The following is a 47,983-nucleotide window of genomic DNA, read 5'->3' on the forward strand; positions in this document are numbered from 1 at the left end:
GGGGGAGGAGCGAGGGAGCGGGTCGGCGACGGGAGGCGGGGGGTGGGGAGGCGGGGGGGGCGGGGGGTGGTGTGGTGTGGTGTGGGGGGGGGACTCAAAGGGGCAGTCGGGGGGCGGAGGCAGGGGGCGCAAGCGCCGCAGGGGCGAGCGAAGGGAGCGACGAGGAGCGCAGCGAGCGTGTGTCCGCCTCGCGACTGGGGCTTTGGAGAGGTTCGACGGCGATCCGCTGTTGACCATTTATAAAAGAACAACTCGGCACACAGAGACCGCCACCACAACGAGAACGACTACTTATAATCGGTTCTCGCGTCCGGGGTCGACATCGATCGCGTCGACCGGACAGACGTCGACGCAGAGCATACAGTCGATACACTGGTCCTCGTCCGCTGGGTTCGCCTTCCGCTCGGACTCGGGGTGGCCGGGTGTGTCCGTCCACTCGAACACGTCGACCGGGCAGTCCTCCAGACACGCGCCGTCCGCGAGACAGATGTCGAAGTCGACCGCGACGTGGGTGCCGCGGATCCCCTGTTTCTCCGGCGGCTCGACGGGCCCCCACACGGTGACGCCGTCCTCCTCGCCGACCCGCTCGCGGTTCGCTTCGAAGTTCGAGTCGATGGCCATCGTTGCCCTCGCTTCGCCGGTCGCGGGTTTAAATTCCCCGACGAACGGATTCGGTCGACCGAGCGCAGCGCCGCCGGGCGGCCGGACATCGCCGACCTCGGCCTACGGGTGCGCGTAGTACGCCAGCAGGTCCTCGGTTCCGTTCGGGCCGTCCTCCTCGTCGGTCGCCTCGGGCTCGAACCCGTCGATCCGGGCGAAGCCGACGCGCACGAACTGGACGACCGTGTCGGGGTCGACGTCGGCGAGCGCGGGTTCGGTGATCCCGCGCACGTCGCCGTCGACGGTCCGGAGGAGCGTGTCGAGGCCCTCCTCAGCGGGCGCCCAGTGGACCACGTCCACGTCCCCCTCGCGGACGACCTCGATGCCGTCGTCGACGAAGGCGAGCTCGTCGCCCTCGTACCGGACGCAGCCGTACCCCTTGAGCCAGACGCGCTCGCCCTCGCTCGGGAGGTCGGGGGACTCGACGAGGACCCGGCCGGCGGGCACCTCGCGGTCGCCGCGGTCCTCGTGGTCGGGGTGGAGCGGCGGATGGCCGGCCGCGGGCGCGGGCGCGTCGCCGTCGACGACCGGGAGCGCCACGGCGGGCGCGTCGTCGCGGTCGCGGACGAAGAAGTAGCGGTCCGCCTCGTCGTCGACGAGGTCGCGGTTATGCGCGTAGACGGACGACATCGCGAGGTCGACGTCGGAGGTCGACATCCCCAGCTCCGTCATCGAGTCGACCAAGGCCTGCCCCCGGAGCCCGCGACGGCGCATCGACCGAATGGTCGGGGCGCGCGGGTCGTCCCAGCCCGTCAGTTCGCCGTCCGCGATGAGCCCCTTGATCGTCGAGGTGGAGAGCGTCACGTCGTACTCGTCGACCTGGACGTGGCCCCAGTGGAGCACCTCGGGGTACTCCCAGTCGAAGTAGTCGTAGACGAACCGCTGGCGCTTCGCGGAGTCCTGAAGGTCGATGCCGCGGATGATGTGGGTGACGCCAGTGAGGTGGTCGTCGACGCCGGACTGGAAGTCGAGCATGGGCCAGCAGCGGTAGTCGGCGGCCGCCTCGCGCGGGTGGGGCGTGTCGATCATCCGGAAGGCGACCCAGTCGCGCAGCGCGGGGTTCTTGTGCTCGATGTCGGTCTTCACGCGGAGGACCATCTCTCCCGAGCCGTACTCGCCGTCGACCATGGCCGCGAACTCCTCGCGGACCGTCTCGGCGTCCTTCTCGCGGTGCGGGCACGCCTCGCCCGCGTTCTTCAGCTCGGAGAAGTCGTCGCCGGAGCACGAGCAGGTGTACGCGCCGCCGGCGTCGATCAGGTCGCGGGCGTGCTCGTAGTACGTCTCCAGCCGGTCGGAGGCGTAGAGCACGCGGTCGGGCTCGAAGCCGAGGTACTCGATGTCGTCCAGGATGGCGTCGTACGCGTCTAAGTCGGGGCGTTTCGTCTCCGGGTCGGTGTCGTCGAACCGGCAGATGAACTCGCCGTCGTAGCGCTCCTTGTACGTCCCGATGACGGCGGGCATCCGCGCGTGGCCGACGTGCCACGGGCCGTTGGGGTTCGGCGCGGCGCGCATCACGACCTCGCCGTCCTCGGCGTTCGGGAGATCGGGGAGGACGCGGTCGTCGTCCTCGTCGTCGGCCTCCAGCTCCGCGAGCTTATCGGGGGCGAGTTCGCCGAGCCGCTCCCGGCGGGCCGCCTCGTCCATCTCGCCGACCTCCTCGACGACCGGCGCGAGGACGCCCGGGATCTCGTCGCCGTGTGGGCGGAACTCGGGGTTCTCGCCCATGATCGGCCCCATGATCGCGCCCACGTCCGGGTCGCTGCCGTGTTTGAGCGCGTTGAAAAGCGCCGCGGCCTCGCCGGCCGCCGCGACGCGCTCGCGGAGTTCGTCGTCCATGCCGCTCGCTTGTCGGGGTCGGGTCAAAAACGCCGCGAAACGGCGGGGAGGGGCGAGTCCCGGAGCGGAGCGGGCGACGCGGGGCGCGGGCGGCGTCGCCGCGGCGCCCGTCGCACCGGAACGGCGGGTAGGGGCACTCGACACGAGCCGCCGAACGGTCTTAAACGACCCAGACCGTTCACGGCGGAGAGAGCCCAGAGACGGCGTGAACGGTCGAGAGTCTTTTGCCCGTGCGGGACCGAACGCACCGATCGACCGTCGCCGTGGGCACGTCCGACGGACGGTCCGGGACGACGATCGTTCCGCGGTCGCTCCGGCGGCACCGGACTCGGACGAACGGGTTCGGTTCGTCGCCTTGATGTTCGCCGGGGACGTGGTGGGCGCATGAGCGTCGCGCCGGGAGTCGTCGGAACACAGATGAGGGGATCGCGGTGGTAGGACCCATCTCCGAGTCCGAACGGGACGCGGGGAACCGGAAGATCAGGATCGCGTTGCTCGCGATTGTCACGGCCTCGCCGCCGCTCCTCGCCCTCCAGTTGGACCCGTCGCCTCTCCAGTTGCTCGCCGCGCTCGGCGGCGGCTTCCTCGTCGGGCTGGTCGTCGTGTGGTACCTCGGTCGGCTCGCCGCGGAGTTCAGCGGGAGCGGGCGACGGCCCCGGCGGCGTCGCTGAATCGATAGACCGCGCCGCTAAATCGGCAGACCGCGCCGCTGAAGTGGTCGATAGTGGTCGTACTCCGACCGACGACCGCCGTTAATCGGCTCCCGTCTCTGCGCCTCGAACCGGCTCGACGAGTTCGCCCGCCTTTTCGCCCGCGACGGCGCGCGAACTCGACAGCGGGGAGATGCTCACTTCGCCCTCCACGGCCGCGCGGCGGTCCGACCCGGGATCGTCCGCCACGTCGCCGCGCAGGAACTCCCGCCAGAAGCGGTCCCGCAGTTCCATCCCCATCTCGCCGCGGCGCTCGCCGAACTCCCAGCCCTCGGGGACGTTCTCGTCGTCGGGTCCCTCCTCGCCCGGGCGGAACTCGATCACGTCGAAGCCGCGGGCGGGCTCGGTCAGCCGGTAGGTGGGGTCCTCCGCGGCCTCGTCGTCCGCCGCCGGGACGTTGACGTTCAACACGTCGGCGCCGAACGGGAGTTCGAGGGCGCCGTCGCCGGCGTCGCGTTCGGCGCGGTCGATCAGGTCGGCGACGACCTCGCCGGCGACCGCGAAGTCGCCGTTGTCGAGCGTCGGCGGCACGGGGAGGTTCCCGCGGTCGTACAGCGACACGGCGATCGCGGGCGTGCCGAGGAACGAGGCCTCCATCGCGGCGCCGACGGTGCCGGACTGCCCGAGGATGTGCGCGCCGATGTTCGGGCCGTGGTTGCAGCCGGAGACGACCACGTCGGGGTCGAGCCCGAGCGCCACGTCCGCGACCGCGACGCAGTCCGCGGGAGTCCCCTCGACCGCGTAGCCGCGGTCCGTCTCGGTGTAGTCGACCGTCGTGTCCCACCACGAGCGCGCGCCGCCGACGCCGGACTGGTTCGTCGCGGGCGCGACGACCGTCACGTCGTGGTCGCGCGAGAGCGCGTCCGCGAGCGCCCGAAGCCCGACGGCGTCGATCCCGTCGTCGTTGGTGAGCAGGATCTCGGTTGGCATACGACGGTGTGCGGGGGGACGGGAGAAAACGTCGCCGGTCCGCGGCGAGGGGCGCGGAGACCGAAGGACGGACCGAGAGGTGAGAGCGGAGAGCGAAGACGGCGTCGCGAGCGCCGACCGGGTGGTACTCCGAGTGGTCAGTCAGAGGGCGTCGGAACCGCCGGGAGCGGGGAGGGCGGACCGTCGGCTCAGTCGGCCGCGACGCGGCGCGACGAGGTCGCCAGGTCGAGCACTTCGTCGAAGAAGCCGAGCGAGTCGTGCGGCCCGGGGTTCGCCTCGGGGTGGTACTGGCGGGTGATCACGTCGAGATCCTCGCTGTCGAGCCCCTCGACGGTGTCGTCGTTGACGTTCACCTGCGTCACCTCCAGCGGGCCGGTGTCGTCGACCGTGTAGCCGTGGTTCTGGGTGGTCATCACGACCTTGTCGGTGCGGAGGTCCTTCACCGGCTGGTTGACGCCGCGGTGGCCGAACGCCATCTTCTCGGTCGAGCCGCCGAGCGCGCTCGTGATCACCTGCTGTCCGAGGCAGATGCCGGCCATCGGCAGGTCGCCGGCGAACTCGTCGACGACCGCCTGGGCCGCGACGAAGTTCTCCGGGTCGCCCGGGCCGTTCGAGACGAAGAGCACGTCGGGCCCGACGGCGGCCACGTCCTCGGGGGTCGCGTCGTACGGGAGCACGTGGACGTCCGCGCCGCGGTCGGTGAGCGAGGAGATGATCGATCCCTTGGCGCCGCAGTCGAGGAGGGCCACGTCGGCGTCGCCGCCCCCCTCGTGGACGGTCGGCTCCGCGACGGACACCTGCGCGCCGATATCGACGTGGTCGCTCATCGGCTTACACGCCTCCATCGCTTCGACGGCGTCCTCGGCGGTCGCGTCCGGGCCGGCGGCGATCCCGCAGGCCATCGCGCCCTCCTCGCGGACGGTGGTGACGATTTCGCGGGTGTCGACGTGGTCGACGGCCGGAACGCCTTCCGCGGCGAGCCAGTCGGCGACGTCGTCGGTCATCTCGCGGGCGACCGCCGCGTTCGGCCGGACCGATTCGGACTCGAACCGCTCGGTTCGGACGCCGTAGTTCCCGATGAGGGGGTACGAGAAGGTGAGGATCTGTTCGGCGTAGGAGGGGTCGGTGAGCGACTCCTCGTAGCCGGTGTACGCGGTCGTGAACACTAGTTCGCCGCGGGTCCGCCCCGGCGCACGGGCGCGCGCTTCGAGCACGCGACCGTCGGCCAGCGCGATGTAGGCGTCCGACATTACGAGAAACGTACGTGTAAAGGATAATAAATGCGTCGTTCGAAGGTTAGTTACGATATTCGTAACGGGTAAGTCGGCGGACCGAGACGGATCGGTATGGACGACCTCGACAGACGGATCCTCTCGATCCTGCGACGGGACGCGCGGACCCCGTACACGGAGATCGCGGACCGGGTGGGGACCTCCGAGGGGACCGTGCGCAACCGCGTCGACCGGATGACGGACGAAGGCGTGATCGAGCGGTTCACGGTCACGACCCGCACCGGGAACGTGAAGGCGATGATCGAGATCTCGGTGGAGATGAACGTCAACACGGACGCGGTCGGCCAGCGGATGGTGGAGTGGGAGGAGGTCGACTTCGTCTGGCAGGTGTCCGGCGAGGAGGACGTCGTCCTCGTCGTCGACGCGGTCGACACGCGCGCGGTCAACGAACTGATCACGCAGGCCCGCGAGATGGACGAGGTCAAGTCGACGAAGACGCGGCTCATCCTCGACGAGCGGTTGGGATAGGCGGGGACGCAGCGACGATTTGGAGAGAAGAGGAGTCGTTGACCGCGGGGTCGACGACGGAGCCTTACGCCAGTTCGTCGATCTTGTCGACGACGGCGTCCGCGAACTCGCTGGTGGCGAGCTTCTCGCCGCCCTCGATCTGCCGGTGGAGGTCGTAGGTGACCTTGCCCGAGGCGATGGTCTCCTCGACGGCGTCGCGCACGAGGTCCGCGGCGTCGGACCAGCCGAGGTAGTCGAGCATCTCGCGGCCCGAGAGGATCATCGCGGTGGGGTTCACCTTGTCCTCGCCGGCGTACTTGGGCGCGGAGCCGTGGACGGGCTCGGCGAGACAGCGGCCGTGACCGCGGTTGATGCCGGGCGCGATGCCGAGGCCGCCGATCTGCGCGCCGGCGGCGTCGGACATGTAGTCGCCGTTGAGGTTCATCGTCGCGATGACGGAGTACTCGTCGGTGCGGGTCAGCAGCTGCTGGAGCATGTTGTCCGCGATGCGGTCTTTCACGACGAGGGTGCCCTCCGGCTGCTCGCCGTCGTGCTCCTCCCAGAGCTGGTCTTCGGTGATCACGTCGTCGCCGTACTCCTCCTCGGCGACCTCGTAGCCCCAGTCGCGGAAGGCGCCCTCGGTGAACTTCATGATGTTCCCCTTGTGGACGAGGGTGACCGAGTCGCGGTCGTTCGCGAGCGCGTAGTCGACGGCCTCGCGGATGAGGCGCTTCGAGCCGAACTCGGAGATGGGCTTGACGCCGATGCCGACCGGACCGTCGTGGATGACGTCCGCGATGCCCATGTCGTCCTCGAGGAAGTCGCGTACCTGCTCCGCGCCCTCGGTGCCGGCCTCCCACTCGACGCCGGCGTAGACGTCCTCGGTGTTCTCGCGGAACGTGACCATGTCCATCTCCCCGGGGCTCTTGACGGGGGACGGGACGCCCTCGAGGTGGTAGGTGGGACGGACGTTCGCGAACAGGTCGAGCGTCTTGCGGAGGGCGACGTTCAGCGAGCGGAAGCCGGCGCCGACGGGGGTCGTCAGCGGGCCCTTGATCGCGACGCGGTGGTCGCGGATGGCCGAGACGGTGTCCTCGGGGAGGTTCTCGTCGTACTTCTCGCGGGCGCTGGCACCGGCGTAGACGCGCATCCACGAGAGGGATCGGCCGGTCGCTTCCGCGGCGGCGTCGAGCACCTGCTGTGCGGCCGGCCCGACGTCGGTGCCGATTCCGTCGCCGTGGATGATCGGGATGATGGGGTTCGACGGCACGTTCAGCTCGCCGGTCTCCTCGTCGGCGAGCGTGATCGCTTCGCCGTCGTCAGGGACGTCGACTTTATCGTAACTCATGAACGTTCGACGATTTCCGTGGCCCCCTAAAGTGGTTGCCGTTTTCGGCGTGAGCGTCGCGCTCGCAGCCTTTGCCGGTTCTCGCCGCGGGCGCTCTCGCAGTCTCTCCCGTTCTCACCGCGGGCGGCCCCGACGCCTCCCCGCGGTGTCCCGCGGTCAGATCGGCTCGACCTCGACGTCGAACAGCGACCGCCAGCGGTAGCGGCGCCCGCCCCAGACGAACGTCCGGCGGGCGAACGCGTACGCCATCAGCGGGGGCGCGATCAGCACGCCCGGCGCGGCGAGCAGGAACGTCGCGCGCCGGATCCCGAACCGGGCGTACGCCGCCCCGGCGAGGGCCGTGACGAGCGTCACCCCGGCGACCGGCGCGAACAGGCAGAGCGCCGCCATCGAGACGCCGAAGGCGGCGTTGAACGCGGTCGCCCCGGGGGCGTGGTACCGGGTGATCGTCAGGAAGCGGACGAACCGCTCCAGCGAGTCCCGGGCCGACCCGCCCGCCCGGACGTACCGCGTCCGGTCGACCGACGCCACGTCGAGGTGGTCGGTGAGCGTCCCGTCGTCGCTGACCGTCCGCAGGAGGTCCCGGCGGAACGCCGCCTCCCCGTCGCGGAGGTCCTCGCGCTCGAATATTACCGCGCCGCCCCACGCGACGCCGGCCGCGAACACCGCGAGCGTCCCGCCGATCACGTACGCGGGTTCGAACAGGCGAGCCAGCGGGTCGAGCCCGACGAACACCGGGACCTCCGTGGTGGGCCCCTGCCGGTCGTAGTCGGCGTCGAGCGTCGCCAGCCAGTCGGGCGGATGGCGGAAGTCGTCGTCCGTCCAGGCGATCCGGTCGTTCGCGGCCGCCGCCATCCCGGCGGCGATCGCGTTGGCCTTGCCGGAACACCCCTCCGGTTCGCCGGCGATGACGATCCGGACGCGGGGCGGCAGGTCCCCCCGCCGGTCGGCGACCGGGTCGTCCGGGGAGTCGCAGATCACGAGGAGTTCGTCGGCGTCCGCGTCGTCGTCGGCCGCGCCGCTCGCCTCACCGCCGAGCGCCTCGGACCCGCGGAGCTGGGCCGCCACCTCGTCGCAGGCGTCGGTCCAGCGGACGGTCGGGAGCAGGACGGACACCGGCGTCGAGTTTCCCGGCGACGCGGTCGGTTCCGGAGCTGTCACGACAGGGGTATCGTGCGGTCCGAAAGTAAACGTCCGCGATCGAGTCTCGCGCCCCGTTCACGGCGCCGAGCACGAGCGCGTCCCGAGTTCGTCGACCCGCGTCTCCCCGTCCCTCACGTCGACGTCGACGGCCGACACCGTGACCGACTGGATCGCGCCGTCTCCACCCTCGGCGAAGCCCCCCGCCCGGTCGCAGAGGTGCGCGAGCAGCGGGTCGACGCGGGCCGAGTCAGGGTTGTTCGCGAGCGCCGTGAGGAGCTTCCGCCAGCGCGCGGTCGGGTACGCGCGGGCGTCGGAGGGCGGTCGGTCGCGCGCGACGCGGTCGCCATACAGCGCGTCGATCCGGTCGCCGTCGGCGGTCGCGGCGGTCGCCGACACGCGCGCGTCGGTCGAGGGCGGGTTCGGCGCGAACATGGTCCAGCCGCCCTCCGTCGGGTCGGACACCGACGCGACCGCGTCGGGCGTCTCGACGGCCCCGAGCGCCATCCCGTTCCACGCGACGACCGCGACGAGGAGGACCGCGGCGAGGACCGGGATCGCGGCCGCGACTCCCTCGCGGAGGACCCGGAGCGACCGCGAACCGGCCGGTCGTCCCGCGGAGCCGGTCCGACGCTCCGCGAGGCGGCGGAGCCGGTCGGCGGCGGGGGCGACCGCGCGCTCGACGCGGTCCCAGACGAACGGCGGGAAGAAGGGCAGCAGCGAGGTCGCGGAGATCGCGGGGAACACGCCGATCTGTAGCGCGGCGGCCATCGAGAGGTGCGCGGCGACGAACGTCCCCGCGAGCGCGGCCCGGACCCGGCCGGCGGCCGCGACCAGCAGCGGGGAGGCGACGAGCAGCGCGAGCCAGCCGTAGGTGGCCGCCGAGAGCAGCGCCGGCCACTCCGGGACGAGCCCGCCGAGCGGGCCGTGGAGGTAGGTGAGCCGGAACACGCGCGCGACCGCCTCGCCGCCGGGCCACATCGACCCTCGGAGCTTCTCGACCGCGTTGGCGACGTACACGACGACCGCGAGCGTCAGGAGGAGCGCCGATGCGGGGCCCGCGACGCGGTCGCCGCCGTCGCCGCTGGGCGGGGCCGCGGCATCGGGGGCGCGGCGGCGGACCGCGTCGACCGACCAGCGAGCGCTGAGCGAGCACAGGAGTCCGGCGCCGAGCAGCTGGAGGAGGAGGGTGTCCCCGGCGTTGAGGACGAAGGGGTTCCGCGCCTGAAGCGACGCGAGCAGGAGCAGGGAGGCGACGACCGCGACGCGGGTCCGGCGGCCGACCGCGAGCGCGACGGCGGCGAGCGCGGCGGCGAGGAACAGCAGCGCGACGGCCCACGCCTCGCCGGAGACGGCGTGGAGCGAGAAGCGGGCGCCGAGTGGATACGCGTCGGTGAGCGTCGCCCGCGGGAGGACGCCGGCGTCCGTGTAGAAGGCGACGAGGTTCCGCGACCGGAGCGCGAGGTCGACGAGGAGGACGGCGCCGAGCGCGATCCGGAACGCGGCGAGCGCGCGGGGGTCAATCCCGAGTCGCCGGCGGAGCGCGGCGCGGAGCCGGGACGCGGCGCGGCGTGGGGCGGCGCCGCCGGCGGAATCGGCCGTCGTCACGATGGCTCCGACTCGCCCAGCGGCGGGAATAGGTCTTGCGGCGGCGGAGCGGGAGGCCGGTCGACCCCAGCGGTCGCCGCCGGCTTCCGGACGCTTATGTGGCCGCCGCGGGAGCCTCCGGTATGCGAGTCATCGTTCACGGCGGCGCCGGCGGCGCCCCGGACGACCCGAAGCCAAGGCAGGCGGTCCTCGACGAGGCGGCCGCGCGCGGCGCCGACGCCGCGACGCCGCTCGACGCGGTGGAGTCGGCGGTCGCCGTCCTCGAATCGGACCCCCGGTTCAACGCGGGCGTCGGCGGCGCGGTCCAGTCCGACGGCGTCGTCCGCACCGACGCGGGCGTGATGACCTCGGACCGCGAGATCGGCGCGGCCTGCTCGATGCCGGGCGTCGAACACGCGGCGAGCGTCGCCCGGATCGTCCGTGACGAGACGCCGCACGTCTTCGTCTCGGGTGAACACGCCGTCGAACTCGCGGCGGAGTTCGGCGTCGAGACGGGCGCCGCCCTGCTCACCGACGAGACGCGGGAGCGATACGAGGCGGAGGACCCGCCGCGGGGCGGCTCGCGGGAGCACCTCGACTGGCTTGCGTCGCGGTTCGGGTCGGGCGACGATCGGGCCGGCGAGCGGCCGGACGACGGCGACGGGACGGGGGTCGAGGCGTCGGGCCGCGCCTCCGATCACGACACCGTCGGCGCGGTCGCGACCGACGGGGAGCGCGTCGCGGCGGTCACCTCGACCGGCGGGCGGTCGTTCGCGCTCGCGGGGCGCGTCGGCGACGTGCCGCAGGTCGGCTCCGGCTTCTTTTGTACCGAGGCCGGCGGGGCGAGCGCGACGGGCGCCGGCGAAGACATCGCGCGGGTGACGCTCTCGCGACGAGCGGTCGGCCACCTCGATGACGGCCTCGGGGCGCAGGAGGCGGCGGACCGGGCGATCGCGGAGTTCGAGGGGCTGACCGGGTCGGGGGCGGGCGTCATCGTCCTCGACCCGACCGCGGCGGGCGCAGACGCGGCCGGGAGCGCGTTCAACACCGAGGGGATGCAGACGAGCGTCGCACACGAATAGCCGCCGGCGAGTCCGGCGCGGCGAGGCGGCGTCCCGGCCGGGCGACGGACCCGCGCTATTCGAGGGCGGTCGCGAGCTTTCGGTTGCGGTTCGTCGTGGGAACGTCGGAGTCGATGAGCTGTCCGCAGGCGTCGACGAACCCGGCGTGACCGACCTCGCCGCAGAGGACGTGGGTTTCCGCCTCGGTGTTGACGTAGACGTCGATCACGTCGCGGTCCGAGTGAGAGAGGAAGTCGCGGGTCGTGTTCCAGCCGCCGACCGCGAACAGCCCGAGGAACGCCGCGAACGCGATCTCGGGGCGGGTCTCGACGCGTCCGGTGTACACCAGCCCGATAGCGCCGACGGTGAGGACGAGCGAGAGGACGAGGAAGAACAGTCCGAGGAACGTGTGCCGGTGGAGGCTCGTGTCCCGCTCGAACTCGACGCTTGTGATATCGCGGACCGGGATCGAGACGGGTTCGTCCGCGGACGGCCGACGGTAGGTAAGTTCCCCGTCGGACGCAGAAAACGAGACCGTGTTTTCTCCGTCGATGATATATTCATCGAGGTGTGCTTCGGTCGTGAAATTCATGAGGGGACAGGACGGTGTCGAGACGGTTCTTTCGGTTCGTCTGATATGTAGCTTTCGACACCTATTGGCGGCTTTCAGCGCCTCCGTCGACTGCCCCCGCGACGGTGACTCGAGGGGACCGCCACTGGTAGCACCGGTCGTACCTCGTCGCCCGCGGAGGCGAGGATACAAGCCCGACCGTCGCCTTGCGCCGGTATGGTAACCTTCCTCGCCGGGGGGACGGGCACGCCGAAGCTCCTCGACGGCGCGGCCCGGGTGTTCGATCCGTCCGAGACCGCGGTCGTCGCCAACACCGGCGACGACGTCGAGATCGGCGGTCACCTCGTCTGCCCCGACGTCGACACCGTGCTGTTCGCGGGCGGCGGCGTCCTCGACCGCGAGACGTGGTGGGGTATCGACGGCGACACGACCGCGACCCACGAGGAGCTCTCCCGCCTCGCGAGCGCCGCGGGCGACGCGCTCGACGGCGAGCCGGGGACCCCGCGCTACCTCGACGACGCGACGCAGACCGCTGGCCGCGAGATCGCCCGCTGGCGGCGGTTCTCCGCGGTCGGCGAGTTCATGGAGATCGGCGACCGCGACCGCGCGGTCCACCTCACGCGCACGGGCCTGCTCGACGAGGGGAAGTCGCTCACCGAGGCGGTCCGCGTCCTCGCCGCGGCGTTCGACCTCGACGTCGACCTCCTCCCGATGTCCGACGACGCGGTGGCGACGCTGGTCCACACCGAGGGCGGCGAGACCATCCACTTCCAGGAGTACTGGGTCGCGCGCCGCGCCGAGCCCGCGGTCGCCGACGTGGAGTTCCGGGGGGCGGCCGACGCGGAACCGACCGACGCCGCGCTGGCGGCGCTCGCCGACCCGGTCGTGATCGGCCCCTCGAACCCGGTGACGAGCCTCGGCCCGATGCTGGCGCTCCCCGGGTTCGAGCGCGCGCTCCGCGAGACGCCCGTGGTCGCCGTCTCGCCGTTCGTCGGCGACGAGGTGTTCTCCGGCCCGGCCGCGGAGCTGATGGCGGGCGTCGGCCGCGAGCCCTCGACAGCGGGGGTGGCCGAAGCGTACCCCTTCGCGGACGCGTTCGTCCTCGACGACGACGACCCGACCGACCTCGATCGGCACGTCGAGCGCACCGACACGGAGATCGACGGCGTCGACGACGCCGAGCGCGTCGCCCGGGCCTGCGAACGAGCGCTGACGGCGGTCGCCGGCGTCGCGGCGGACGCGGGGGCGCCGCGGGAGGGGGCGGAGTGACCCGGCGCGCCGACGCGGCCGGAGCGTCCGCGGGCGACGATCCGTTCCTCGTCGCCGCGAGCCTCAGCGGCGCGGCCGACAGCGAGTGGGCCCGCGCTGCGGCCGAGCACGTCGACGCCGCGCTACTCGGCGGGGTCGCGCTCGATCCCGCCAGTCGGGCGGCCGCCCGCGATCTTGTCGCGCGCGGGCGATCGGAGTTCCTCCCGACCGACCCGCTCGGGTTCGTCGCCGACCAGATCGACGCGCTCGCCGAGGTTCCGGTCCGGCCGGGGGTCAACGTCCGGAGCGCGGCGCCGGAGCCGGTCCGGGAGGCCGCGCGGATCTGCGCCGACCGCGGCGCGGTCTGCGAGGTCAACGCCCACTGTCGGCAGCCCGAACTCCGCGCGGTCGGCTGCGGCGAGTCGCTGCTCCGCGATCCGGCCCGGTTGACGCGGTACGTCGCCGCCGCGAGCGGGACGGGCGCGACGACGAGCGTGAAGGTCCGCGCCGAGGTGCCCGGCGTCGACCTCGTCGCCGTCGCGGAGCGCGTCGCGAGCGCGGGCGCGGACTGGCTCCACGTCGACGCGATGGACTCGGAGGCGGTGATCGCGGACCTCGCAGCGGCGGTCGACGCGGCATCCGGGGGCGGAGACCGCCTCGCCGACCTGACAGTCGTCGCCAACAACGGCGTCCGAGGCCGCGAGACGGTCGCCGAATACGCCGCGCACGGGGCCGACGCGGTGAGCGCGGGGCGCCCGACGGAGGACCCGCCGGTCCTCGCGCGCGTCGCGGACGCTGTCGATGAGTGGCGGGCGGGATCGCTGCGGGAGCGCGCCGGCGAAGCGGATCCCGGGCCGGAGGTGCGGCCGTGAGCGGTGACGAGCGCCCGACAGGAGATGCGACGAAACCGGCGGAAGACGTGACGCCGAGCGGGGCGACGGACCCCGTCGACGACGCGACGCTCGCGCTCCTGGTGGAGGTGGCCGGCACGCCGAAGCCCGGGAACGTGGACCGCCGCCGCGACCTCGACGACCTCCGGTTCGAGGCGTTCCTCGGCGGCGCGGTCGGCGCCCGGCCGGGGCTCGAACTGGCTGCCGAGACCGACGGCGGCGTCGCCGAGCGGCCCGCGGTCGGCGCGGCCTTCGAGCGGGCCGTGGAGGGGATGGCCGCACGCGCCGGCACGAACACCCAGTTCGGCTGTCTCCTGCTGCTCGTCCCGCTGGTGCGGGCGGCTGCGGACCCCGACCGCGAGCTCTCCCCCGCCGGCGTGGACGCGGTCTGTCGGTCGACGACCGTCGACGACGCGGTCGCGTTCTACCGGGTGTTCGAGGTCGTCGACGTCGCGGTCGACGACCCGCCGGAGGGCGCGGCCGACCTCGACGTGCGCCGCGGGGGCGCCGCCGAGCCCGCGCTCCGCGAGCGCGAGACGACGCTTCGGGACGTGCTCGCGCTGTCAGCGGACCCGGTCGACGCTGGGGCGGCGGGCGGCTCGGCCGCCTCTGACCGCGTCCCGGACCGCAACGCGGCGGAGTGGGTCGAGGGGTTCCCGCGGACGTTCCGCGCGGCCGAGTGGATCCTGACGGACGAGGGGCCGCTGGCCGACCGGGCGGCGCGGGCGTTCCTCGGGCTGCTCGCCGCGGAGCCGGACACCCTCGTCGCGTCGACTCGGGGGGCGGAGACGGCCCGCGAGGCGAGCGCGCGGGCGAGAGAGATCCTGTATCCGGACGGCAGCGACCCGAGCGACCCCGTCGGAGACGTCTCCGCGGTCGACGCCGAGGCCGTTCACGGCGCCGACCTCGACGCCGCGGAGTCGCTGGCGGCGGCGTTCGTCGCCGAGGGGATCAACCCCGGCACGACCGCCGACCTCACCTGCGCGGCGCTGTTCGTCGCGCTCCGGCGCGGCGCGGAGGTGGCGCCGTGAGCGATGGAGCGCCGGACGGGGGGCCCGTCGGCGTAGCCCCGGACGGCTGGCCGGTGCCGCTCCGGGGCGTCACCGAGTCCGTCGTGACGACGCTCGGGCCGAACGACCGGTGGAACGTCGCTGCGCTCGGAGTTCACGCCCCGGACGAGCCGGACGAGCCGGTCACCGCGCGCACCTACGGCCGCACCCGGACGTGGCGGAACTTCAGCGAGCGCGGCGGCGGCGTGGTCCAGTTCACGGTCGACCCGCGGACGTTCGTCGACGCGGCGCTGACGGTCCGGGAGACGGACGACCCCGTCCTCCCGAGCGCCGACGCGTGGGTGGAGGTGCGCGCGGAGAAGGTCGCGGCCGAGGCCGAGGGCGAGACCACGATCCGGACGTGGGAGCTGTCGCCGGTCGAGTCGGCGGTCGTCGCCGAGCGCGTTCCCACCGTCAACCGGGGGTTCGGCGCGGTCGTCGACGCGACGGTGGCCGCCTCGCGGCTGGACGTGCCGTCGTTCGACACGGCCGAGCTGCTCGACCGGCTCCGCTACTTCGCCGACGTGGTGGGGCGCTGCGGCGGGCCGGCCGAGCGCGAGGCGTTCGATCGCATCGACGAGGCGACCGGGTGGCGCGAGCGCGACGGCGAGTGACGGGGCGGGAGCGACCGGGCTCGCTTCGGCCGCCGGGAGCGCGCCTCGCGGCCGCTCGCGGCGGAACGAACCCTTTTAGTTCGGGCCGCCGGTACCGCTCGGTATGGCCATCAAACCCAAGTACATCAAACAGCTCGGGAACCTCCTGCTGGAGCAGTATCCCGACTCGTTCAACGCGGACTTCGAGACGAACAAGGAGAGCGTCACGGCGCTGACGACCGTCGAGTCGAAGGGCGTCCGTAACCGGATCGCCGGCTACGTCACCCAGAAGAAGTCGCAGGCGGCGCAGAACGCGTAACCGCTCGGTTCGAATCGTCCGGTTCTGCCGACGGGTCCGACCGTCCGACCGCTTAAGTCCGGAGCCGCGGCCACGCCGCCTCGATGGACGCGCTCGTGCGGCCGACGGTCGACCCGGCGTTCGCGGCCGGGGCGCTCGCCTTCCTCCTCGCCGGGGTCGCGCTCGGGACCGCGAGCGGGCTGGTCCCGGGGCTCCACGCCAACAACTTCGCGCTGCTCTTGGCCGGGTTCGCGCCGTCGGTACCCGCCGATCCGCTGTTCGTCGGGGTCGCGATGCTCGGCGCCGGCGTCGTCCACTCGTTCCTCGACATCGTCCCCGCGCTCGCGCTGGGCGTCCCCGACGCCGCGACCGCAGTCGCCGCGCTTCCCGGTCATCGGTTGGTGATCGCGGGGCGGGGGAGAGAGGCGGTCCGCCTCTCCGCCGTCGGCTCCGGGCTGGCGGTCGCGCTCGCGGTGCCGCTGGCGGTCCCGATCACGTGGCTCATGATCCGGTGGTACCCGACGCTGCGGGCGCACCTCCCGCTGCTGCTCGGCGCCGTCGTCGTCGCGCTCGTCCTGACGGAGTCGTCGCGGCGGGCGGCGGTCGGCGGACTCGTCGCCTTCCTCGCGAGCGCCGCGCTCGGCCTCGCGACGCTCGACGCCGACCCCGCGGCCCCGCTGTCGACCGGCGGCGTCCTCGCGCCGCTCTTCGCCGGGCTGTTCGGCGTTCCGGTCCTCGTCGACGCGCTCGGCGGCGACGGCGTCCCGCCGCAGGCCGACCCGCAGATCGCGATGGACGCGCGCGACCTCGGAACGAGCGCCGGTGCCGGCTCGCTCGCCGGCGCGGTGGTCGGCTACGTGCCGGGCGTGTCGGCAGCCATCGCCGCCGTGGCCGCGATGCCGGCGGTGCCCTCCGAGTCGGTCGACCGAGGGTTCGTGGTGGCGACGAGCGGCGCGAACACCGCGAACACGATCTTTGCGCTGTTCGCGCTGGTCGCGCTCGGGACGCCCCGCACGGGCGTGACCGTGGCGATCGACCGCGCTGGCGTGCCGTTCGCGCTCCCGTTGCTGCTCGTCGCGGCCGCGACCGCGGCGTGTTTCGGGTTCGCGCTGGTCGTGCTCGTCGGCGACCCGTACCTCCGGATCGTCGGGAACGCCGACTACACCCAGCTCTCTGTCGGCGTGTTGGGGCTGCTCGCGCTCATTTCGTACGCGTTCGCCGGGGCGTTCGGCGTCGGCGTCCTGATCGTCGCCGGCGCGCTGGGGCTCGCCCCGCCCCGGGTCGGCGCGCGGCGCGTCCACCTGATGGGCGTGTTGATCGGACCGCTGATCGCCGGGTGAGACGTCGCGGAGACCGCGGCGGGACGCGGCGGCTCGCCCGAGCAGCGGCACGGTACCGTCACGCACGGAGGGTTCCGAGGCAAAGAACAACGGTTAAAAGTCGCGGCCGGTAGGTACGTGTATGAGCCAGAGCGACTCTCAAGCCACCCCGCAGTGCGTCTCCTGTGGGATTCAGGTGTCCGGGATGAACGCCGCGCAGTTCTCCTGCCCGGACTGCGGCGCCACCATCTACCGGTGCGCGAAGTGCCGGAAGCAGAGCAACCTCTACGAGTGCCACGACTGCGGCTTCCGGGGGCCCTGAGATGGGCGACGTCGCCGCCAAGATCAAGGTCATGCCGAACAGCCCCGAGGTCGACCTCGACGAGCTACAGGACCGGCTGGAGGAGGTCCTCCCCGAGGGCGCGAAGATCCGCGGCTTCGAGCGCGATGACGTCGCGTTCGGGCTGGTCGCGCTCCTGCCGACCGTCATCGTCCCCGACGGCGCCGGCGGCACCGAGGCCGTCGAGGAGGCGTTCTCGCAGGTCGAGGACGTCGAGTCCGTCAACGTCGAGAACGTCGGTCGCCTGTAAGGCCGGGGCCGCCGTTCGGACGGCACCCGCGGTCCGGGTTTTGCGGTTTCCGTTCCGCTCGGAGAGCCGCTGTTCCGGCGTTCGTGTCGGTCGGCCGATTACCGCCCCGACTCGTAGAACTCCTCGCGGTACACGCGCCCGAAGGCGTTGCGCCGGAGGGTGCTGGCCGCCGCGTCCGGCTCCTCTTGGTACGTCGCCGCGACGACGGTGTCCGCGAAGGGAATCGGGTGCCAGACGACGTTGTCGACGCTGTCGGAGCCGATCCGTACGACCGCGTCCTCGTCGAACCCGCTGTCGGCGAGCCACGCGTCGAACTCGTCGCCCTCGCCGACGTGGACCGCGAGCAGCTCGGCGAACGTCGCGTCGCGGGCGGTTCGGATCACCTCAGGGGTGACGCGCTCGTCGTACTCGTCGGCGCCGAACGACATCGCCTTCGTCGCCTCGCGGACGACCACCTGCGCGACCGGACCGACCTCCTCGTACCGTTCGAGCGCCTCGGCGCGCGTCTGGGGGGCGAACGTGCCTCTGGTCTCCATGGACACGATTGACCGGGGGCGGGCAAGGGCGTTCCGCTACGCGTCGGGGTCGGGGTCGGCGGAATCGGACTCCTCATCGGCGTCGTCTGCGGCCGCGTTTCTGGTCATCTCGCGCGCCTCGCGGAGCGCTTCGGCGACCGCTGGGTCGTCGACGGCGTCGGGATCCGGGACGCCGGCCCCGGAAGCGGGGTCGGCGTGGCCGTGGTCGTGAGCGTGGTCTGAGGGAGCCGCGTCCCCGCCCGACCCCATTCCGACGTCCGGGCGGCCTCGGGGGACCGTGTCCTCGAACACCTCGTCGTACTCGGCGTCGTCGGCGTGCGGCGTCACCTCGGCCGCGAGTTCCGCCGGTTCGCGGTCGCTCCAGTCGTCGACGCGTTCGTCGAGCCACGCCTCGTGGTCGCCGCCGTGGAGCATCGCCGTGAACGCGAGGTGATGCGCGAGGTGTTCGCCGTCGCGCTGCGGGGTGTCGCAGACGGGGCACGCGTATCCCATGTCGGTCGAAGATTCGCGGGTGAGCCGTAAAGCCGCGTCGAAGGTGGAGCGCCCCGCGCCGAACGGCGACCGCTCGCGACCTCGCCCCGGGTCGTCGCGCGCGCTGACGCCACTATAACAGCAACTTTATCACTCGCACGGGGCGAAATTCGCATAAGACTACTCCGTTAGGAGGTCCAACAGTGACTGAAGCCAACACACAACCGGAGGTGAACATCGGTCTCGTCGGTCACGTCGACCACGGGAAGACGACGCTCGTACAGGCGTTGTCCGGCTCGTGGACCGACCAGCACAGCGAGGAGATGAAACGCGGCATCTCGATTCGGCTGGGGTACGCGGACGCGACGTTCCGCCGCTGTCCCGGCGTCGACGAGCCCGAGTGTTACACCGTCGACGAGGAGTGCGAGGACGGTTCGACGAGCGAGCCGATCCGGACGGTGTCGTTCGTCGACGCGCCCGGCCACGAGACGCTGATGGCGACGATGCTCTCGGGCGCATCGATCATGGACGGGGCGGTCCTCGTCGTGAGCGCGACCGAGGACGTCCCGCAGGCCCAGACGGAAGAGCACCTGATGGCGCTCGATCTCATCGGGATCGAGAACATCGTCATCGCGCAGAACAAGGTCGACCTGGTGAGCCGCGACCGCGCCGTCGACAACTACGAGCAGATCCAGGAGTTCGTCGCGGGCACCGTCGCGGAGGACGCGCCTATCGTCCCCGTTTCGGCCCAACAGGAGGTCAACCTCGACCTCCTCATCGACGCGATCGAGTCCGAGATCCCGACGCCGGAGCGCGACCCCGGAGAGAGCGCGCGGATGTACGCGGCCCGCTCGTTCGACATCAACCGGCCGGGCGCGACCGCCGAGGACCTGAAGGGCGGCGTCGTCGGCGGATCGCTCGTCAGCGGCGAGCTGTCGGTCGGCGACGGGCTGGAGATCCGACCGGGGCGCGAGGTGGACGAGGAAGGCCAGACTGAGTGGCGGCCGCTGGAGACGACCGTCCGGTCGCTCCAAGCCGGCAACCGCGACGTCGACACCGCCCACCCGGGCGGCCTCCTCGGCGTCGGCACCGGGCTCGACCCGAGCCTGACGAAGGGCGACGCCCTCGCCGGCCAGGTCGCGGGCGAGCCGGGAACGCTTCCGCCGACCCGCGAGGAGTTCGAGATGACGGTCGACCTCCTCGATCGCGTCGTCGGTAAGGAGGACGACGAGAGCGGCGAGAGCGACATCGAGGAGATCAGCACCGGCGAGCCGCTGATGCTCACGGTGGGCACCGCCACGACCGTCGGCGCCGTGACGAGCGCGCGCGACGGCGAGTGCGAGGTGAGCCTCAAGCGGCCCGTCTGCGCCGAGGAGGGCGCACAGATCGCGATCAACCGGCGCGTCGGCGCGCGCTGGCGGCTCATCGGCGTCGGAACGCTCACGTAGCGTGGCCGACGACGCCCCCGCAGACGGTCCCGACGCGACGCCCGCGGACGACGACCGCGCAGAGGGGCTCGGGGGAAGCGGCGTTCCCGTCGTCGCGCTCGACGCGAGCGCGCTGATGGCGCCGGTCGAGGCCGGCCTGCGGCTGTTCGAGGAGTTGGATCGGCTCCTCGGCGGCTACGAGACCGTGGTGCCGGCGGCGGTCCTGGCGGAGCTCGACGGGCTTCAGGCCGGGAACGGCGCGGAGGCGACCGCAGCGAGCGTGGGCGCGGACCTCGCGGAGCGGGCGGAGGCGGTGGAGACGGACGAATCGTACGCCGACGACGCGCTCGTCGCCTTGGCCGCGGCCGGCCGGGTCGACGCCGTCGTCACCAACGACGGCCCCCTCGCGAAACGGGTGCTGGCGGCGGACGCACCAGTAATCGGTTTAAGGGGTCGGAACACACTGGCGATAACGGAACCCTAGCGGCCGCGGACAACCAACAACATGTACAAACGAGTTCGACTCAAGGACACGGTCGAGGTCCCGCCGAAGCACTTGGCGGACGTCACCGACGAGCGGGTGAAAGCCCTGCTTCAGGACAAGCTGGAAGGACGGATGGACGAGGACGTCGGCAGCGTCGTGAGCGTCATCGAGGTTCACGACATCGGCGAGGGGGCGGTGTTACACAACCGGCCGGGCGTCTACTACGAGGCGGAGTTCGACGCGCTCACCTACGACCCCGACATGCAGGAGGTCGCCGACGGAACCGTCGTCGAGACGGTCGAGTTCGGCGCCTTCGTCGGGATCGGACCGGTGGACGGGCTGCTCCACGTCTCGCAGATCACCGACGAGTACCTCACGTTCGACGGCGCGAACCAGCAGCTCGCCTCGTCGGACTCCGACAAGACGCTCGGGGTCGACGACGCGGTGCGCGTCCGCGTCGTCACCAAGAGCATCGACGAGCGCAACCCCCGGGACTCGAAGATCGGGCTCACGGCGAAACAGCCCGGCCTCGGGAAGCACGACTGGCTCGAAGGCCAGCGGAAACACCGCGAACAGACCGGTGAGGAGGCCGACTGATGGCCGAGGACCGCCTGGCGTGCCGGGAGTGTCACCACGTCAACGACCCGGACGCTCAGACCTGCGCGCTCTGCGGGTCGTCGTCGCTGACGGAGGACTGGGCGGGCTACGTCATCATCACCAAGCCCGCGGACAGCCAGATCGCCGAGGAGATGAACGTCACCGAGGCCGGCGCGTACGCGCTCAAGGTGCGGTGACTAGCCGCAGGAGGGCCGGACGGAACCGATGAGCGACTCATCCGACCCGCTTCTCACGCTGCCCGAGTCGCTGCGCGACGCGTTCAAGGAGCCGCTGGGACCGGTGACGACGGACGCCGAGGCGCTGTTGGAGCGCGCGGACGAGACCCGCGAGCGACACGGCTCGCCGGGCGAGGCTCCCCCGGGGCTGATCGCGGTCGGCGACGTGGTCACCTACCACCTCCGAGAGGCCGGCCGCGTCCCGGACGTGGCGTTGGTCGACGGGAAGACGGAGCGCGAGGCGGTCCGCGAGGAGATCGAGACCGCGCTCGCGGCGACGGAGGAGCGGCGGATCGCGGTCGAAAACCCGGCCGCGGCGCTGTCAGCGGCGCTGCTCGACGCGCTCGCCGAGGCGCTCGCGGCGGACGAGCCGGTGACGATCGAAGTGACCGGCGAGGAGGACCTGGCGGCGCTGCCGGCGATGCTCGCGGCCCCGCTCGGGTCCACCGTCGTCTACGGACAGCCCGGCGAGGGGATGGTCCGCGTCGCGGTCACGCCCGAAGCCCGGCGACGGGCTCGGGAACTGTTCGAGGGGCTCGCCGGCGACACTGCGGCCGGCTACGACGCCCTCGGCGTCGAACTGAGTGAGAGCGACGATGGTGGCCCGGACGGGAGAGATCCGACGGATCCGGCGTGACGGCCGCCCGAGCGACGCGGCCTCGACCGGCGTCACTCGCCGTCGACCGCGACGACGGTCGCCGTGAGGACCCCGAGACCGGCGATCAGTCCGGCCGCCGTCGCTAGCAGGGGCGTCGTCGGAATCGCTCCCATGGAGAGGTACGGCTCGACGCCGTTGCGGCGGAGCGCTTCGAGGGCCTCGACGCCCCAGTGCCCGCTCGCCAGCAGGACCAAGCCGACGCCGACGCCGAGTCCGCCGGTGACGAAGCCGATCCCGGTCAGCGCGTCCTCGAGGGCGAGGAACGTCCAGACCTGGTCGTCGCTCGGTTCGGGACCGCGCGCGAGCCGGCGCTGGAGCGCGACGAGCCCGAGGCCGGCTCCGCCGGCGGCGACCGTCCCCGCCAACACGACTGCCACGACGCCGAGGTGGGCGGCGAGCGGCGGCCCGGAGAAGTTCGCCTCGCGGACGGCCGGGGGGAGGGTCGCGACGAGCGGGCCCGTCAGTGCCCCGAAGAGAGCCAGCGTCCCGCAGATCCGGGCCTTTCGGACGGGGGACAGCGGGACGACGACGTTCGCCGCCCGAGTGAGTTCGTACTGCGACCGGTCGGTAGGGTCGAATCGGGTGTCGTCTGACATCCGCGTGGTAACGGTACGCACGCACCGGAGGGGGGAAACCCTGACGCCGAACAGTGTGTCTCGTCGGCGGTCGGTCCGGAGTTCGGCGGCGACACCCCCGCTTCGAAATCCTTTTACAGCTTTCGAGGGGATATACGCACAACTGAACCATGGACGTCGATATCATCTCCGAGGAGGAGAACCCGATGCTGCACCGCACGGACATCCGTTTCGAGACGACCCACGAGGAGGCCACGCCTTCCCGACTGTCGGTCCGCGACTCGCTCGCGGCGAAGCTCGACAAGGACTCCGAGGAGGTCGTCGTCCACGAGCTCGACACGAAGTTCGGCATGCGCAAGACGATCGGCTACGCGAAGGTGTACGACTCCGCGGCCGACGCGCTGGACGTTGAGCAGGACCATATGCTCGAGCGCAACAAGATCGGCGGCGACGAGGCGGACGCCGAGGAAGCGTAACTCCGCCGGATGCGCGTTCTCGGCATCGAGGGTACCGCGTGGTGCGCGAGCGCCGCGCTGTACGACGCCGAGGCCGACTCAGTTCTCATCGAATCAGACCCATACGAGCCGGATAGCGGCGGCATTCACCCGCGCGAGGCCGCCGAACACATGTCGGAGGCGATTCCGGCGGTCGTCGATAGCGTCCTGACCGCCGCCGAGGAGGAGTACGGCCCGGACGCGGTCGACGCGGTCGCCTTCTCTCGCGGCCCCGGGCTCGGTCCCTGCCTCCGGATCGTCGGGACCGCGGCGCGGTCGCTCGCCGGAACGCTCGGCGTCCCCCTCGTCGGCGTCAACCACATGGTGGCCCACTTGGAGATCGGTCGGCATCGGTCCGGCTTCGAGAACCCGGTCTGCCTGAACGCCTCCGGGGCGAACGCGCACCTGCTCGGCTACCACGACGGGCGCTACCGCGTCCTCGGCGAGACGATGGACGCCGGCGTCGGCAACGCGATTGACAAGTTCACGCGCCACGTCGGGTGGAGCCACCCCGGCGGCCCGAAGGTGGAGGCGGCGGCCGCGGAGTTCGCCGAGGCCGACGACAGCGCGGGCGAGGGCGGCGCGGGTGGGAGCGACGGACCGGGCTCGCCCCCCGACCTCCTCGACCTCCCGTACGTCGTCAAGGGGATGGACTTCTCGTTTTCGGGGATCAGCTCGGCCGCCAACGACGCCGCGGACGACGGCGTCCCGGTCGAGGAAATCTGCTTTTCGCTCCAGGAACACGTGTTCGCGATGCTGACGGAGGTCTCGGAGCGCGCGCTGTCGCTGACCGGCGCGGACGAGCTCGTGTTGGGCGGCGGCGTCGCACAGAACGACCGGCTGCGGGAGATGTTGGCGACGATGTGCGAGGCCCGCGGCGCCGACTTCCACGCGCCGGAACCGCGATTCCTCAGGGACAACGCCGGGATGATCGCCGTGTTGGGCGCGAAGATGGCCGCCGCCGGGGACACCGTCCCGATCGCGGAGTCCGCGGTCGACCCGAGCTTCCGGCCGGATCAGGTGCCGGTGACGTGGCGAGACGGGGAGTCGGTCGCGCGCGGACGCGGGGGGGCCGAGTCGCGAAGCGCGGCGCGCGACGCGGAGGCGGACCGCCGCGGCGCGGAGGCGACCGTGACGGTCGAGGGGACGGACGGCGACCGGCGCGTGGTCAAGCGACGGGTGCCGAAGTCGTACCGACACCCCGAACTCGACCGGACGATCAGGCGCGACCGGACCGTCGCGGAGGCCCGGCTGACGAGCGAGGCGCGGCGCGCCGGCGTGTCGACGCCGCTCGTGTACGACGTCGACCTCGCGGAGGCGACGTTGACGCTCCAGCACGTCGGGGAGCGCGACCTCGCGGCCGCCCTCGACGAGGGGACGGCGGAGGCCGTCGGTCGCCACCTCGCGCGGCTCCACGGCGCCGAGATGGTCCACGGCGACCCGACGACGCGGAACGTTCGGGTGTCGAAGCGCGGCGAGCGCACGGAACGCGACGGGCGGTCGAGCCCGCCGCCCGAGACGTACCTCATCGACTTCGGGCTCGGCTACCACACGGGCCACGTCGAGGACCACGCGATGGACCTCCACGTGTTCGAGGGATCGGTCCGAGCGACCGCGACGGAACCCGGCCCGTTGCTAGCGGCGTTCGAGAGCGGGTACGAGGCCGTCGGCGACGAAGCGGTCCTCGACCGACTCCGAGACGTGGCGGACCGCGGCCGCTACCGGTGACGAACCGCCGGCTCGGCCGGGGTCAGAGCCCTGACCGGCGACGGCCGCAGCGCCGTTCCGATCGGCGCGCCGGGTCGCCACGATTTATGGTGTCGGCCGACAGATAGACTCGTATGGCAGACAAACCGTCTTCGGGAGAGGTTCTCGGGATCCCGTACAACTTCGAGCGGCCGAGCCTCGGTCGGCTGCTCTCGTCGTACTGGCAGCCCGGCAAGGGGATGCTCGTCGAGAAGCCGTTCGGCATCGGCTACACGCTGAACCTCGCCAACTGGCGGTCGTGGATCGTCCTCGCGGTCGCCGGCGGGCTCTACTACCAGCAGCAGTCCGGCGGCGCCGACCTGTCCGGCGGTTCCGACGAGGACGCCGCCGACGACGGCGACGGACCGGTCGAAGTGATCGTCGACGACGACTGACGCCGTGCGCGACGGCGGGTGAGAGACGGCACCGCGATCACCGGTTTTCACCGCTGATTCCGCGTCGGTTTCTTTTAAATATCAGCAGGATGAAGGTGAGGTAATGAAAGTCCAGTTCGAGTGCTCGTGTTCGGAGGAGATCTCCGAGTTCACCCGCGGCGAGACGAGCCGGGGAGTCCACGTCGAATGCGGGAACTGCGGCGCAGTGTACGCCGTGACGATCACCGAGTTGGAGTAGCGGGCGGCGACGCGGACTCGAATCGGAGCCGGACTGTCGTACCGTCGTCGGTCGCGTCGAACCGGACGGTTCCCCCCTGCGTCTCGCACATCCACTTGACGAGCCACAGCCCGATGCTGCTCGCGTGCGAGAGCGGCGTCTCCTCTTCCGCCTGTAAGACCTCACGCTCGTCGGGGGGAATCCCCGGGCCGTTGTCGATGACCTCCAGACAGGTGGTCGTCCCGTTCTCGCGGATCGTCGCCGTCACGCGGCGCGTCGCGCCGTCGTTGTGGGTGACCGCGTTCTCGAAGACCTCGCGGATCGGGAACTCGACGGTGTCGTCCGCGCGGATCCACGCCTCAGAGGGGGTCTCGACGGTGAGCGCGGCGCCGTCGGCGTCGACGACGTCGAGCGCCTCGTGGACCGCGGCGACGAGGTCGACGCGGCCGTCCGGTCGCTCGGGCGACGCGTCCTCGATGACGCGGAGCTTCTCGCTTATCTCGACGATGTCGTCGGTCGTCTCCCGGACCGTCTCCAAGCACTCTCGACTCCGCTCGTCGTCGATCCGGTCGGCCAGCAGGTCGGTGTACCCCCGGATCACGTTGAGATCGTTGCGGACGTTGTGCCGAAACACACGACTCAGAACCTGTATCTGCTGGTTAGAGGTTTCGAGGTTTCGGCGCGCGGTCTCCGCCCGTTGGCGGTGGTGCGTGACCGCTCCGTAGAGGAGCCCGCCGGACCCGGCGACGAGCAGCCAGTCCCCGACGAGACGCGTCGGCGTCCACCCGCCCGCGACCCCAATCGTCGACGCGACGGCGAGGTCGACCGCGACCGCGGACGCCGCCGCGATACACAGGTACGCCGCCGTGAGGGCGGTCGCCGACCGCCCGTGGAGTAGGTCCGGAATATATTTCATTTATATCTAATTTAACTCCAAACGAATTTCCGTTCACGGAACACCTTGACGGCCGACGGCTTAAGTTTTGACCGCCGGTCAGGGAGGCGACCGCGGCGGCGCGGTCACCACGAGGCGCAGTCAGGACAGACGAAGGCGTCGTCGTCGCGCCAGCGGCGGTCGACACGCTCGCCGCACCGGTCGCACTCGGCGCCGTCGGCGTGCCACGTCGAGGTGGCGGTCGCGGGAGCGGCGTCGGTCGCGGGAGCGGCGTCGGTCGCCTCGTCGGGGTCGACGCCGTCACCTTCCGCGTCGTCCGGAGCGCTCTCGGCGGACTCGTCGCCGTCGTCGTCCGCGGCGAAGTCGTCGAGCGAGCGGTCCTCGGTCATCTACGCCTCCCGTCGGAGCCGGTCGACGACGTAGTCGCGCTCCAGCTCGCCGAGGAACTCCCCGAGCCGCGGCCCTTGCGTGTCGTCGAAGAAGAGGCGGTAGCCCGCCGCGAAGAACTCGCTCACCTCGATGTCGTGGTCGCGCGCAGTCTCGTACATCGCCCCTTGGATCTCCTCCCCGTCGTGGCCGGCCGCGACGAAGTCGGCGAGGTCGTCGAGCGCGGCCGCGACGTCTCCGTCGAACGCGACCGCGGGGAGGTCGGTCTGGAGCCGGTAGTCGTACTCGTTCCCCGTCCGCTCGGCCCAGTTCCGCGCCTGCTCGACGCGGGCGAGTGCGGCGTCGACGATGTCGGCGTCGGCGTCGTCCGGGATATGGCCCTCGTCGCGGGCGAGGCGCTCGCGGAAGTCGGGGTCGTCGACCATGCCGAGCACCGCCGCGAACGTGTACGGGAGCCGGATCGGCTTCTCCGTCGGCGGGTCGTCGGGCCGGCCGACGACGAACGGGTAGGCGCGCTCGGCGAAGGCGACCAGATCCGGGTCGTCGACCTCGCCGAAGTAGGCGCGCTCGAACCGGTCGAAGCGGTCGACCAGTTGGTCGAGCCGCTCAATGGCGAGGTCGCGGGCCTTCTTCGGGTGGAGCGCGAAGAAGTAGCGCAACACCTCGGGCTCGATCAGCTCCAGGAGCTCTGGGACCGTGACGACGTTGCCCTCGGAGGAGGAGAACGCGTCGCCGTTGAGCGTGAACCACTCATATACCATCGGCACGGGCGGCTCCTCGCCGAAGACGTTCCGCGCGACGTCGACGCCGGAGGGCCACGACCCCTCCGCGTGGTCCTTACCGAACGGCTCGAAGTCGACGCCGAGGACGCCCCACTGCGCGGGCCACTCCAACCGCCACGGGAGCTTTCCCTCGCGGAACGTCGCGGTGCCCTCGTGGCCGCACCCCTCGATCGTGTTGCCGCCGGCGTCCATGTCGGTACAGACGTAGTCGACGGTCTCGGCCTCTGCGTCGATCGCCGTCACCGTCTCCGTGACCTTGCCGCACTCCGCACAGACCGGGTTGAACGGGACGTACTCGTCGTCAACTTTGTCCTGATACGGGGAGAGCACCTCGCGGACGCGCTCGACGTCGGCGAGTACGGTCCGAATCGCCTCGTCGAAGTCGCCGTCGGCGTACAGCTCGGTGTTCGAGAGCATCTCGACCGGGACGTTCAGGCGGTCGGCGTCGGCCTTCAGCAGGCCCGCGAAGTGGGCCGCGTACGACTCGGCCTCGCCGAACGGGTCCGGGAGCCCGGTGTACGGCTTCCCGAGGTTGCGGCCGAGCGCGCCAGCGTCGACCTCGCCGAGCCCGGCGATCTCGCCGTCCGCGTTCGCCAGTTTGCGCGGGACCTTCCGCAGCGGGTCCTTGTCGTCGGAGGTGAACACCTGCCGGACCTCGTGGCCGCGGTCGCGGAGCACCTCGGCGACGAAGTAGCCGCGCATGATCTCGTTGAAGTTCCCGAGGTGCGCGACGCCGGACGGCGAGACACCGCCCTTGATCACGATCGGCTCGTCGGGGTCGCGGGCCTCGACCTCGTCGGCGACGACGTCGGCCCAGAAGGCGTGGAAGGTCTCGGTCGACTCCTCGGCGGCGTCCTCGCCGTCGTCGAGGGCGGACCCCCCGGAGAGGATGTGCGGGGAGTCGTCGGGGGCAGCGGACGCGTCGTCGGAGGCGTCGTCCGCGCTCATCGTGCCTCCGTCCAGCGGCTCGGTTCGCCGGCGCCCGGGGGGACCACGTCCGTTCCGGTGTGATCGCCGCGCAGCACGGCGTCGACGACGGCGCTCGGGTCGGTCCCGTCGAGCACGATCGACCGGAGTTCGGCCCGGTCGATCAGCTTCGCCGCGAGGAGGTCGACGGGGGCGGACGCGCCGGCGTCGCGGCTCATCGGGAGGACGACCTCGACGAGCTCGGCCGGCGACAGCTCCGCGAACTGCGCCGCGTCGGGGTCGGCGTTGGGGTCGGCGTCGTACACCCCGTCGGCGCTCGTCGCGTACACGAGCAGGTCGGCGTCGACGGACTCGGCGAACGCGGCGGCGACCGCGTCGGTCGTCTGCCCCGGCGTGACGCCGCCCATCACCGACACCTCGTCGCGGCGGAGGGCCGCCGCCGCCTCCTCGGTGTCGACCGCGGGCGCGAGGCTCGCGCGCTCGCCGAGGGCGGCGATCAGCAGCCGGGCGTTGAGCCGGGTCGTCCCGATCCCGAGCCGGTCGAGCTCGACCTCGTTGGCCCCGATCTCGCGGGCCGTCTCGATGTACTCGCGGGCGACGCCGCCGCCGCCGACGACGACCCCGACCTCGCAGCCGTCGGTGACCAGCCGTTCGATCGCCTCGGCGTACGCGGCCACGCGCTCGGGGTCGAGGTCGGGCGCGAGCACGCTCCCGCCGACAGAAACGACGATTCTCATTGCCGAGGAGTACCCCTGTCGCAGTCTTAAGGATTGTCAAGCCCGGACGCGGTGGAAGCGGCCCCGAGCCCGATCCGGCCCGACGCGTCGGGCGGGAAACGCCTAAATCGGTCGCGGCCCGCTCTCGGGTATGCGACCGATATCGATCGTCGGCGACGGGGCGGCGACGCTGGCCCGGCGGCTCGCGGACCGACTCGACGGGCGAGTCGCCGTCGTGGAGCGCGACGACGACCCGAACGGCGCCCCCGAGAGCGACTCGACACGGAGCGACCCGGCCGCGGACGGGGGGGTCGTCGGTCCGGCGCAGCGCTCGGGCGCGGACACCGCTGTCGCGTTCGACGCAGACGGGAACTGGCGCGGTCGGGGGAGCGTCGAGGGGTTCGACGACCTGCTCGACGGGCTCGCCCCCGACCACGACTACCTGCTGGCGGTCGGCGAGCCGCGGTTGCGCGTGCCCGCGGTCCTCCTCGGGTCCGACCCGGACCCGGAGCGCGTGCCGGGGACGGTCGTCGCGAGCGCGACCGCCCCCGACGGGGTCGACCTCGGCGACGTCGTCGCCGACCTCGACAGCGCGGAGCCGTGGATCACCCGTGAGACGCTGGTGCGCCGCGCCGAGGCGTCGCCGGACGCGGACCGGGCGGGGGCGATAGCGACGTTCACCGGCCGCGTGCGCGCCCGCGACGGCCCGGACGACGACCGGACGACGCACCTCGCGTTCGAGAAGTACGACGGGGTCGCCGAGGATCGGATGGCCGCCATCGCGGAGGAGCTAGCGGCCCGCGATGGGGTCTTCGACGTGCGGATGCACCACCGCACCGGCGTGATCGAGGCGGGTGAGGACATCGTCTTCGTGGTCGTGCTGGCCGGGCACCGCGGGGAGGCGTTCCGGACGGTCGAAGACGGGATCGACCGGCTGAAAGACGAGGTGCCGATCTTCAAGAAAGAGGCGACGGAGTCGGAGACGTTCTGGGTCCACCGCCGGGACTGACCGGCGCGCGGCGTCGCCGCTTCCGGTTTCGTCGCGGCCGCGATCGGTCCCAAGAGGTCGTCTCGGCGGTCGCGGGGAGGACGCGCGAGCGCGCCGAGACCGAGAATACGCGGCGCTTTTTGTTTCTTTCCGGCCGTCGGACCGGACGGCGGCGAGTTACTCGCGTACCGAGTCAGCGACGGAGAAAACGTGTTCAAAACGGGTTATAAAATTTCTAGCGCGTTCTAGAAGCGTTGTAAAGAGTCCGTCAGACACGTTTTACCCCGGCGAGTTCGGTGAAACGCCCTGAAACCCCCTGAACGTCGCCCAACGGTGACGCCTTTATAACACCCTCCGGGAGCAAGGGTGAGGTGTACTATGAGCGCGACTGCGAACCCCTCCACGAACGCGAGCGCGAACGACGACCGCAGCAAGGAAGAGCGGCTGAAGCAGTACCTGCTCGACCGCGCCCAAGACGGCGAGATGTACTTCAAGGGGAAGTTCATCTCCGACGACATCGACCTCTCGCCGAAGGAGATCGGCGCCCTGATGGTGAAGCTCCGCGACTCGGCGACGGAGCTCACCGTCGAGAAGTGGTCGTACACGGGCGCGACGACCTGGCGCGTCGAACCCGCCTGAGGGACGCGCTCCGTCGACCGACGAACGCAGTACCGCTCCGAGGCGCACTCGGTTCACGAACCGGTCCCCGTCCCGCGCTTTTCTGACCGCGAGCGCGTCCGCGTCGAGTTCCGCCAGCCCACGCGCCGCGCCGTGTTTGCGGTACCCGTGCCCGCCGACGCGGGGTTTATACTCGCCGACCAGCTACGACCCCACGATGCCAGAACACGAGGACGCGGCGACGGCCGGCGACGGCGCGCCGCGTCCGGAGCCGCTCCGGACGTTCTTTCGGATCGACGAGGTCCGTCGCGAGGACGGTCGCGTGCGATACCGCGGCGAGTCGTACGTCCCGGAGCGGACGCTGTTGCGCAAGCTGACCCCCCACTTTCGAGAGGCGGGGTACGAGGTCGACGTGGAGGTCGTCGACGGCGGCCACGTCGTCGTCGCGACGCCGTTCGACCGCGGTCGGGACGGGATCCCGTGGGTGAACGTCGCCATGTTCGCGGCCACGCTGCTGTCGACGCTGTTCGTCGGCGCGTACGGCTGGTACTACGTGCCGCTCGCGGAGATCCAGTCGAACCCCCTGACGCTGCTCCGGGCGTGGCCGTTCACGGCCGCCGTTCTCGGGGTGTTGATGACCCACGAACTCGGCCACTACGCCGCCGGTCGCTACCACGGCGTCCCCGTCTCGTTGCCGTACGTTATCCCCTTCATCTTCCCGTTCGGCACGCTCGGCGCGGTGATCCGCATCCGCGGCCGGATGCCGTCGCGGAAGGTCCTCTTCGATATCGGCGCGGCGGGACCGATCGCGGGGCTGTTCGCGACCGTCGTCGTGACCGCGATCGGCCTCTCGCTCGACCCGATCCAGGTGCCGGCGGAGCTCGCGAACTCGTCGGGCGCGGTGATCCGGTTCAACAACCCGCCGCTCTTGGACTTCATCGCCGGCGCCCTCGGCCAGCCGACGAGCTACGGCGACCCGCGGCTCACCGCCCACCCCGTGGTGATCGGCGGGTGGGTCGGGATGTTCTTCACCGTCCTGAACCTCCTCCCGGTCGGCCAACTCGACGGCGGCCACATGGTCCGGGCGATGCTCGGGCCGCGACAGGAGACGGTGGCGGCGCTCGTCCCCGGCGCGCTGTTCGCCATCGCCGCCTACCTCTACTTCTGGCGGGGGCTCGGCCTGAACGAGTCGGTGGGGCTGTGGGCGTTCTGGGGCGTGTTCGCGACGGTCATCGCGTTCAACGGACCCGCGAATCCGGCCGACGAGGACGGGCTGGGGCTGCCGCGGATCGCGGTCGGGGCCGTCACGTTCGCCGTCGGCGCGCTCTGTTTCCTCCTCGTCCCGATTCAGGTCATCGGCGCGTGACACCGCGATGCCCTCGATAGCACGGCTGCCGTCGCTGGTTCGGTCGCGCGTCGAGCGGCTCGGCTTTCGAACCCTGTACCGGCTCGCCGACCTGACGTACGCGCTCGGCGTCGCGACGCCGAAGCGGACCGTCGCCGGCACGTACTGGAGCTACGAGCCGACGAACCCCCACGGCGACGACCCCGGACTGGCCGCGCTCGACCGTCTCCCGGAGGACGCGGTGATCCTCGACGTGGGCGCGCACGTCGGCGAGCACGCGATCCCGCTGACCCGCGGGACCGACCGTCGCGTAGTGGCGTTCGAGCCGAACGGCGAGAGCGCGGACCGGCTGGCGCGGAACGCCGAGCGGAACGGGCTCGGCGATCGGCTCGACCTCAGGCGGGCGGGCGCGGGCGACGCGAACGCGACGCTTACCTTCTATCGATCGACGTTCTCGAAGTGCTCGGCGTTCGACCGCGATCTGGCGACGAGGTGGGGCGCGAGCGTCGCCGGGACGGAGTCGGTCCCGGTCCGACGGCTCGACGAACTCGTCGAGGGCGTCGGCGACGAGAGAGCCGACGGGGGCGGGACAGTCCCGCCGCCGGACGCCGTGAAGGTCGACGTCGAGGGGCGCGAGGGGGCGGTCCTCCGGGGCGCGGCGGAGACGCTCGCGACGTACCGTCCGCTGCTCGTCGTGGAGGTCCACGAGTCGGGGTCAGCGGAGGGAGGCGCGGCGGACGAGGGGACGATGAGCCCGGACCCCGCCGCCCTCCGCGAGTGGCTAACGGCGCGGGAGTACGCGGTCGAGGAAGCGGAAGACGTGTGGATCTGTCGGGCGACAGGAGAGTCGATAAAAGGCCGCTGAGTCGGTCGCCGCGCCGCCGGTCCGGTCGCTGTGCCGTTGAGTGGCGCCCCGTCGCCGAGTCAGTCGTCGCGCCGCTGTTTCATCCCCTGGCGGGTGAACTGCGGCGTGGTGCGGAGTCCCCGCTTCTTCCGGAACGACCGGTACAAGGCGATCGCGAGCGGCGAGGCCAGCGCGAGGACGACGAGCGCGAGCCGCCAGTTGTTCGCGAACGAGTAGAGGATCGTCGCCGAGAGGACGCCGACGGCGAGTAGCACCGAGTAGGCGATCCGCATCGCCAGCTTCTCTAAGACCTTCGTGTCATCCTCTAAGACGACGTTGACCGTCAGGTCGTCGCGGTTGGCGCGGTCGAGGAACTCGTCGGCCTTCGGCGGGACCGTGAACAGCGCCTCGGTGGTCTGTTGTACCTGTCGGCCGGCGTCTTCGGCGAGGTCACGGGCGGTCTGCTCGTAGTACCCCTCCTCGCGGAGGTAGTCGGTCGCCGTCGAGATGAAGTCGAACTCGGGGTCTAAGGTGACACAGACCCCCTCGACGACGGTGGCGACCCGGAGGACCAAGGCGAGGTTCGGCGGGAGCCGGAGCGGGAACTCGTAGATGGACGACTCCACCTGCTCGATGATCTGGTTCACCTGGTACTGCTCGACGTCCTCGCCCCGGACGTCGGCGATGGCGAGCTCCATCACGTTCCCCATCACCTCGCGGTCGGCCTCCGGCGAGAGGGTCCCCATCGAGATGAGCGTGTCGAGGATGGCGTCGATATCCTGCCGCGCGACCGCGACGTAGAACTCGACGATCTTCTCCTGGACGAACGGGTCCACCCGCCCCGCCATGCCGAAGTCGTAGAAGATCACGGACCCGTCGTCCGCGACCGCGAGGTTCCCCGGGTGGGGGTCGGCGTGGAACACGCCGTCGTCGATGATCATCTGGAGGTACACTTCCTGGAGGATCTCCGCGATCGCCGTCCGGTCGTGACCAGCCTCGTCGAGCGCGTCGATGTCGCTGATCTTCGTGCCCGGGACGTACTCCATGGTGAGCACCCGCGGCCCCGACACCGACTCGTACGTCTCTGGGATCCGGATCCGATCGTTGTCCGCGAAGTTGCCGCGGATCTCCTCGAGCATCGTCCGCTCGCGGGCGTAGTCCATCTCCTCGCGGATCGTCTTGGCGAACTCGTCGGCGAGGTTCTCCAGGGAGAACGACCGGCCGGCGCCGGTGAACCGCTTGACCAGCGGGATCGACCAGCGGATCGTGCGGAGGTCGGCCTCGACGAGCGACTCGATGCCGGGCCGACGCACCTTCACCGCGACCTCGTCGCCCTCGTAGGTGGCGGTGTACACCTGTCCGAGGCTCGCGCCGCTTATCGGGTCGCGGTCGAAGTCGTCGAACGTCTCGTCGACCGGCCCGAACTCGTCTTCGAGGACGACCCGCGACTCCTCCCACGGCGCGGGGGGAACGTCGTCTTGGAGTCCCTCCAAGACCTCGATGTACGCGGGGGGAAGGATGTCGGGACGCGTCGAGAGGATCTGTCCGAGTTTGATGAACGTCGGCCCGAGCGTGAGCAGGATGTCGAGCAGCACCGCGGCGCGCTCGCGCTGGGTCTCGGCGTCGACCTCTCGGCTCCCGCCGAACAGGAAGTACCGGCGGCGGTCACGCCAGTAGGCGACGATGAGCGGCGAGAACTGCCGCAGAACGACGACGAACCGCCAGTAGGCGCGAAGGTTGACCAGCGTGACCACCCGTCAGGCGTCGCCCTCGCCGTCCGCGTCGTCGACGGGGATGGTCCGGGAGACGTCGCGCTCTCGCTTGGGGAGGGAGATTTCGAGGACGCCGCGGTCGATCTCGGCGTCGGCGCCCGCGCCGTCGGCGTCGTTCGGGAGGGGGAGTTCCGCGTCGAGGAACAGCGGGCGGTCCTCCCGGACGTACTCGAACCCGTCGGGGACGGCCTTCTCGCGGCGACCCTCGATGTCGATACGACCGTCCTCGACGAGCACCTCGGTCGTCGCTGCGGTCGCGCCCGGGAGGTCGACGACGAGGACGTACCCGTCGTCGGACTCGAGTAGGTCCGCAAACACCGCGTCCGGGAGGTCCCGGAGCGCGTCGCGTAGCGCTGACATAGGGGTCGGTAGGATCGCCGCGGCGAAAAACCTGTGGAAAAGGGGGATCGGGGCGGGAGATCCACCGCGGGTGACGCGGAGCGAGTGCCGCTGGTGGCGCGGAGCGAGTGCCACGGGTGGCGCGGAGCGAGTGGGGCTCCCGGGGAGGCGGCTCAGTCGCGGTCGCCGATGTCGAGGTCGAACTTCCCGAGGTCCTCGCCCTGCGACTCGCCCGGGAGGATGTCGCCGAGGCCCGCGCCGAACGCCGCCGCCGCCCAGACGACCGCGACCCGACCGGCCCGTTCGAGGGCGGTGGGGTCCCCCTCGTGGAGGCGGCCCCAGAACAGCAGCATTGTCGCCGACGTGGCGAGCGAGACGAGGAGGACGCCCGCGTACCGGCGCGGGATGAATCCGAAGATCGGGTGGCGGATCGCGATCTGCCGGAAGTCGGCGAAGTAGAGGAGCCCGGCGGTCGCGAGGAAGACGAAGCCGACGTGGCCGATCAGGAGGACCGGAACGCCGGCGACGGTCGTCGCGGCGAACCAGGCCGCGATCTCGAAGACGCCCCCCTCGACGAGCAGCGGGAGCGCGAACAGCGCCGCCCCGACGAACGACTCGGCGAGGTCTCTGGAGGTGTACTTCGTGATCCGCTCCGCGAGCGCGCCGCTCCCGGGCATCCGCTCGACGAGCGAGATCGTCTGTCGAACCTCCTCGCGCTCGTGGCCCTCGTCGACCGTGTCGCGCAGGGCGTCGAGCTTCGCGAGCAGGTCGTCGATGTCGGGGTCGCCCGGGGGCGGTTCGGCCGGAGGCTGTTCGGCGCCCGCCGGCGCTCCGGACCCGTCGGCACGGCCGGTATCGCCGTCGTCGCTGTCGACCATGTGCCCACGGGACGCGCGACCGACCTAAATCTCGCGGCGGTCGGCGGGTCCCCGCGGTCGCGAGCCGACGACCGGCGGGACGGGCGGCCTACAGCCGACCGAGGAACGCGGAGAGCGCGTCGTTGAACGCGGTCGGCGCTTCGAGCATCGCGAGGTGCGCGGCGTCGGGGACCTCCGCGAGCTCTCCGGCCGGGATCCCGTCCGCGAGGTACTCATGGTACGCGGGCGGCGTGAGCTCGTCGTGCGCGCCGACGAGCGCGAGCGCCGGGACGCCGATCTCGTCGAGTCGCTCCCGGACGTCGAACCGGTGGCAGGTGAGGAAGTCGCGTTCGGTGACCGCTCGCCCGCACTCGCGCATGGCCGCCTCGGAGAGCTCGACGTACTCGGGCGGCGCGTCGTGGAAGAGGCGGTCCGGCTCGTGGAGCAGCGAGACGGCCCGCTCGAAATCGTCGGCGAGCGCGCCGCGGAGGGGCTCGGCCACCGCGAGCTTCGCGCCCGTGCCCGCGAGGACGAGGCCGTCGAGCGCGAGGTCGCGCTCTAAGGCGACCCGCAGCGCGACCGCGCCGCCGAGGGAGTTGCCGCAGAGGACTGTCGCCCCCGTCTCCTCCGCGACCGCGACCACGTCGTCCGCGTACGCGTCGAGCGTCTCGGGGCCGGCGGGCGTCGCGACGTCGTCGCTGTCGCCGTGCCCGGAGAGGTCGACGGCGACGCTCGGAACCCGGTCGGCCAGCCTGGCCTGCGACTTCCAGATGTCTTTCGTGCCGCCGCTGCCGTGAACGAAGCAGACCGTCGGCCCGTCGCCGCCGCGGTCGAAGCGGCGGTACGCCGTCGCGCGACCGTCGTGGGTGACCCGTTCCATGTCCGGGCGGTTCGGCGCCGAGCGGTATAAGCGCCCGAGGGAGCCGACGCGCGCTCGGCGACTCGATCGGCGCCGCGGGTCCGACCGCACGACGGCGGACGGTCGGCGGTGGAATCGCTCGAACCGCTACACTACCGTTAGTACAAAGAAGCACTCACGTCATGCGATTTTGAGCGTCAAGTTTAAATACTTACGCGACTAACTCGTAGTTAGGATGAATCACATACAGACCCGATCGACCGGCGACGGCGCGCTGCTGCGCCGGTACGAGTACGACGACGGCTGGACCGTCGCCGCCGACCTCGACGTCGACGACGAGGCCGTCACCGTCGACACCGTCGGCGAGACGGCGATCGTCGTCGTAGAGGGACCGGACGGGCCGGTCGAATCGGAGTTCGAGCTGCCCGGGACGGCCGCCGACGTGGCGGTGAACAACGGCGTGCTAACCGTGGAGGGCGACCGATGAAGCTCACTGTCAAGCCGCTGAAACAGAAGGACGCCGGCCGTCGCCTGGCGGCAATCGACCGCGTCGCGGCCGACGAGCTCGGGCTCTCCGGCGGGGACATCGTCCGCGTCGAGAGCGCCGACGGGGCGGCGATCGCCCGCGTCTGGCCCGGCTACCCCGAGGACGACGGGACGGGCGTGATCCGCATCGACGGGCGCCTCCGCCAGGAGGCCGACGTGGGGATCGACGACCGCGTCACCGTCGAGGACGTCGACGTCTCGCGGGCGGACGCAGTGACGATCGCCTTCCCCAGCCAGCTGCGGGTGCGGGGGCAGATCGCCCCGTTCATCCGGGACAAGCTCTCCGGTCAGCCGGTGACCGAGGGGCAGACGATCCGGACCTCGCTCGGCTTCGGGCTGATGGGCGGCCAGTCGCAGGCGGTCCCGATGAAGATCGCCGAGACGAGCCCCGGCGGCACGGTCGTCATCACCGACGAGACGGAGATCAGCATCTCCGAGATCTCCGCCGAGGAGATCGCCGACCGCGGCGAGGCCGCGGGCGGCACCGGCGAGGGGCCGGACGTGACCTACGAGGACATCGGCGGGCTCGACGACGAGCTCGAACAGGTCCGCGAGATGATCGAGCTCCCGATGCGGCACCCGGAGCTGTTCAAGCGCCTCGGCATCGACCCGCCGAAGGGCGTCCTGCTCCACGGCCCGCCGGGCACTGGGAAGACGCTGATCGCGAAGGCGGTCGCCAACGAGATCGACGCGAACTTCCACACGATCTCCGGCCCGGAGATCATGTCGAAGTACTACGGCGAGAGCGAGGAGCAGCTCCGCGAAGTGTTCGAGGAGGCGTCCGAGGAGTCACCGTCGATCATCTTTATGGACGAGCTCGACTCCATCGCGCCCAAGCGCGAGGAGGCGGGCGGCGACGTGGAGCGCCGCGTCGTGGCGCAGCTGCTCTCGCTGATGGACGGGCTCGAAGAGCGCGGCGAGGTCGTCGTCATCGGGGCGACGAACCGCGTCGACGCCATCGATCAGGCGCTCCGACGGGGCGGCCGCTTCGACCGCGAGATCGAGGTGGGCGTCCCCGACCGGGACGGTCGCAAGGAGATCCTTCAGGTCCACACGCGGAACATGCCGCTGACCGACGGGATCGACCTCGACGAGTACGCCGAGAACACGCACGGCTTCGTCGGGGCCGACCTCGAATCGCTGGCGAAGGAGTCCGCGATGCACGCGCTGCGGCGCATCCGCCCGGAGATCGACCTCGAATCGGACGAGATCGACGCCGACGTGCTGAACAGCATCCAGGTGACCGAGTCGGACTTCAAGGAGGCGATCAAGGGGATCGAACCCTCCGCGCTGCGGGAGGTGTTCGTGGAGGTCCCCGACACCACCTGGGACGACGTCGGCGGCCTCGGGGACACGAAAGAGCGGCTCCGCGAGACGATCCAGTGGCCGCTCGAGTACCCCGAGGTGTTCGACGAGCTCGACATGCAGGCCGCGAAGGGCGTCCTGATGTACGGCCCGCCGGGCACGGGGAAGACCCTGCTCGCGAAGGCCGTCGCCAACGAGAGCGAGTCCAACTTCATCTCGATCAAGGGGCCCGAGCTGCTGAACAAGTACGTGGGCGAGTCCGAGAAGGGCGTCCGCGAGGTGTTCAGCAAGGCCCGCGAGAACGCGCCGACGATCGTGTTCTTCGACGAGATCGACTCGATCGCCACCGAGCGCGGGAAGAACTCCGGCGACTCCGGCGTGGGCGAGCGCGTCGTCTCCCAGCTGCTGACGGAGCTCGACGGCCTCGAGTCGCTGGAGGACGTCGTCGTCGTCGCGACGACGAACCGCCCCGACCTCATCGACTCGGCGCTGCTGCGTCCCGGCCGGCTGGACCGGCACGTCCACGTGCCCGTCCCCGACGAGGAGGCCCGCCGCCGGATCTTCGAGGTCCACACGCGGAACAAGCCGCTGGCCGACGACGTCGACCTCGACGCCCTCGCCCGGAAGACCGAGGGGTACGTGGGGGCCGACATCGAGGCGGTCGCCCGCGAGGCGTCGATGAACGCCTCTCGGGAGTTCATCGGCAGCGTCACGCGCGAGGAGGTCGGCGAGTCCGTCGGCAACGTCCGCGTGACGATGGAGCACTTCGAGGACGCGCTGAGCGAGGTGAACCCGAGCGTCACCCCCGAGACGCGCGAGCGCTACGAGGAGATAGAAAAGCAGTTCAAGCGGTCGGAGGTCGACCGCACCGAGGCCGAACCGGGCGCGGCGTTCCAGTAAGCCGGGCGCTTCGACCCGAACCGGCGGCCGGCCCGCGGCGGTTTTTAGACAAGTCCCAGCGTCGACAGCAGGTAGAACGCCGCGACGACGACGATGCCGATCGTGACGAGCCGCCACGCGAGCTTCAATACGAACTTGCCGACGACGATGACGAGCGCGACGGCGACGAGGGCGACCAGGAGCTGCCCGACCTGACTGCCGAGCAGCGCGGCCTGTGCCGGCGCGGCGAGCCCCGCGAGCGCGAGCGACGTTGCGGTCATGTCCCGGACCACGGCGACGCCGGGCATAAGCTTGTGGGAGGAGCCGGAAGTCGTTTACTGGTTCTGATAGGTCTTCAGGCATTCCGGTGATGGGGCCGAGCGTGGATCCGCCCGACATCGGCCGACACGGCGGTATCGGGCGCCGGCTGGGCCGGCGGTTGCCGCCTCGATCGACCCCCCTTCTGTTCCCGTGGGAGACCGCTCACATCGTGTGGTTTTTTCGATCGACGACCAGTTTCACTCCGGTCTACCTATGCTTATGTGTCCAGAGCCCATTCCTTACCGACGTACCGGATTCAGCGTCAGGCGCACCGGAGAGACGTTACATACCGAATCGGACATGTAGAAGCCGGGCGGGGCCGAACATCCGAACGTACAAGGGCCCGCCTCGCCAGTACACCAACACTACAGATGATCCATATTCCACGCAAAGCCAGCGGGGTGGCCGCCGAATGAGCAGCGACGGCGTCTCCGCCGACGGAGTCGAACTGCCGATCAAACGAACCACGGGCGAGACGATGGAGGAGCGCCTCACGGGCAACGCCTACCAGAACATCCTGCCCGCGCGCTACCTCCGGAAGAACGCGGACGGCGAACCGATCGAAGACCAGGAGGAACTCTTCGACCGCGTCGCGCGAAACGTCGCGCTCGCGGAGGCCGTCTTCGAGGCTGAAAACCAGGGCGTCGAGGTCACCGTCACGCCCGACCAGCTGAAGCCCGACCACCCGCGGCGCGACGAGCTCGCCGAGGACGTGTTCGGCGCGGGCACGACGGCCGACGACGACGCGGAGGCCACGCTCACGGCCCACAACGTCAACAAGTTCGCGTACGAGACGGTCGTTCCCGAGCTCCCCGACGGGGTGCGCGACCACGTCGAGGCGACCGCCGAGACGTTCCGACAGGGGATGGAGTCGCTTTCCTTCATGCCGAACTCCCCGACGCTGATGAACGCCGGCGACGAGCTCCAGCAGCTCTCCGCCTGCTTCGTCGACTCGCCGGGCGACGACATCACCGACATCCACCAGACCGCCAAGGAGGCGGCCGAGGTGTTCCAGTCCGGCGGCGGCATGGGGTACGCGTTCTGGAAGCTCCGGCCGTACGGCGACTCCGTCGGCTCCACCGGCGGCATCGCCTCCGGGCCGATCACGTTCATGCGGACGTTCGACCAGATGTGCGAGACGATCGCGCAGGGCGGCGCGCGCCGCGGCGCCCAGATGGGCGTCATGCGCATCTCGCACCCGGACGTGATCCAGTTCATCCACGCGAAGAACAAGGACGTCTCGCTGGCCCACTCGCTGCGGCTCAACGACCCCGACGACTTCACGCACAACTCCTTCGCGGACGCGCTGGAGGAGGCCCGGGAGCTCATCGACGAGGACGGCAAGGTGCCCGAGCACCTCCGGAACGCGGTCGAGGGACACCTCTCGAACTTCAACATCAGCGTCGGCGTCACCGACGACTTCATGGAGGCGCTGGCGAACGACGAGGAGTTCACCTTCACCAACCCCCGCACCGAGGAGCCCCACGTCGCCACCCCGGAGACGAAGGAGCTCTACGACATGTTCGGGCTCGGCGAGCACGTCGAGGTCGGCGAGGAGCTCTCCGTCCCGGCGGCGGAGATCTGGGATCACATGATCCAGGGCGCCCACGAGAACGGGGAGCCGGGCGTCGTCTACCTCGAACGGATCAACAAGGAGCACTCCTTCGACGTGGAGGAGCACCCGGAGCACCAGATTCTCGCGACGAACCCCTGCGGCGAGCAGCCGTTAGAGGAGTACGAGGCCTGTAACCTCGGCCACATCAACCTCTCGACGCTCGCGGACCTCGACGCGCCCGACTGGCGCGTCTGGTCGGACGAGCACGCCGACGAGTACGACTCCGAGGCGGCCGCAGTCGAGGCGTTCCTCGAAGAGGCGATCGACTTCGAGGAGTTCGAAGAGCGGATCGCGTACGGCACCCGCTTCCTCGAGAACGTCGTCACGATGTCCGACTTCCCGGTCGACGAGATCGAGGAGAAGGTCCGCGACATGCGGAAGATCGGGCTCGGAATCATGGGGCTCGCGCAGCTGTACGTCCAGCTCGGCGTCCGCTACGGCTCCGAGTCGGGCAACGAGATCGCCCGGCAGCTGATGACCCACATCAACCACGAGTCGAAGCTCGCCTCCCACGATCTCGCCGAGGAGCGCGGGACGTTCAACGACTGGGCGGACTCGAAGTACGCGAACCCGACCGAGCACCGCGACTGGTTCGAGCACTTCACCGGGCTCGACGCCGACGAGTGGGCGGACGGCTTCCCGATCCGGAACCACAACACGACGACGATCGCCCCCACGGGCACGACGTCGATGATCGGCAACACGACCGGCGGCTGCGAGCCGATCTACAACGTCGCCTACTACAAGAACGTCTCCGACGACGTCCAGGGCGACGAGATGCGCGTCGAGTTCGACGACTACTTCCTGCGCACGCTGGAGGCCAACGACGTCGACGTCGAGGCCGTCAAGCGCGAGGCGCAGGCGCAGATGGCCGAAAACGCGTTCGACGGCGTCGAGGGGCTCGACACCGTCCCGGACGCCATCGGCGAGCTGTTCGTCGTCACCGGCGACCTCTCGGCTAAGGACCACGCCGGCGTCCAGGTCGCCTGTCAGAAGGGCGTCGACTCCGCCATCTCGAAGACCGTGAACGCGCCCAACGACTCGACGCTGGGCGACGCCAAGGAGGTCTTCGAGTACATCTACGAGAACGGCGGGAAGGGCGTCACCTACTACCGCGACGGCACCCGCTCGAAGCAGGTGCTCACGACGCGGGCGCAGAACACGGAGTTCGCCGACGAGAGCGAGGCCGCGGAGACCATCGTCGAGCAGATCAACGAGGTCTTCGGCGGCGTCGAGGCGTTCCTCGACAACGAGGACGTCCGCGTGGCGATCGACGCGGAGGTCGCAGACCTGCTCGAAGCGACCGAGCAGCCCCGGATCGACTACAGCGAGCGCAGCCCGCGCCCCGACTCGCTGTCGGGCGTCACCCAGCGGGTCGAGACGGGCTACGGCAAGCTGTACGTCACCATCAACGAGGACGAGAACGGTCGACCGTTCGAGCTGTTCGCGAACATCGGCCACTCCGGCGGCTACACCAACTCCTTCACCGAGGCGCTCGCGAAGGTCATCTCGACGGCGCTGCGCTCCGGCGTCGACCCCGAGGAGATCGTCGACGAGCTCCAGGGCACCCGGAGCCCGAAGGTCGCCTGGGACAAGGGCGAGCAGATCCAGTCGATCCCGGACGCCATCGGCACCGCGCTGCGGCGCTACCTCGACGACGACGTCGACAAGGGGATCCCTCAACAGCAGAGCCTCGACGACGTCGGGGAGGCCGCGTCGAGCGCGAGTCCGCCGAGCCAGACCGACGGCGGCGCGGTCGACGCCGGCGCGGCGACCGGCGCCCCGAGCGGGACCGCTCCGACGGGCGAGGACGACGCGGCCGGCGCCGACGACTCGACCCAGCAGCTCATCGCGGCGGGCGAGTCGCCCGAGTGTCCCGAGTGCGGCGGGATGAACCTCTACTACTCCGAGGGCTGTAAGACGTGCGAGTCGTGCGGCTGGTCGGAGTGTTAGCCGGGCGGCGCGAACGTCGGTAGCGGGCGGTCGACGGCGCGGTTTTCTGCGGGTCGTTGACGCTCCCGCGCGCGTTCACTACCGGTCGATAGACGAGCGTGACGCTGTTCGGGTCAGGTGAAGCGGTCGGGACCGAAAAGAGATTACCGTCGGCTCAGTCGTCTTCGAGCGCCTGCGCGATGCGCTGGAGCTGGCGGGTGGCGTCGCGGACCTCGTCGCGGAGCTGGCGCACCTCGCGGACGAGCTCCTCGTTGCCGCCGTCGTCGCCGCGGGCGCCCTGCTCTGCGCCCGCGCCGGGACCGCCGCCCATGCCGGGCGGGCCGCCCGCGCCGCCGGGGCCGCCGCCGCCCATCATGCCGGACATCATCTGCGCGAAGGGGTTGCCGCCGCCGCCACCGCCCATCCCCGGCGGGCCGCCGCCGCCCATCATCTCCTCGGGGTCGGGACGCTCGCCCTCCTCGCGCTCCTGCTCGCGTCGCTCGCGGATCTCCTCGACGCGCTCGCGGAAGGACTTCTCCTCGCCGTCGTCGCCGTCGGGGGCGTCGCCCTGTTCGCCGGCCTCGCCGTTCTCGGGGTCGGTGGCGTCGTCTGCCATGCGCCACGGTTCGGCGGCGCCGCCGAAAAGGGTTGTCGTGGCGTCCGCGACGGTGTTTTTATAAGTCGGGGCGAGCGGTCTCCGCCCCGCCGGCGTCAGGTCCGAACCATGCGGTGGCAGTTCGGACACTCCGTCGCCTCCGTGTCCCGTCCGGCCGCGGGCACGCGGTCGCCGCAGTTCGGGCACCGCGTCCGGGCGCGAGCGTACTCCGTACTCGACCGGACCGCGGAGCGGTCGGTGTCGTCGCCCATGTGCGGTTGTGACTAGTTACCATACAAATAGGTTGCCGACATATCCCTAAAACACCATTTAGGCCGTCGAGCGCGGGTCGTCCGCGCGCCGGCCTCACTCGTGGCCGGAAACGCGGACGGGCTCGTAGGGTTCTTCGAGCCACTCGAGGTCGGAGTCTGAGAGGTCGATGTCGAGCGCCTCGACGGCGTCTTCGAGGTGTTCGACGCTCGTCGTGCCGACGATGGGCGTGTCGACCGAGTCCTTGTGGAACAGCCACGCCAAGGCGATCTGCGCCATCTTCACTTCCTTCTCGGCGGCGAGCTCCTCGACGCGCTCGTTGACCTCGCGCCCGCCGCCCTCGCGGTACGGGTGCGCGTAGAGGTGCTCTTCGGTCTCGCCGCGGAGCGTCGCGTCCACCTCCTCGTGCGGTCGCGCCAGGTACCCGCGGGCGAGCGGGCTCCACGGCATCACGCCGATCCCCTCCTTCTCGCACAGCGGGAGGGTCTCGCGCTCCTCCTCGCGGTACGCGAGGTTGTAGTGGTTCTGCATCGTGGCGAACCGCTCGTACCCCTCGCGCTCGCTCGTGTGGAGCGACTCGGCGAACTGGTGGGCCCACATCGAGGAGGCGCCGAGATACCGTACGTCGCCGCGCCGGACCGCGTCGTCGAGCGCGGCGAGCGTCTCCTCGATCGGGGTGTCGTAGTCCCACCGGTGGATCTGGTAGAGGTCGATCGTCTCCGTGTTCAGCCGGTCGAGGGAGTTCTGAAGCTCCTGTTCGATCGCCTTCCGGGAGAGGCCGCCGGAGTTCGGGTTCGACTCGTCCATCTGGAAGTACCCCTTCGTGGCCACGACGAACTCGTCGCGGTCGTACCCGTCGAGCGCCTCGCCGAGGACGCGCTCGCTCTCCCCGTTCGAGTACATGTTGGCGGTGTCGAAGAAGTTCACGCCCAGTTCGATCGCGCGCTCGACCAGCTCCTTCCCCGCTTCCTCGTCGAGGACCCACTCGCGCCAGTCGGGATCGCCGAAGCTCATACAGCCGAGACAGATCTTCGAGACCGTCGTACCGGTGGAACCGAGCGTCGTGTACTCCATACCCGTACCAGTCCGAGGCGGGACAAAAAGCTACGCGCGGCGGCGGCGCTCGCGGGGAGTGCGTCGGGAGAGATCGGGAGGCGCGTCGGGGTCTCAGTCGCGGAACGACGCGGTGTACACGAGGAACGCTCCGGTGAGGAGGACGAAGGCGAGGAACGTGACGAGGGCGAGCACGTTCGCGACCGGGGCGAGCGGGGCGAGGAAGGACTGGCCGGTCGAGTCGAGTACCAGGACGGCGAGGAGCGCGGCGATCAGGCCGAGCAGCCAGTTCGTGAGGATCTCGTCCATGGCTCGCCCGACACGTCGGGGCGACAAAAAGCCGCGGATGGGGGCGGGACGCGCCGTCGGGCGATCGGTTCGCGGAGCCGCGCGCCGGCGCTCGCGGCGTCGGAGCTATGGCGCTGGCGCCCGTGGATCCCGTCGTGAGCGACCGGACGACGTGCTGGCTGCTCGGCGACCAGCTCAACCCCGACCTCGACGTCCTCGACGACGCCGACGACGTGCTGCTGATCGAGGCGCACGGCTTCGCCGACCGGAAGCCGTACCACGCCCACAAGCTGACGCTCGTCTTCTCGGCGATGAGACACTTCCGCGACGAGCTCCGCGAGCGCGGCCACGACGTGACGTACCTGCGGGCGGGGTCGTTCGGCGAGGCCCTCGACGAGTTCCTCGCGGAGCGCGCGGCGGGAGCGCGCGACGGCAAGGGGGGCGACGGCGACGACGGCGGCGACGAACCGCGCCTGCGTCTCATGCGGCCCGCGAGCCACGGCGCCGGCGCGCGGCTCCGCGAACTGGTCGCCGAGCGCGGCGGAACGCTCGATCTCGTCGACAACGAGCTGTTCTGGACGACGCCGGCCGACTGGCGCGAGTGGACCGGCGGGGAGGAGGCCGAGACCGGCGACGGCGAACCGCTCCTCGGAGAAGGCGGCGCCGCGGAGCGCACCTTCCGACAGGAGAACTGGTACCGACGCGTCCGCCGCGAGACGGGCGTGCTGATGGACGGTGAGGAGCCGGTCGGCGGCGAGTGGAACTACGACGACCTGAACCAGGAGACGCCGCCGGACGACTGGGAGCCGCCCGCGCGGCCGGCGTTCGAGCCGGACGAGCTGACCCGCGAGACCCACGCGTGGGTCCGGGAGCGGTTCGACACGTGGGGGACCGACTCGCTCGACGGGTTCGCGTGGCCGGTCACGCGCGACGAGGCGCGCGAGGCGCTCGGCCGCTTCGTCCGCGACGGGCTCCCCGCGTTCGGGCGCTACGAGGACGCGATGGTCGGCGGCGAGCCGTTCCTCTCGCACTCGCTGCTCTCGCCCGCGATCAACCTCGGGCTGCTCGACCCGCGCGAGCCGGTCCGGGCGGTCGAGCGCGCCTACGCGGAGCGGGGCGTCGATCCGGGCGGATACGATCCCGAAGTCCGTGGAGACACGGGCGGGGGGACGACCTCCCTCGATCAGTTCGGCGGCGACGCCGACGCGGCGGCGGCCGGTGACGCCCCGGACGACCGCGACGCGACCGACGACGACCTCGCCCCCGTCCCGCTCAACGCAGCGGAGGGGTTCGTGAGGCAGGTGATCGGCTGGCGGGAGTTCATGCGTCACGTCTACCGCGAGGCGATGCCCGAGCTGGCCGACGCGAATCAGCTGGAACAGGAGCGGGACCTGCCGCCCGCCTACTGGGACGGCGACACCGACATGCGGTGTCTCTCGGAGGCGGTCGGCCACGTCCGCGAGTTCGGCTACGCCCACCACATCGAGCGCCTGATGGTGTTATCGAACTTCGCGCTGGTGTACGGGGCCGACCCGGCGGAGCTGAACGAGTGGTTCCACCTCGGCTTCGTCGACGCCTACCACTGGGTGACGACGCCGAACGTCGTCGCGATGGGGTCGTTCGGGACGGACGTGCTCTCCTCGAAGCCGTACGCCTCCTCGGGGAGCTACGTGAACCGGATGAGCGACCACTGCGCGGACTGCCCGTACGCGGTCTCGCGGACCACCGGCGAGGGCGCCTGCCCGTTCAACGCGCTCTACTGGGACTTCCTGAAGGAGAACGAGGAGACGCTGCGCGGCACCGGGCGGATGGGGCTGATGTACTCGCACGTCGACGACAAGGACGACGCGGAGTGGGAGTCGATCCGGGAGCGCGCTGACCGGGTGCGCGAGCTGGCGGCCGACGGCGAGCTGTGAGTCGCCGCCGGACCGCGGCGGGGGCCCGGCCCTACTCGCCGCCCGCGAGCCGGCGCAGCCGCGGGAGCGCCTGCTCGTACCCGAGTCCGACGAGTCCGACGTACAACGCGAGCAGTCCCATCCCGACGGCCCAGGCGCCGAGGACGAGCTCGCCGCCGGAGACCGCGGAGAGTCCGAACCGTTCGAGCACGACGCCGACCGCGGCGGCCGCGCCGGCGCCGACGGTGACGGCGAGGAGTTCGACGAGTTCGACCGCGACGGCGGGTACTTCGACCATACCGGAGGGGAACGGTCGGCGATTATGACTCTTTCGGGAGAACGGTGAAACGCTGCGTTCGGATTATTTCAGTCCGAACGACCGCATGGCCGTGTCGACGAGCCCCTTCGCGATCAGCGCGAGGCCGGCGAGCAGCACCATCACGGCGCCGGCGATGACGGGGTCGCGAACGGTGATGATGCCGACGGCGACGAAGACGACGAGGACGCCGACGATGCCTTCGAGTCCGAGCGTGTCACGCATGTCGTGGGA

At 71.0% G+C, this 47,983-nt stretch carries 54 protein-coding genes; 28 read left to right on the forward strand and 26 right to left on the reverse strand.

What is annotated here, in order from left to right:
• Positions 1-291: 291 nt before the first annotated feature.
• The gene (locus B9G38_RS01315) at positions 292-621 is read right to left on the reverse strand and encodes a ferredoxin family protein (RefSeq protein ID WP_086219222.1); all 330 of its coding nucleotides are present in this window, start codon (positions 619-621) and stop codon (positions 292-294) included.
• 102 nt (positions 622-723) lie between these two features.
• Positions 724-2,496 carry a glutamate--tRNA ligase gene (locus tag B9G38_RS01320; RefSeq protein ID WP_086219223.1) on the reverse strand — a complete coding sequence of 591 codons (1,773 nt, stop codon included), beginning with the start codon at positions 2,494-2,496 and terminating at the stop codon, positions 724-726.
• A 431-nt stretch (positions 2,497-2,927) separates the two neighbouring features.
• On the opposite strand from B9G38_RS01320, the gene B9G38_RS01325 reads away from it, so the two are divergent.
• Positions 2,928-3,167 carry a hypothetical protein gene (locus tag B9G38_RS01325; RefSeq protein ID WP_080508553.1) on the forward strand — a complete coding sequence of 80 codons (240 nt, stop codon included), beginning with the start codon at positions 2,928-2,930 and terminating at the stop codon, positions 3,165-3,167.
• Positions 3,168-3,248: 81 nt separating this feature from the next.
• Here the strand turns inward: B9G38_RS01325 and surE are convergent, their stop codons facing one another.
• Together surE and carA are read right to left on the reverse strand one after the other, a co-directional pair.
• Positions 3,249-4,136, reverse strand: a complete 888-nt coding sequence (gene surE, locus B9G38_RS01330; protein WP_049930297.1) for a 5'/3'-nucleotidase SurE — start codon at positions 4,134-4,136, stop codon at positions 3,249-3,251.
• A 188-nt stretch (positions 4,137-4,324) separates the two neighbouring features.
• On the reverse strand, positions 4,325-5,386 hold the full coding sequence (gene carA / locus B9G38_RS01335) for a glutamine-hydrolyzing carbamoyl-phosphate synthase small subunit (protein WP_086216423.1): 1,062 nt from the start codon (positions 5,384-5,386) through the stop codon (positions 4,325-4,327).
• A gap of 96 nt (positions 5,387-5,482) precedes the next feature.
• On the opposite strand from carA, the gene B9G38_RS01340 reads away from it, so the two are divergent.
• Entirely contained in the window at positions 5,483-5,896 is a 414-nt protein-coding gene (locus B9G38_RS01340) for an Lrp/AsnC family transcriptional regulator (RefSeq protein ID WP_006114390.1), read from the forward strand.
• Positions 5,897-5,960: 64 nt separating this feature from the next.
• Here the strand turns inward: B9G38_RS01340 and icd are convergent, their stop codons facing one another.
• The 3 genes from icd to B9G38_RS01355 form a co-directional block, all read right to left on the reverse strand.
• Positions 5,961-7,223, reverse strand: coding sequence for an isocitrate dehydrogenase (NADP(+)) (gene icd, locus B9G38_RS01345; protein WP_086219224.1), 1,263 nt, complete (start codon positions 7,221-7,223; stop codon positions 5,961-5,963).
• 156 nt (positions 7,224-7,379) lie between these two features.
• Positions 7,380-8,384 (reverse strand): glycosyltransferase, encoded by a 1,005-nt coding sequence (locus B9G38_RS01350; protein ID WP_086219225.1) that lies wholly within the window; start codon positions 8,382-8,384, stop codon positions 7,380-7,382.
• Between the two features lie 57 nt (positions 8,385-8,441).
• Complete coding sequence (locus B9G38_RS01355) at positions 8,442-9,971, reverse strand: HTTM domain-containing protein (protein ID WP_086219226.1); 1,530 nt, start codon at positions 9,969-9,971, stop codon at positions 8,442-8,444.
• A 122-nt stretch (positions 9,972-10,093) separates the two neighbouring features.
• Between B9G38_RS01355 and B9G38_RS01360 the strand changes: the two genes are divergently transcribed.
• Positions 10,094-11,032 carry an isoaspartyl peptidase/L-asparaginase gene (locus tag B9G38_RS01360; protein WP_086219227.1) on the forward strand — a complete coding sequence of 313 codons (939 nt, stop codon included), beginning with the start codon at positions 10,094-10,096 and terminating at the stop codon, positions 11,030-11,032.
• A gap of 55 nt (positions 11,033-11,087) precedes the next feature.
• Here the strand turns inward: B9G38_RS01360 and B9G38_RS01365 are convergent, their stop codons facing one another.
• Positions 11,088-11,603: a hypothetical protein gene (locus tag B9G38_RS01365; RefSeq protein WP_086219228.1), complete on the reverse strand. Its 516-nt coding sequence runs from the start codon at positions 11,601-11,603 to the stop codon at positions 11,088-11,090.
• 195 nt (positions 11,604-11,798) lie between these two features.
• Here B9G38_RS01365 and cofD point away from each other — a divergent pair, with 195 nt between their 5' ends.
• The 8 genes from cofD (at position 11,799) to B9G38_RS01405 (ending at position 17,569) form a co-directional block, all read left to right on the forward strand.
• Complete coding sequence (gene cofD / locus B9G38_RS01370; protein WP_086219229.1) at positions 11,799-12,851, forward strand: 2-phospho-L-lactate transferase; 1,053 nt, start codon at positions 11,799-11,801, stop codon at positions 12,849-12,851.
• Positions 12,848-13,702 (forward strand): tRNA-dihydrouridine synthase, encoded by an 855-nt coding sequence (locus B9G38_RS01375; protein ID WP_086219230.1) that lies wholly within the window; start codon positions 12,848-12,850, stop codon positions 13,700-13,702. Before cofD ends, B9G38_RS01375 begins: the two co-directional genes overlap by 4 nt.
• A 47-nt stretch (positions 13,703-13,749) precedes the next feature.
• A complete protein-coding gene (locus tag B9G38_RS01380; RefSeq protein WP_086219256.1) occupies positions 13,750-14,751 on the forward strand; it encodes a triphosphoribosyl-dephospho-CoA synthase in 1,002 nt (333 codons plus the stop codon).
• Positions 14,748-15,383, forward strand: a complete 636-nt coding sequence (locus B9G38_RS01385) for a DUF447 domain-containing protein (protein ID WP_086219231.1) — start codon at positions 14,748-14,750, stop codon at positions 15,381-15,383. The genes B9G38_RS01380 and B9G38_RS01385 overlap by 4 nt, the downstream gene beginning before the upstream one ends.
• Before the next feature lie 103 nt (positions 15,384-15,486).
• Positions 15,487-15,681 carry a 30S ribosomal protein S17e gene (locus tag B9G38_RS01390; protein ID WP_049930279.1) on the forward strand — a complete coding sequence of 65 codons (195 nt, stop codon included), beginning with the start codon at positions 15,487-15,489 and terminating at the stop codon, positions 15,679-15,681.
• 83 nt (positions 15,682-15,764) lie between these two features.
• Complete coding sequence (locus B9G38_RS01395) at positions 15,765-17,000, forward strand: tripartite tricarboxylate transporter permease (protein WP_086219232.1); 1,236 nt, start codon at positions 15,765-15,767, stop codon at positions 16,998-17,000.
• A 121-nt stretch (positions 17,001-17,121) separates the two neighbouring features.
• The gene (locus B9G38_RS01400) at positions 17,122-17,301 is read left to right on the forward strand and encodes an HVO_2753 family zinc finger protein (RefSeq protein ID WP_049930276.1); all 180 of its coding nucleotides are present in this window, start codon (positions 17,122-17,124) and stop codon (positions 17,299-17,301) included.
• Position 17,302: 1 nt separating this feature from the next.
• Positions 17,303-17,569: an elongation factor 1-beta gene (locus B9G38_RS01405; protein WP_049930274.1), complete on the forward strand. Its 267-nt coding sequence runs from the start codon at positions 17,303-17,305 to the stop codon at positions 17,567-17,569.
• 98 nt (positions 17,570-17,667) lie between these two features.
• On the opposite strand, the gene B9G38_RS01410 is transcribed toward B9G38_RS01405, so the two are convergent.
• Both B9G38_RS01410 and B9G38_RS01415 read right to left on the reverse strand, forming a co-directional pair.
• The gene (locus B9G38_RS01410) at positions 17,668-18,105 is read right to left on the reverse strand and encodes a DUF5809 family protein (protein WP_086219233.1); all 438 of its coding nucleotides are present in this window, start codon (positions 18,103-18,105) and stop codon (positions 17,668-17,670) included.
• A gap of 36 nt (positions 18,106-18,141) precedes the next feature.
• Positions 18,142-18,597, reverse strand: a complete 456-nt coding sequence (locus B9G38_RS01415; RefSeq protein ID WP_049930271.1) for a DUF5810 domain-containing protein — start codon at positions 18,595-18,597, stop codon at positions 18,142-18,144.
• A 182-nt stretch (positions 18,598-18,779) separates the two neighbouring features.
• Here B9G38_RS01415 and B9G38_RS01420 point away from each other — a divergent pair, with 182 nt between their 5' ends.
• Genes B9G38_RS01420 through B9G38_RS01440 form a run of 5 tightly spaced genes read left to right on the forward strand, consistent with a single transcriptional unit; the run spans position 18,780 to position 21,957 of the window.
• Positions 18,780-20,024: a translation initiation factor IF-2 subunit gamma gene (locus B9G38_RS01420; protein ID WP_086219234.1), complete on the forward strand. Its 1,245-nt coding sequence runs from the start codon at positions 18,780-18,782 to the stop codon at positions 20,022-20,024.
• A 1-nt stretch (position 20,025) separates the two neighbouring features.
• Positions 20,026-20,487 carry a DUF188 domain-containing protein gene (locus B9G38_RS01425; protein ID WP_086219235.1) on the forward strand — a complete coding sequence of 154 codons (462 nt, stop codon included), beginning with the start codon at positions 20,026-20,028 and terminating at the stop codon, positions 20,485-20,487.
• A gap of 21 nt (positions 20,488-20,508) precedes the next feature.
• On the forward strand, positions 20,509-21,084 hold the full coding sequence (locus B9G38_RS01430; protein WP_006114408.1) for a DNA-directed RNA polymerase: 576 nt from the start codon (positions 20,509-20,511) through the stop codon (positions 21,082-21,084).
• Positions 21,084-21,281 (forward strand): transcription elongation factor subunit Spt4, encoded by a 198-nt coding sequence (gene spt4 / locus B9G38_RS01435; RefSeq protein WP_086219236.1) that lies wholly within the window; start codon positions 21,084-21,086, stop codon positions 21,279-21,281. Before B9G38_RS01430 ends, spt4 begins: the two co-directional genes overlap by 1 nt.
• A 28-nt stretch (positions 21,282-21,309) precedes the next feature.
• Positions 21,310-21,957 carry a GTP-dependent dephospho-CoA kinase family protein gene (locus B9G38_RS01440; protein ID WP_086219237.1) on the forward strand — a complete coding sequence of 216 codons (648 nt, stop codon included), beginning with the start codon at positions 21,310-21,312 and terminating at the stop codon, positions 21,955-21,957.
• A gap of 32 nt (positions 21,958-21,989) precedes the next feature.
• Here the strand turns inward: B9G38_RS01440 and B9G38_RS01445 are convergent, their stop codons facing one another.
• A complete protein-coding gene (locus B9G38_RS01445; RefSeq protein WP_049930263.1) occupies positions 21,990-22,574 on the reverse strand; it encodes a hypothetical protein in 585 nt (194 codons plus the stop codon).
• Between the two features lie 149 nt (positions 22,575-22,723).
• Here B9G38_RS01445 and B9G38_RS01450 point away from each other — a divergent pair, with 149 nt between their 5' ends.
• From B9G38_RS01450 to B9G38_RS18690, 4 genes are all read left to right on the forward strand, one after another.
• Complete coding sequence (locus tag B9G38_RS01450; RefSeq protein WP_086219238.1) at positions 22,724-23,029, forward strand: 30S ribosomal protein S24e; 306 nt, start codon at positions 22,724-22,726, stop codon at positions 23,027-23,029.
• A 9-nt stretch (positions 23,030-23,038) separates the two neighbouring features.
• Positions 23,039-24,775 carry a bifunctional N(6)-L-threonylcarbamoyladenine synthase/serine/threonine protein kinase gene (locus B9G38_RS01455; protein WP_086219239.1) on the forward strand — a complete coding sequence of 579 codons (1,737 nt, stop codon included), beginning with the start codon at positions 23,039-23,041 and terminating at the stop codon, positions 24,773-24,775.
• A 113-nt stretch (positions 24,776-24,888) separates the two neighbouring features.
• Positions 24,889-25,188 (forward strand): DUF5808 domain-containing protein, encoded by a 300-nt coding sequence (locus B9G38_RS01460; RefSeq protein ID WP_086219240.1) that lies wholly within the window; start codon positions 24,889-24,891, stop codon positions 25,186-25,188.
• A gap of 103 nt (positions 25,189-25,291) precedes the next feature.
• Positions 25,292-25,426 (forward strand): hypothetical protein, encoded by a 135-nt coding sequence (locus B9G38_RS18690; RefSeq protein ID WP_004597316.1) that lies wholly within the window; start codon positions 25,292-25,294, stop codon positions 25,424-25,426.
• On the opposite strand, the gene B9G38_RS01465 is transcribed toward B9G38_RS18690, so the two are convergent.
• From B9G38_RS01465 to pyrH, 4 genes are all read right to left on the reverse strand, one after another.
• On the reverse strand, positions 25,410-26,321 hold the full coding sequence (locus B9G38_RS01465) for a sensor histidine kinase KdpD (protein ID WP_086219241.1): 912 nt from the start codon (positions 26,319-26,321) through the stop codon (positions 25,410-25,412). The genes B9G38_RS18690 and B9G38_RS01465 overlap by 17 nt on opposite strands.
• 104 nt (positions 26,322-26,425) lie before the next feature.
• Positions 26,426-26,689 (reverse strand): hypothetical protein, encoded by a 264-nt coding sequence (locus B9G38_RS01470; protein ID WP_049930252.1) that lies wholly within the window; start codon positions 26,687-26,689, stop codon positions 26,426-26,428.
• Positions 26,690-28,417: a lysine--tRNA ligase gene (gene lysS, locus B9G38_RS01475; RefSeq protein ID WP_086219242.1), complete on the reverse strand. Its 1,728-nt coding sequence runs from the start codon at positions 28,415-28,417 to the stop codon at positions 26,690-26,692.
• Positions 28,414-29,133 (reverse strand): UMP kinase, encoded by a 720-nt coding sequence (gene pyrH, locus B9G38_RS01480; RefSeq protein ID WP_049930250.1) that lies wholly within the window; start codon positions 29,131-29,133, stop codon positions 28,414-28,416. Before pyrH ends, lysS begins: the two co-directional genes overlap by 4 nt.
• A gap of 130 nt (positions 29,134-29,263) precedes the next feature.
• Here pyrH and B9G38_RS01485 point away from each other — a divergent pair, with 130 nt between their 5' ends.
• From B9G38_RS01485 to B9G38_RS01500, 4 genes are all read left to right on the forward strand, one after another.
• Complete coding sequence (locus B9G38_RS01485; RefSeq protein WP_086219243.1) at positions 29,264-30,121, forward strand: molybdopterin synthase; 858 nt, start codon at positions 29,264-29,266, stop codon at positions 30,119-30,121.
• A 357-nt stretch (positions 30,122-30,478) separates the two neighbouring features.
• The gene (locus tag B9G38_RS01490) at positions 30,479-30,739 is read left to right on the forward strand and encodes a hypothetical protein (RefSeq protein ID WP_086219244.1); all 261 of its coding nucleotides are present in this window, start codon (positions 30,479-30,481) and stop codon (positions 30,737-30,739) included.
• 196 nt (positions 30,740-30,935) lie between these two features.
• Positions 30,936-32,084, forward strand: a complete 1,149-nt coding sequence (locus tag B9G38_RS01495) for a site-2 protease family protein (RefSeq protein WP_049930244.1) — start codon at positions 30,936-30,938, stop codon at positions 32,082-32,084.
• Positions 32,085-32,091: 7 nt separating this feature from the next.
• Complete coding sequence (locus tag B9G38_RS01500; protein WP_086219245.1) at positions 32,092-32,928, forward strand: FkbM family methyltransferase; 837 nt, start codon at positions 32,092-32,094, stop codon at positions 32,926-32,928.
• A 59-nt stretch (positions 32,929-32,987) separates the two neighbouring features.
• On the opposite strand, the gene B9G38_RS01505 is transcribed toward B9G38_RS01500, so the two are convergent.
• The 4 genes from B9G38_RS01505 to B9G38_RS01520 form a co-directional block, all read right to left on the reverse strand.
• Positions 32,988-34,661, reverse strand: coding sequence for an AarF/ABC1/UbiB kinase family protein (locus B9G38_RS01505; RefSeq protein ID WP_049930241.1), 1,674 nt, complete (start codon positions 34,659-34,661; stop codon positions 32,988-32,990).
• Between the two features lie 3 nt (positions 34,662-34,664).
• On the reverse strand, positions 34,665-35,039 hold the full coding sequence (locus B9G38_RS01510; protein WP_086219246.1) for an Hsp20/alpha crystallin family protein: 375 nt from the start codon (positions 35,037-35,039) through the stop codon (positions 34,665-34,667).
• A 152-nt stretch (positions 35,040-35,191) separates the two neighbouring features.
• Positions 35,192-35,896, reverse strand: coding sequence for a DUF2391 domain-containing protein (locus B9G38_RS01515; protein ID WP_086219247.1), 705 nt, complete (start codon positions 35,894-35,896; stop codon positions 35,192-35,194).
• 88 nt (positions 35,897-35,984) lie between these two features.
• Positions 35,985-36,755, reverse strand: a complete 771-nt coding sequence (locus B9G38_RS01520) for an alpha/beta fold hydrolase (protein ID WP_086219248.1) — start codon at positions 36,753-36,755, stop codon at positions 35,985-35,987.
• Positions 36,756-36,969: 214 nt separating this feature from the next.
• Between B9G38_RS01520 and B9G38_RS01525 the strand changes: the two genes are divergently transcribed.
• Both B9G38_RS01525 and B9G38_RS01530 read left to right on the forward strand, forming a co-directional pair.
• Positions 36,970-37,221, forward strand: a complete 252-nt coding sequence (locus tag B9G38_RS01525; RefSeq protein ID WP_049930235.1) for a hypothetical protein — start codon at positions 36,970-36,972, stop codon at positions 37,219-37,221.
• Complete coding sequence (locus tag B9G38_RS01530; RefSeq protein WP_086219249.1) at positions 37,218-39,485, forward strand: CDC48 family AAA ATPase; 2,268 nt, start codon at positions 37,218-37,220, stop codon at positions 39,483-39,485. The genes B9G38_RS01525 and B9G38_RS01530 overlap by 4 nt, the downstream gene beginning before the upstream one ends.
• A 44-nt stretch (positions 39,486-39,529) precedes the next feature.
• Here the strand turns inward: B9G38_RS01530 and B9G38_RS01535 are convergent, their stop codons facing one another.
• Positions 39,530-39,772, reverse strand: a complete 243-nt coding sequence (locus B9G38_RS01535; RefSeq protein WP_049930233.1) for a hypothetical protein — start codon at positions 39,770-39,772, stop codon at positions 39,530-39,532.
• Positions 39,773-40,197: 425 nt separating this feature from the next.
• Here B9G38_RS01535 and B9G38_RS01540 point away from each other — a divergent pair, with 425 nt between their 5' ends.
• Complete coding sequence (locus tag B9G38_RS01540; protein WP_086219250.1) at positions 40,198-43,353, forward strand: adenosylcobalamin-dependent ribonucleoside-diphosphate reductase; 3,156 nt, start codon at positions 40,198-40,200, stop codon at positions 43,351-43,353.
• A 154-nt stretch (positions 43,354-43,507) separates the two neighbouring features.
• On the opposite strand, the gene B9G38_RS01545 is transcribed toward B9G38_RS01540, so the two are convergent.
• The 4 genes from B9G38_RS01545 to B9G38_RS01555 form a co-directional block, all read right to left on the reverse strand.
• Positions 43,508-43,948: a hypothetical protein gene (locus B9G38_RS01545; protein WP_086219251.1), complete on the reverse strand. Its 441-nt coding sequence runs from the start codon at positions 43,946-43,948 to the stop codon at positions 43,508-43,510.
• 95 nt (positions 43,949-44,043) lie between these two features.
• The gene (locus tag B9G38_RS18130; RefSeq protein ID WP_198945645.1) at positions 44,044-44,199 is read right to left on the reverse strand and encodes a hypothetical protein; all 156 of its coding nucleotides are present in this window, start codon (positions 44,197-44,199) and stop codon (positions 44,044-44,046) included.
• A 94-nt stretch (positions 44,200-44,293) separates the two neighbouring features.
• Positions 44,294-45,271: an aldo/keto reductase gene (locus B9G38_RS01550; RefSeq protein ID WP_086219252.1), complete on the reverse strand. Its 978-nt coding sequence runs from the start codon at positions 45,269-45,271 to the stop codon at positions 44,294-44,296.
• 93 nt (positions 45,272-45,364) lie between these two features.
• The gene (locus B9G38_RS01555; protein ID WP_086219253.1) at positions 45,365-45,559 is read right to left on the reverse strand and encodes a hypothetical protein; all 195 of its coding nucleotides are present in this window, start codon (positions 45,557-45,559) and stop codon (positions 45,365-45,367) included.
• 134 nt (positions 45,560-45,693) lie between these two features.
• On the opposite strand from B9G38_RS01555, the gene B9G38_RS01560 reads away from it, so the two are divergent.
• Complete coding sequence (locus tag B9G38_RS01560) at positions 45,694-47,454, forward strand: cryptochrome/photolyase family protein (RefSeq protein WP_086219257.1); 1,761 nt, start codon at positions 45,694-45,696, stop codon at positions 47,452-47,454.
• A 31-nt stretch (positions 47,455-47,485) separates the two neighbouring features.
• Here B9G38_RS01560 and B9G38_RS01565 read toward each other — a convergent pair whose 3' ends face one another.
• The gene (locus B9G38_RS01565) at positions 47,486-47,731 is read right to left on the reverse strand and encodes a hypothetical protein (RefSeq protein WP_086219254.1); all 246 of its coding nucleotides are present in this window, start codon (positions 47,729-47,731) and stop codon (positions 47,486-47,488) included.
• A 63-nt stretch (positions 47,732-47,794) separates the two neighbouring features.
• Positions 47,795-47,974 (reverse strand): hypothetical protein, encoded by a 180-nt coding sequence (locus B9G38_RS01570; RefSeq protein ID WP_086219255.1) that lies wholly within the window; start codon positions 47,972-47,974, stop codon positions 47,795-47,797.
• Positions 47,975-47,983 lie beyond the last annotated feature (9 nt).

The sequence above is a fragment of the Halorubrum sp. SD612 genome, assembly GCF_002135005.1.

Bases quoted from the DNA above. Each gene is read 5' to 3' on its own strand.
- B9G38_RS01555 (WP_086219253.1), bottom strand. From the start codon at position 45,559: ATGGACGAGATCCTCACGAACTGGCTGCTCGGCCTGATCGCCGCGCTC.
- carA (WP_086216423.1), bottom strand. From the start codon at position 5,386: ATGTCGGACGCCTACATCGCGCTGGCCGACGGTCGCGTGCTCGAAGCG.
- B9G38_RS01525 (WP_049930235.1), top strand. From the start codon at position 36,970: ATGAATCACATACAGACCCGATCGACCGGCGACGGCGCGCTGCTGCGC.
- B9G38_RS01515 (WP_086219247.1), bottom strand. From the start codon at position 35,896: ATGGTCGACAGCGACGACGGCGATACCGGCCGTGCCGACGGGTCCGGA.
- B9G38_RS01500 (WP_086219245.1), top strand. From the start codon at position 32,092: ATGCCCTCGATAGCACGGCTGCCGTCGCTGGTTCGGTCGCGCGTCGAG.
- lysS (WP_086219242.1), bottom strand. From the start codon at position 28,417: ATGAGCGCGGACGACGCCTCCGACGACGCGTCCGCTGCCCCCGACGAC.
- B9G38_RS01390 (WP_049930279.1), top strand. From the start codon at position 15,487: ATGGCCATCAAACCCAAGTACATCAAACAGCTCGGGAACCTCCTGCTG.
- B9G38_RS01470 (WP_049930252.1), bottom strand. From the start codon at position 26,689: ATGACCGAGGACCGCTCGCTCGACGACTTCGCCGCGGACGACGACGGC.
- B9G38_RS01545 (WP_086219251.1), bottom strand. From the start codon at position 43,948: ATGGCAGACGACGCCACCGACCCCGAGAACGGCGAGGCCGGCGAACAG.
- B9G38_RS01510 (WP_086219246.1), bottom strand. From the start codon at position 35,039: ATGTCAGCGCTACGCGACGCGCTCCGGGACCTCCCGGACGCGGTGTTT.
- B9G38_RS01395 (WP_086219232.1), top strand. From the start codon at position 15,765: ATGGACGCGCTCGTGCGGCCGACGGTCGACCCGGCGTTCGCGGCCGGG.
- B9G38_RS01550 (WP_086219252.1), bottom strand. From the start codon at position 45,271: ATGGAGTACACGACGCTCGGTTCCACCGGTACGACGGTCTCGAAGATC.
- B9G38_RS01340 (WP_006114390.1), top strand. From the start codon at position 5,483: ATGGACGACCTCGACAGACGGATCCTCTCGATCCTGCGACGGGACGCG.
- B9G38_RS01445 (WP_049930263.1), bottom strand. From the start codon at position 22,574: ATGTCAGACGACACCCGATTCGACCCTACCGACCGGTCGCAGTACGAA.
- B9G38_RS01460 (WP_086219240.1), top strand. From the start codon at position 24,889: ATGGCAGACAAACCGTCTTCGGGAGAGGTTCTCGGGATCCCGTACAAC.
- B9G38_RS01465 (WP_086219241.1), bottom strand. From the start codon at position 26,321: ATGAAATATATTCCGGACCTACTCCACGGGCGGTCGGCGACCGCCCTC.
- B9G38_RS01455 (WP_086219239.1), top strand. From the start codon at position 23,039: ATGCGCGTTCTCGGCATCGAGGGTACCGCGTGGTGCGCGAGCGCCGCG.
- B9G38_RS01430 (WP_006114408.1), top strand. From the start codon at position 20,509: ATGTACAAACGAGTTCGACTCAAGGACACGGTCGAGGTCCCGCCGAAG.
- B9G38_RS01410 (WP_086219233.1), bottom strand. From the start codon at position 18,105: ATGGAGACCAGAGGCACGTTCGCCCCCCAGACGCGCGCCGAGGCGCTC.
- B9G38_RS01530 (WP_086219249.1), top strand. From the start codon at position 37,218: ATGAAGCTCACTGTCAAGCCGCTGAAACAGAAGGACGCCGGCCGTCGC.
- cofD (WP_086219229.1), top strand. From the start codon at position 11,799: ATGGTAACCTTCCTCGCCGGGGGGACGGGCACGCCGAAGCTCCTCGAC.
- B9G38_RS01565 (WP_086219254.1), bottom strand. From the start codon at position 47,731: ATGGTCGAAGTACCCGCCGTCGCGGTCGAACTCGTCGAACTCCTCGCC.
- B9G38_RS01535 (WP_049930233.1), bottom strand. From the start codon at position 39,772: ATGCCCGGCGTCGCCGTGGTCCGGGACATGACCGCAACGTCGCTCGCG.
- B9G38_RS01490 (WP_086219244.1), top strand. From the start codon at position 30,479: ATGAGCGCGACTGCGAACCCCTCCACGAACGCGAGCGCGAACGACGAC.
- surE (WP_049930297.1), bottom strand. From the start codon at position 4,136: ATGCCAACCGAGATCCTGCTCACCAACGACGACGGGATCGACGCCGTC.
- B9G38_RS01520 (WP_086219248.1), bottom strand. From the start codon at position 36,755: ATGGAACGGGTCACCCACGACGGTCGCGCGACGGCGTACCGCCGCTTC.
- B9G38_RS18690 (WP_004597316.1), top strand. From the start codon at position 25,292: ATGAAAGTCCAGTTCGAGTGCTCGTGTTCGGAGGAGATCTCCGAGTTC.
- B9G38_RS01365 (WP_086219228.1), bottom strand. From the start codon at position 11,603: ATGAATTTCACGACCGAAGCACACCTCGATGAATATATCATCGACGGA.
- B9G38_RS18130 (WP_198945645.1), bottom strand. From the start codon at position 44,199: ATGGGCGACGACACCGACCGCTCCGCGGTCCGGTCGAGTACGGAGTAC.
- B9G38_RS01405 (WP_049930274.1), top strand. From the start codon at position 17,303: ATGGGCGACGTCGCCGCCAAGATCAAGGTCATGCCGAACAGCCCCGAG.
- B9G38_RS01400 (WP_049930276.1), top strand. From the start codon at position 17,122: ATGAGCCAGAGCGACTCTCAAGCCACCCCGCAGTGCGTCTCCTGTGGG.
- B9G38_RS01485 (WP_086219243.1), top strand. From the start codon at position 29,264: ATGCGACCGATATCGATCGTCGGCGACGGGGCGGCGACGCTGGCCCGG.
- B9G38_RS01315 (WP_086219222.1), bottom strand. From the start codon at position 621: ATGGCCATCGACTCGAACTTCGAAGCGAACCGCGAGCGGGTCGGCGAG.
- B9G38_RS01495 (WP_049930244.1), top strand. From the start codon at position 30,936: ATGCCAGAACACGAGGACGCGGCGACGGCCGGCGACGGCGCGCCGCGT.
- icd (WP_086219224.1), bottom strand. From the start codon at position 7,223: ATGAGTTACGATAAAGTCGACGTCCCTGACGACGGCGAAGCGATCACG.
- pyrH (WP_049930250.1), bottom strand. From the start codon at position 29,133: ATGAGAATCGTCGTTTCTGTCGGCGGGAGCGTGCTCGCGCCCGACCTC.
- B9G38_RS01540 (WP_086219250.1), top strand. From the start codon at position 40,198: ATGAGCAGCGACGGCGTCTCCGCCGACGGAGTCGAACTGCCGATCAAA.
- B9G38_RS01415 (WP_049930271.1), bottom strand. From the start codon at position 18,597: ATGGGATACGCGTGCCCCGTCTGCGACACCCCGCAGCGCGACGGCGAA.
- spt4 (WP_086219236.1), top strand. From the start codon at position 21,084: ATGGCCGAGGACCGCCTGGCGTGCCGGGAGTGTCACCACGTCAACGAC.
- B9G38_RS01570 (WP_086219255.1), bottom strand. From the start codon at position 47,974: ATGCGTGACACGCTCGGACTCGAAGGCATCGTCGGCGTCCTCGTCGTC.
- B9G38_RS01360 (WP_086219227.1), top strand. From the start codon at position 10,094: ATGCGAGTCATCGTTCACGGCGGCGCCGGCGGCGCCCCGGACGACCCG.
- B9G38_RS01440 (WP_086219237.1), top strand. From the start codon at position 21,310: ATGAGCGACTCATCCGACCCGCTTCTCACGCTGCCCGAGTCGCTGCGC.
- B9G38_RS01450 (WP_086219238.1), top strand. From the start codon at position 22,724: ATGGACGTCGATATCATCTCCGAGGAGGAGAACCCGATGCTGCACCGC.
- B9G38_RS01320 (WP_086219223.1), bottom strand. From the start codon at position 2,496: ATGGACGACGAACTCCGCGAGCGCGTCGCGGCGGCCGGCGAGGCCGCG.